The 44,738-nt window shown below is 71.7% G+C and carries 38 protein-coding genes; 23 read left to right on the top strand and 15 right to left on the bottom strand.

The window, feature by feature from the left end; genetic code table 11:
* Nucleotides 1-1,012 precede the first annotated feature (1,012 nt).
* From mscL to ND747_RS04910, 3 genes are all read left to right on the top strand, one after another.
* On the top strand, nt 1,013-1,408 hold the full coding sequence (gene mscL / locus ND747_RS04900) for a large conductance mechanosensitive channel protein MscL (RefSeq protein ID WP_251732140.1): 396 nt from the start codon (nt 1,013-1,015) through the stop codon (nt 1,406-1,408).
* Between the two features lie 584 nt (nt 1,409-1,992).
* Nucleotides 1,993-3,213, top strand: a complete 1,221-nt coding sequence (locus tag ND747_RS04905) for a trypsin-like peptidase domain-containing protein (RefSeq protein WP_308204559.1) — start codon at nt 1,993-1,995, stop codon at nt 3,211-3,213.
* A 407-nt stretch (nt 3,214-3,620) separates the two neighbouring features.
* Entirely contained in the window at nt 3,621-5,237 is a 1,617-nt protein-coding gene (locus tag ND747_RS04910; protein ID WP_251732143.1) for an RNA polymerase subunit sigma-24, read from the top strand.
* 32 nt (nt 5,238-5,269) lie between these two features.
* Here the strand turns inward: ND747_RS04910 and ND747_RS04915 are convergent, their stop codons facing one another.
* The 3 genes from ND747_RS04915 to ND747_RS04925 all read right to left on the bottom strand — a co-directional run bounded on the left by ND747_RS04915 (nt 5,270) and on the right by ND747_RS04925 (nt 8,741).
* On the bottom strand, nt 5,270-7,018 hold the full coding sequence (locus tag ND747_RS04915; RefSeq protein ID WP_251732145.1) for a copper resistance CopC/CopD family protein: 1,749 nt from the start codon (nt 7,016-7,018) through the stop codon (nt 5,270-5,272).
* A 30-nt stretch (nt 7,019-7,048) separates the two neighbouring features.
* On the bottom strand, nt 7,049-7,813 hold the full coding sequence (locus tag ND747_RS04920) for a YcnI family protein (RefSeq protein ID WP_251732147.1): 765 nt from the start codon (nt 7,811-7,813) through the stop codon (nt 7,049-7,051).
* Nucleotides 7,814-8,030: 217 nt separating this feature from the next.
* Nucleotides 8,031-8,741: a hypothetical protein gene (locus tag ND747_RS04925; protein WP_251732149.1), complete on the bottom strand. Its 711-nt coding sequence runs from the start codon at nt 8,739-8,741 to the stop codon at nt 8,031-8,033.
* Between the two features lie 118 nt (nt 8,742-8,859).
* Here ND747_RS04925 and ND747_RS04930 point away from each other — a divergent pair, with 118 nt between their 5' ends.
* Nucleotides 8,860-9,504: a response regulator transcription factor gene (locus tag ND747_RS04930; RefSeq protein WP_251732151.1), complete on the top strand. Its 645-nt coding sequence runs from the start codon at nt 8,860-8,862 to the stop codon at nt 9,502-9,504.
* An 87-nt stretch (nt 9,505-9,591) separates the two neighbouring features.
* Nucleotides 9,592-9,942, top strand: a complete 351-nt coding sequence (locus tag ND747_RS04935; protein WP_251732153.1) for a hypothetical protein — start codon at nt 9,592-9,594, stop codon at nt 9,940-9,942.
* A gap of 128 nt (nt 9,943-10,070) precedes the next feature.
* Here ND747_RS04935 and ND747_RS04940 read toward each other — a convergent pair whose 3' ends face one another.
* Nucleotides 10,071-10,406, bottom strand: coding sequence for a type II toxin-antitoxin system VapB family antitoxin (locus ND747_RS04940; RefSeq protein WP_251732155.1), 336 nt, complete (start codon nt 10,404-10,406; stop codon nt 10,071-10,073).
* Between the two features lie 219 nt (nt 10,407-10,625).
* Here ND747_RS04940 and ND747_RS04945 point away from each other — a divergent pair, with 219 nt between their 5' ends.
* From ND747_RS04945 to ND747_RS04975, 7 genes are all read left to right on the top strand, one after another.
* Entirely contained in the window at nt 10,626-11,462 is an 837-nt protein-coding gene (locus ND747_RS04945) for a DUF2470 domain-containing protein (protein ID WP_308204560.1), read from the top strand.
* A gap of 90 nt (nt 11,463-11,552) precedes the next feature.
* Nucleotides 11,553-12,317, top strand: a complete 765-nt coding sequence (locus ND747_RS04950; protein WP_251732157.1) for a metal ABC transporter ATP-binding protein — start codon at nt 11,553-11,555, stop codon at nt 12,315-12,317.
* On the top strand, nt 12,317-13,186 hold the full coding sequence (locus ND747_RS04955; protein ID WP_251732159.1) for a metal ABC transporter permease: 870 nt from the start codon (nt 12,317-12,319) through the stop codon (nt 13,184-13,186). Before ND747_RS04950 ends, ND747_RS04955 begins: the two co-directional genes overlap by 1 nt.
* A gap of 31 nt (nt 13,187-13,217) precedes the next feature.
* The gene (locus ND747_RS04960) at nt 13,218-14,102 is read left to right on the top strand and encodes a metal ABC transporter permease (RefSeq protein WP_251732161.1); all 885 of its coding nucleotides are present in this window, start codon (nt 13,218-13,220) and stop codon (nt 14,100-14,102) included.
* Entirely contained in the window at nt 14,103-15,317 is a 1,215-nt protein-coding gene (locus tag ND747_RS04965) for a pyridoxal phosphate-dependent aminotransferase (protein WP_251732163.1), read from the top strand.
* 503 nt (nt 15,318-15,820) lie between these two features.
* Nucleotides 15,821-17,767 (top strand): hypothetical protein, encoded by a 1,947-nt coding sequence (locus ND747_RS04970; RefSeq protein WP_251732165.1) that lies wholly within the window; start codon nt 15,821-15,823, stop codon nt 17,765-17,767.
* Nucleotides 17,768-17,846: 79 nt separating this feature from the next.
* Entirely contained in the window at nt 17,847-18,329 is a 483-nt protein-coding gene (locus ND747_RS04975; protein ID WP_251732167.1) for a Fur family transcriptional regulator, read from the top strand.
* A gap of 59 nt (nt 18,330-18,388) precedes the next feature.
* Here ND747_RS04975 and ND747_RS29195 read toward each other — a convergent pair whose 3' ends face one another.
* The 3 genes from ND747_RS29195 to ND747_RS04985 all read right to left on the bottom strand — a co-directional run bounded on the left by ND747_RS29195 (nt 18,389) and on the right by ND747_RS04985 (nt 20,804).
* A complete protein-coding gene (locus ND747_RS29195) occupies nt 18,389-18,514 on the bottom strand; it encodes a hypothetical protein (protein ID WP_285900017.1) in 126 nt (41 codons plus the stop codon).
* 59 nt (nt 18,515-18,573) lie between these two features.
* Entirely contained in the window at nt 18,574-19,728 is a 1,155-nt protein-coding gene (locus ND747_RS04980) for a CapA family protein (protein ID WP_251732169.1), read from the bottom strand.
* Nucleotides 19,729-19,874: 146 nt separating this feature from the next.
* Nucleotides 19,875-20,804: an LLM class F420-dependent oxidoreductase gene (locus tag ND747_RS04985; RefSeq protein WP_251732170.1), complete on the bottom strand. Its 930-nt coding sequence runs from the start codon at nt 20,802-20,804 to the stop codon at nt 19,875-19,877.
* A gap of 581 nt (nt 20,805-21,385) precedes the next feature.
* Here ND747_RS04985 and ND747_RS04990 point away from each other — a divergent pair.
* The 4 genes from ND747_RS04990 to ND747_RS05005 all read left to right on the top strand — a co-directional run bounded on the left by ND747_RS04990 (nt 21,386) and on the right by ND747_RS05005 (nt 26,096).
* A complete protein-coding gene (locus ND747_RS04990) occupies nt 21,386-22,837 on the top strand; it encodes a thiamine pyrophosphate-dependent dehydrogenase E1 component subunit alpha (protein ID WP_374216145.1) in 1,452 nt (483 codons plus the stop codon).
* Nucleotides 22,831-24,000: an alpha-ketoacid dehydrogenase subunit beta gene (locus ND747_RS04995; RefSeq protein WP_374216146.1), complete on the top strand. Its 1,170-nt coding sequence runs from the start codon at nt 22,831-22,833 to the stop codon at nt 23,998-24,000. Before ND747_RS04990 ends, ND747_RS04995 begins: the two co-directional genes overlap by 7 nt.
* Before the next feature lie 13 nt (nt 24,001-24,013).
* Nucleotides 24,014-25,720, top strand: a complete 1,707-nt coding sequence (locus ND747_RS05000) for a dihydrolipoamide acetyltransferase family protein (protein ID WP_251732172.1) — start codon at nt 24,014-24,016, stop codon at nt 25,718-25,720.
* Nucleotides 25,721-25,859: 139 nt separating this feature from the next.
* Nucleotides 25,860-26,096 carry a hypothetical protein gene (locus ND747_RS05005; RefSeq protein WP_101836413.1) on the top strand — a complete coding sequence of 79 codons (237 nt, stop codon included), beginning with the start codon at nt 25,860-25,862 and terminating at the stop codon, nt 26,094-26,096.
* A gap of 193 nt (nt 26,097-26,289) precedes the next feature.
* On the opposite strand, the gene ND747_RS05010 is transcribed toward ND747_RS05005, so the two are convergent.
* On the bottom strand, nt 26,290-26,682 hold the full coding sequence (locus ND747_RS05010) for a hypothetical protein (RefSeq protein ID WP_251732174.1): 393 nt from the start codon (nt 26,680-26,682) through the stop codon (nt 26,290-26,292).
* Nucleotides 26,683-26,893: 211 nt separating this feature from the next.
* Entirely contained in the window at nt 26,894-28,726 is a 1,833-nt protein-coding gene (locus ND747_RS05015; protein WP_251732176.1) for an acyl-CoA dehydrogenase, read from the bottom strand.
* Nucleotides 28,727-28,916: 190 nt separating this feature from the next.
* On the opposite strand from ND747_RS05015, the gene ND747_RS05020 reads away from it, so the two are divergent.
* Nucleotides 28,917-32,471 (top strand): patatin-like protein, encoded by a 3,555-nt coding sequence (locus ND747_RS05020; protein ID WP_251732178.1) that lies wholly within the window; start codon nt 28,917-28,919, stop codon nt 32,469-32,471.
* Here ND747_RS05020 and ND747_RS05025 read toward each other — a convergent pair.
* Together ND747_RS05025 and ND747_RS05030 are read right to left on the bottom strand one after the other, a co-directional pair.
* Nucleotides 32,449-33,231 carry a hypothetical protein gene (locus tag ND747_RS05025; protein ID WP_251732180.1) on the bottom strand — a complete coding sequence of 261 codons (783 nt, stop codon included), beginning with the start codon at nt 33,229-33,231 and terminating at the stop codon, nt 32,449-32,451. The genes ND747_RS05020 and ND747_RS05025 overlap by 23 nt on opposite strands.
* A gap of 124 nt (nt 33,232-33,355) precedes the next feature.
* Nucleotides 33,356-33,964, bottom strand: coding sequence for a nitroreductase (locus ND747_RS05030; protein WP_251732181.1), 609 nt, complete (start codon nt 33,962-33,964; stop codon nt 33,356-33,358).
* Nucleotides 33,965-34,126: 162 nt separating this feature from the next.
* Here ND747_RS05030 and ND747_RS05035 point away from each other — a divergent pair, with 162 nt between their 5' ends.
* The 4 genes from ND747_RS05035 to ND747_RS05050 all read left to right on the top strand — a co-directional run bounded on the left by ND747_RS05035 (nt 34,127) and on the right by ND747_RS05050 (nt 39,639).
* Complete coding sequence (locus ND747_RS05035) at nt 34,127-34,597, top strand: MarR family winged helix-turn-helix transcriptional regulator (RefSeq protein ID WP_251732183.1); 471 nt, start codon at nt 34,127-34,129, stop codon at nt 34,595-34,597.
* A 115-nt stretch (nt 34,598-34,712) separates the two neighbouring features.
* The gene (locus ND747_RS05040) at nt 34,713-35,573 is read left to right on the top strand and encodes an ATP-binding cassette domain-containing protein (protein WP_251732185.1); all 861 of its coding nucleotides are present in this window, start codon (nt 34,713-34,715) and stop codon (nt 35,571-35,573) included.
* The gene (locus ND747_RS05045) at nt 35,570-36,322 is read left to right on the top strand and encodes an ABC transporter permease (protein ID WP_251732187.1); all 753 of its coding nucleotides are present in this window, start codon (nt 35,570-35,572) and stop codon (nt 36,320-36,322) included. Before ND747_RS05040 ends, ND747_RS05045 begins: the two co-directional genes overlap by 4 nt.
* Before the next feature lie 116 nt (nt 36,323-36,438).
* Nucleotides 36,439-39,639, top strand: coding sequence for an AAA family ATPase (locus ND747_RS05050; protein ID WP_251732189.1), 3,201 nt, complete (start codon nt 36,439-36,441; stop codon nt 39,637-39,639).
* 397 nt (nt 39,640-40,036) lie between these two features.
* Here ND747_RS05050 and ND747_RS05055 read toward each other — a convergent pair whose 3' ends face one another.
* Together ND747_RS05055 and ND747_RS29200 are read right to left on the bottom strand one after the other, a co-directional pair.
* Entirely contained in the window at nt 40,037-40,324 is a 288-nt protein-coding gene (locus tag ND747_RS05055) for a hypothetical protein (RefSeq protein ID WP_251732191.1), read from the bottom strand.
* 189 nt (nt 40,325-40,513) lie between these two features.
* Nucleotides 40,514-40,642, bottom strand: a complete 129-nt coding sequence (locus ND747_RS29200; protein ID WP_285900019.1) for a hypothetical protein — start codon at nt 40,640-40,642, stop codon at nt 40,514-40,516.
* A gap of 27 nt (nt 40,643-40,669) precedes the next feature.
* Here ND747_RS29200 and ND747_RS05060 point away from each other — a divergent pair, with 27 nt between their 5' ends.
* Entirely contained in the window at nt 40,670-41,104 is a 435-nt protein-coding gene (locus ND747_RS05060; RefSeq protein WP_251732192.1) for a hypothetical protein, read from the top strand.
* Between the two features lie 53 nt (nt 41,105-41,157).
* On the opposite strand, the gene ND747_RS05065 is transcribed toward ND747_RS05060, so the two are convergent.
* Complete coding sequence (locus ND747_RS05065; RefSeq protein WP_251732194.1) at nt 41,158-41,496, bottom strand: STAS domain-containing protein; 339 nt, start codon at nt 41,494-41,496, stop codon at nt 41,158-41,160.
* A 117-nt stretch (nt 41,497-41,613) separates the two neighbouring features.
* The gene (gene pgi / locus ND747_RS05070) at nt 41,614-43,278 is read right to left on the bottom strand and encodes a glucose-6-phosphate isomerase (RefSeq protein ID WP_251732196.1); all 1,665 of its coding nucleotides are present in this window, start codon (nt 43,276-43,278) and stop codon (nt 41,614-41,616) included.
* Between the two features lie 320 nt (nt 43,279-43,598).
* Between pgi and ND747_RS05075 the strand changes: the two genes are divergently transcribed.
* Nucleotides 43,599-44,738: serine/threonine-protein kinase (locus ND747_RS05075; protein ID WP_251732197.1), on the top strand; the 1,140-nt coding region annotated here is incomplete at its 3' end.

Here is a 44,738-nt window from a genome sequence, read left to right on the forward strand (position 1 = left end):
GGCCGCGGCGGCACGGGCGGCCCGGCTGCCGGAGGCACCGCCGCGGGCGGCCCGGCTACTGGTCGTACCGCTACGCCGCCCCCCGACGGGCGGCACCAGGGCTCGGCGCACTGACGTCGTGCCGGGCCCTGCCGGGCCGGCAGGGGACGTGGACGCAGCAGGAGCCGGGGCAGGTGGGGGCGCAGCGCCCGAGGGCAGCGAAGCGGACGATGACGCCCCTGGCGGTGGGTATCCCGACGGCCCGTGTCCGGGCCGGGGTGGCCCTGGCAGGAACGGTCCGGGCGGGACGGCGGGCTCGGGGCGGAACGAGGCGGGGACGGGCGCCCCGGGGCGGTCAGAGCGGTCAGAGCCACGGCTGCGGCCATAGAGCGCGCCGGGCGGCCCGTAATCTTCGCCTCCGGCCGGCGCGGCTCCGTAGGAGGAGGTCGGGAAACCAGACCGGGCCGGCTGGCCTGGCTGACTCGGGCGACCGGGCGCCGACGGGTAACCAGGCCGGGCCGGATAACCGGGATTGGCCGGGTAACCGGAGTGGTAGCCGCCGGTCGCAGCCGGATCGCCGGGCCGAACCTGGCGATCGTCGGGGCCCCATCCGGCCGGCGCGGGGCGATCCGCAGGGCCGCGGTCCGCGGGGTCATAGCCGACGGCCGGGGAACCGGGCTGGCCATAACCCGCGTCGCTCGGGCCGTACCGATCGGGCCGACCCCGAGAATGAGAGTGTCCCTGTGGTCCGTCGCCGCTGGGGCGACGAGGGGAAGGCGGGCGCTGATCCTCCTCCCAGCCGGCCCGTCGCGCACCGTCCGTCACCAGACGACCTCCGATCCCGAGCCGCTGTATGCATTCGTTCGTCCCACCGGTGTACCACGGATTTGCCGGGACGTTGCGCGCGCCTAGTTGACAACGGCCCATCAGGGACATACACGCCTTGTCGGATACCCTCTAACGTGCATCGATATCCTCCCATGACATCCCTGCAAGCACCGCCATAGCAGCAACCTCCTGGGGGGAGAGCACAGTGAAGGGCTTCAAACAGTTCCTGATGCGCGGGAACGTGGTCGACCTGGCCGTCGCCGTGGTCATCGGCGCGGCGTTCACCGCGGTCGTCACGTCACTGGTGGCGAACATCTTCACGCCACTGATCGCCGCGATCTTCGGCAAGCCGGACTTCGCCACCCTCACTTTCAAGATCAACGGAAGCATCTTCCGTTACGGCGCGTTCATCAACAGCGTCATCGCGTTCCTCTCCGTCGCAACCGTGATCTACTTCGTGGTCGTCCTACCGCTGAAGACCCTCGCCGACCGTCGGGCCCGTGGCCAGGTAACCCCGCAGGAGGACCCCGTGCTGACGGACGAGGCTCGGCTGTTGACCGAAATCCGTGATCTACTGGCGACACGCCGCAGCGACGCCTGACTCCGCGCCTCGTCCGGAGACGGCCCGCCGGCCCCGACGCGGACGCTCACTAACCCGAACGTTGGTCGGCATTCAGGTATCGCTCAGGCTCGCAAGGGAAAGTGCCAACCATGACACCGCGTCCCCCCTTCAGCGACAACGCCGATGAAGCCCAGCCGGGTGACGGCCGGGAGGGGTCCGGCGCCGGGCACGACTCGCCGTCCCCCTGGGCCCCGCCCGCCGTCGGCGGATTCGGGTCGCAGGCAGCACAGCCGCACCCGGCCGACCCCTATCGCCCGGCGGACGGCTCCACGCCGCCCGGCGGTCCCCATCCCCCGTCAGGTCCGTCGACGGGGGGCTGGGGATCGCCGGCCGGCCCCGCAGGCTCAGGCGCTCCCGGTTCACGTCCGCAGGGTCCGGGCAGCGGTCCCGGTGGGCCGAGCGGGCCGGGCGCGCCGAACGGGCCCGGTGGCCCTGTCGGTGGCCCGTACGGGCCACCGCCGGGTGGTCCGAGCGCTGCCCCCGCGCCCTGGACCAGCCAGTGGGGTTCCGCGCCGACGGGGGGCGGCTATCCCCCGACCGGGCAGTTCCCCAGCAGTGAGCACATGTCGCCCTCGGTGCCGCAGGGCCAGGGCGGTCCGTACGGCCTCGCCTCCGGCCCGGCGCCGGGCGGATCGAACGGCACCGTGGCGTTGCGGCGGCGCCGGCTCGTGGCCGCGGGGCTCGCCCTCGCGCTGGTGTCGGCCGGAGTCGGTGGGGCGGTCGGGGCGATGGTGGCTGGTGACGACGGTGGCAGCACGGTCGTGACAACCGCCGGCCTGGAGCACACCTCGTCCACGGCCGGTGGCACGTCTCCCGCGGCGTCGGGCACCGTCTCGGCGGCCGCGAAGAAGATCCTGCCGAGTGTGGTCACGATCTCCGAGGAATCCAGCAGCGAGTCCGGCACCGGCTCCGGGACAATCATTCGCGCGGACGGTCACATTCTGACGAACAACCATGTCGTGTCGGGCGCGTCCGACGGCGGGTCCCTGACGGTCACCCTGCAGGACGGCCGTACCTTCTCGGCCAAGGTGGTGGGCACCGACCCGAGTGCCGACCTCGCCGTCATCAAGATTGACGCCTCCGGGTTGACCGCCGCGACGTTCGGTAATTCCGACGCGTTGAACATCGGTGAGCTTGTCGTTGCGGTCGGCAGCCCGCTCGGCCTCAACGGGACGGTGACCTCCGGCATTGTCAGTGCCGTGCACCGCCCGGTGCGCACCGGTGACTCCACGGTGCAGGACCAGCAGAACACCGTTCTCGACGCGATCCAGACCGACGCGCCGATCAACCCGGGTAACTCCGGCGGGCCGCTGGTCAACAGCCGCGGCGAGATCATCGGCGTGAACAGCGCGATCGCGACGGTCGGCGGGGGTAGCAGCCCGTTCGGCAGCGCCCAGCAGTCCGGGAACATCGGGGTCGGATTCGCCATTCCCGGCAACTACGCCGAGTCGGTCGCCACTCAGCTGATCACCGCCGGCCGCGCCCAGCATCCCTACCTCGGGGTCGCAGCCTCCACCGCGGACGAGAACACCCGCTCGACGGCCGCCAGCGGCACCGGCGCCCAGATCCGGACGATGGTCTCAGGTGGGCCGGCGGAGAGCGCGGGCCTGCGCGTCGGCGATGTGATCACGAAGCTCGGCGACCGGGCGATACCCGATGTCGACTCCCTGATCGCGGCCGTGCGCTCGCATGCCATCGGGGACGAGGTCGAGGTCACCTACACCCGGGACGGCAAGACCGCAACCGCGACCGCGAAGCTGGCGCTGCAGCCACCGACGTCCTGATCGCCCGGACCAGCCGAATTTGTCGCCCGGCATACCGGCGACATGGCAATCGTGGTGCGATCCGGCGCAGGGTGACGAATGGCCGATGCCGTTCGGAACGGCAACCTGCGCCAGATCGGTGAGGTAAAGTCACCCACCTCCCCAATGAACTATTTATTCGCCACCTTTGTGACTAGTTCCCCGCGCGGGCGGGCCTCCGCGGCTCCCGGTGTAAGCCGCATCATGCGCACATAGTTCCACCAAAGCCCCGAAACGCCTTCATCTCTTGTGGTCAAGCGATACCAGGTGTCGAATCGACGACAACAAAATCCTCACAACGTTCATCTGTCCCTGCGGGCCGCCTCCTAGCATGAGCGTCATCCACCCCGATCCGGGCCCGCTGCTAGTCCACCGGGAGACGCGAGAGTATGGATGACGACGCGGACCTCGTGGCCCGTGTCCGCCGTGGCGATCGACCGGCCTTCGACGACCTTTACGATCTTTACGCGGACGATGTCTTCTCCATGTGCCTGCTGATCCTGGGCGATCCGACCGTCGCTCGTGCGGCGGCGGGAACGGCCTTCGCCCTGGTCGCCCGCACCCGGCTCAATCCGCTGAGCGATCCGGCGAGGCTGCGGTCGTGGCTGCTGGAACTGGCCCGCGGCAGCGCACTGGCCTGGTCGGGTTCCCCGCAGGCCCGCAGCGTCCCGGTACCACACGGGGTACCGCCGGAGGACCTGCTGCTCGGTGCGGTCGTGCCAGCCCCCGCAAGCCTGCGGGTGGGCCTTGCCCGCACCTTCGACCGCGCCGCCACCGTCGCGGAGGCGGCCGCCAGCCGGCGGGCCGCCGAGGCCTCGGCGTTCCTGGCCGCCGGCCGATCGATGGCACCGGCCGCGGTGCCCGGGAGCGCAGCGCAGTTCCACGACTCGTCGACGGCGACCATCAGCCTTCACAAGCAGGTCCCGGCGCCCGGTACTACGGCCCCCGCTGACGCGGACACCGGTTTCCCCCAGGCGGCCGGCACCGCCGACACGGCGCAGACAGCCGTGCCACATGCCGCGGTGCGCGAGCTCCCCCTGATGCGGGTGGACACCGACAGCGACGAACCCGTCGGCCCGTCGACCCTTGCGTCCCTGGCGCCGTGGCGTACCCGCTCGGCGATGGCCGCCGCGGCCGTGTTGGCCGTCGCCGCCGTCAGCCTGACCGCGGCGATGAACTGGCCCGCCAACGATCCTGCGCTGGTCTCGGAGAACCGGATCGCCGTGGTGAGCCAGCCGTCGCCCTCGGCCCTCACCCGGCCCTCGCGCGCGCCCGCCGCGCCGAACAGCCACCCCGGCGATGACAGTCCGGCCGCCGCCTCGACGGTGGCCGGCGCCTACACCAGCCAGGCCGACGTGCCCCACCACCGGGTGCCGCACATCATCGAGCCGGTCGCCCGGGACGTCCGTCGTACGCCCGAGCTCACCCCGCACGGCTCCAGCGGCTCGTCCCCGACACCGCCGACGTCACCGACGTCACCGACGTCGAACGCGGTACGTCCCCCCGCGACAAACCCAGGTACGGCCACACCGGCGACCACCACGCCGAGAACGTCCACCTCGGCGGGTCTCCCGCTCCACGGCACCCCGACGGTCACGCCGACGACGCCGGGCAACGTCGGTGCACCACCCGCACCGGGTTCCTCCACTTCCCCGGGTTCCTCCACCTCACCGGGTTCCTCCACCTCACCGGGCGTCATCGGTACCGGCATCCCGACTCCGGCCCAGCCCCGCAGGTCGTCTCCGGCCACCAGCACCCCGGCCACCAGCACCCCGGCCACCGGGACGACCCCCCGCACCACGGCCACGCCGTCCGGCGGCACGAGAGTGGGTGGTGCGGGGTCCGGCGCACCATCATCCGGCGCACCATCATCCGGCGCACCATCGTCCAGCGGCAGTGGATCGGGCTCGGGCACGACGCAATCCGGGACGGGCAAGGGTAGCTCCACAAGCACCCCGACGGCACCGGCCAGCACCGTCCGCGTGCAGCCGCCCATCCCGGTATGACGCCGCGACCTCGGTAACGCCGGGATCCGTGCTCAACGCACGGTGTAGACCAGCGTGGTTGCGTACTCGTCGAAGTCGTTGAGACGCAGGCTCAGGCGTAGCTGCCACGAACCGGACAGTGGGACCTGCAGATCGTCGCTGCGCACATGGCCGGTCTCGGCGAGGTCCAGCGGCACCGTGAACGGCCCGAGACTCCTTGCCGGCAGGGAAAGCTGTGCCTGCGCGGCGACCAGCCGTTGTGGTTTTCCGGTGGGGGCATAGGCGTACACGTCGATCGACTCCGCGCCGATCCGGGTGGGGGCGATCCGGACCTTCACCGTCATCGGCCCGGCGAACGCGCTGCCGTGGAACGGCGGGGCGTAGCTGGTTCGGGCCGGCACCATGTTGACCAGCGTGGCAGTAAGCCCGAGGACCACACCCGCCAGCGCGAGTTCGGCCACGATCCCCCGCCGCAGCCCGGCCAGCGCCGCGGCTCCCGGCAACCCGCCGAGCCGGCCAGGGCCGCCGTCCACCCCGCCCTCAGCACCAGCGTCCGGGCCGGCGTTGCTGGTGGCGTCCGGCCCGGTGGCCTCGATACCAGCCGCGGCGCCGACGGGGTGAACCCGGGCCGAGCCGTAGTGCCGACGCACCCACTGCCGGGCCAGCGCCGCCACGCCGAGCATGCCCAGGACGAACCAGACCTTGTAGAGCACCATCCGGCCATAGCCGGTGTCGATGACGGCCGCGAAGGAGCCGATCTCCCGCCAGCTCTGCACGAGCCCGCTGACCACGATCGCAACGACCGCACCGATGGCGAGCCGGGACCACCGGGGCAGTACCGCCCCGATCTCGGCCGCCGAGGCGGTCCGTAGCAGCACCACGATGACCGCCAACCCGCCGATCCAGACCGACATGGCCAGGACGTGCACCGTCAGGCTGACCACCGACAACCCGACCAGGTCACCGACACCGCCGTGCCCGATCGCCGCGAGACTCACCGCGACCGCGAGACCAAGCGCCGCCAGTTCACCGCGCCGCCACAGGTCGGGCCGACCCATCCGGGCGGCCTGGCGCAGCAGCGGCGCGGCCAGCATCAGCGCGAGCAGCCGGATGAGCAGTAGATGGCCGAACCGTTCGTCCAGCGTGGTCGACAGGTGCGACCAGTGCACGATCCCGCCCAGGCCCGACCCGGAGGTGTACAGACCCTGCAGCAGCAGTTGGGCCGCGGACGCCGCGACCGCCAGCCCCCACGCCGCCGCCAGCAGCCGCCCGCTGCCGGCGGCTCGCAGCCCCGCCGGCCACAGCAGGACGAGGAACAGGCAGGCGCCCAGCAGCACGCCGACCCCGACGTACCCGGCGAAGCGGGCCGCCCCGAACAGGAACCCGACCACGGCGGAGCCGGACGTGGTGCCCTCGGCACGGGCTGCGCCGGCATCCGGCGGGCCCCCCACCCCGAAGGCGAACGCGCCCGACACCGGATGGCTGTCGGCGGAGATCACCCGCCAGCTCGCCACATACGTGCCCACCGGCAGCCCGGCCCGCAGCACCACCATCGCCTGGGACGCCCGCGCACCCCCCTGTGCATGGCCGAGATCAACCCGGTTTCCGGCCCGGTCGAGCACCCGGATCGAGTCACCCGACACCCGGATCGACTCGCTGAAGGAGAGCACCACCCGGGTGGGCGGGGTGGCCAGCGCCGCGCCGCCCTGCGGGTCGGTGCTCGTCAACAGGGCATGGGCGGACGCCGGGGTGACCCCGATCCCCAGGCCGACGGATGTGGTGGCCATGGCGACCACCGCCATGACCACCACCGCGAATCTGCGCACGGACGGCTACGCCCGCCGCCGCGACGCGCGAATCCCGAAGACCGCGGACAGTCCCACCGCGATCACGCCAAGCCCGATGCCGATGATGCCCAGCGTCCGGGCCGTCCCGTCATCGCCACGGTCACTGCTGGTGGCGGCGACCGCGGTCGGCTGCGGGTCGGTCCCGGTGCTCGAGGTCCGGGCGGTTGCCGAACCCGAGCCTGCCGCCGAGGCGGCGGTGATGGCGACCGTCGGGGCGGGATGGTCCGGCTCCGCCTGACCCGGCGCGGCGAGATCCACCCAGCGCACCACGTTGCCGTCCGAGTAGGTCTGCAGGGCCTTGAACGCGACCGGGCCGGCGGTGGTCGGCAGTGGCCCGGCGGACACGTTGAAGGTGTCGAACTCGCCCGGTCTGATCCCGGGGTTGCCCTGGGCGGCGGTCCAGGTGATCCGGCTGACCACCTCGTCGACCTCGCCGTCGTCGGAGCGCAGCGGCTGCGCCGGCTTCGACCTGGTGACCTTGTAGTCCCAGCCGGCCTTCGGCTGCACCGACACCGAGGCGATCGGAGCGTCGGTGGGCAGCTGGACGTCAAGACCGGTGGTCGAGGCGCTGTCCTCCTCGTTGGGCACCTTGAACGTCAACGTGGTGTAGGCACCGGGGGCCGCCGTCGACGGTGCGACGGAGACGTGGGCCGATGCCGGCGCCACCGCGACGGCCAGTGCGGCCGCGCCGACCGTCGTCAGCACCGCGATACGCGGAAAACGCCGTGACCGGTAAATACCTGCCTGCATGGAAAACCCCTCGAATGTCCCCGCGACACACGACAGCGCCCGGGGACGGAAGTCCGGAAATGGTGCGACCGAGACATCACCGCAGGGGAAACGAGACCTCGCATCGACACTGCCGTCACCGGTGCGACGGACATGCCGATACGACCCCGGTGGCAGCTCTGCCACCGCGACAGTGCGCGCGCCGACCCAACTCCATCGACGCCTGTCGCCCTCGCCCCTACGGCAGGGCTGGCAGGGGCGGACCGCGGCGGCGGGCGGCGCGACCCAGCGGCCGGGTGTGCGGCCGGGGGGAAAAACCGGGGCTGGCGGCACGCAGGGTCGGTGGCCGGGCCGGAACCTTTCCGACCAGCCGCTGCGACCACCCGGCGATCCGTTCGAACAGGCGCCTGACCAGCGACGTCGACGCAAGGCTCCTGACACACCACAGCAGCCGTTCGGCCCGCCGCAACGAGACCGCGACCACCAGCGCCGCGACCGCGTGCGCAAGCAGCATCTGGCTGGTCAGCAGCGCCGGCAGCCCGGCCAGATGTGCCGCGCCGGCCATGTCCACCCCGCCCGCGTGGTGCATCCCGGCCATGCCCATCCCGGGCACATGGTGCATCCCGGGCATGCCCATCCCGGGCAGATCGAACCCGGCGGTGACCGGGTCGGTCCGGGCGGCCTGGGCCACGCTGGTGTGTGGCTGCGCGAGCCGGAAGGCGACGTGCAGTGCCAGCTGGGCGGCGGCCACGCCGAACAGCAGCGCCGGCAGCCCGCGCTCCCGGCTGCCGAGGCCGAAGGCGAGCCTGGTGAGCAGCCCGAAGGCGACAGCCGTGACGACGAGGCCGGGACGACCGGCCCCACCCGTCACATGGGCGACCCAGGCGAGGCTGACCGAGGATGCGGCGAACGTGGCTGCCCGGCCGAGGCGCGCCGTGCCCCCGTTCACCGACCAACCCGGCCTCGCCGACCAACCCGTCCCCACAATGCGCAAGCTTGCCATGTCGGTCCGACAGACCGCTATACCCTCAGGTGTCGGCCAGCCGTCCCCGGTACGCTCACCGACTGTGCGAGTTGTCATCGCCGAGGATTCGGTCCTGCTCCGCGAGGGTCTGCGCCGCCTGCTCACCGACGCGGGCTGCGAGGTGGTCGCGACCGTCGGCGATGGCCCGGGGCTGGTCACCGCCGTACTGGAGCACCGGCCCGACGTCTCTGTGGTCGACGTGCGGATGCCTCCCTCGCACCGGGACGAGGGGCTGCGGGCGGCCATCACGGCCCGGGACAAGGTCCCCGGTTCCCCGGTGCTGGTGCTCAGCCAGTACGTCGAGAAGCAGTACGCGGCCGAACTGCTCGCCGACGGAGCCGGGGCCATCGGCTATCTGCTCAAGGATCGGGTCGCGGACGTACGGGAGTTCGTCGACGCCGTACGCCGGGTGGCCGCGGGCGGCACCGTCATGGACCCGGAGGTCGTCGCCCAGCTGCTGGTGCGCCACCGCCGGGACGATCCACTGCGCACCCTCACCCCGCGTGAGCGCGAGGTTCTGACGCTCATGGCCGAGGGGCGCTCGAACACCGCGATCGCGGCGCATCTCGTGGTCAGTGGCGGCGCGGTGGAGAAACACATCTCGAACGTCTTCACGAAACTCGGCCTGGAGCCGAGCAACGCGGACCATCGCCGGGTCCTGGCGGTCCTCGCCTATCTGCGCGGCTGACCGTCCGGCCACGGCCGGCCACCGACCATCAGCCGGGTGAGGGTGGATGGTCATGCAGCCGGGGGATACCCGTAGGCTGCCGTTTCTGTGAGCCCCATTCTCGCACCCGGACGAGTGGGAAACATCATTCGTTCCCTGATGATCCTTGCCGTACTCGTCCTGCTGATGCGGACGGCTTACCTTCTGTGGTTTTTCCACACCCCGGCCTGGACCTCCCGGCCCGGTGAAATCCGGTACTGCGGCGGCTGGTACGAGCGGTTGGACCGGCCGGACGTGACCGACAGCACGGCGATCTCCACGGCCGGTGGACGACTGAAGATGGTGATGCGCTCCCCTGTCTGGCGACCAGTCATGGCGCACAGGCCGTCGTCCGGCTGCCCGGGTTACCTGTTCGCCAAGGTCGGCGAGAACGCCTACGTCTCCTACCGGGCCGAGTGATCGCGATTCCAGGCGTCCGAGCACCGAGATGGCGGTACGCGCCGACGCGGCCGCGTCCCAGCCGACAGTGTGAGCAGTATTACACTATTCTGGGGGGTGCCGATGTGCCGAGGAACGGGTGAAAACGGCTATCGGGCGACGGAGGACCGGGCCGTGTCGCTCAGTCGGGGCCCGGCATGGACGTACACCCGAGCGTGGATCGACGTGCGCTGCTGCAACGCCGCCCGCACCGCTCGGTGCAGGCCGTCCTCCAGGTAAAGGGCGCCGCCCCATTCGATCACGTGGGGAAACAGGTCGCCGTAGAACGTCGAGTCCTCGTCGAGCAGAACGTCCAGCGCGAGCACGCGTTTCGTCGTGATGAGCTGGTCCAGCCGGACCTGGCGTGGGGGTATGGCAGCCCAGTCCCGCTGACCAAGGCCGTGCTCGGGGTACGGGCGACCGTCTCCGACCAATCTGAAGATCACCGGCACCTCCTCCTCGAGGGCGAGACATCCATCGTCCAGACAGCCTAGAAGCCCCGGGCCACACAGAAGACCCCGGTCGGCCCAGACCGGGAACCGCGGACAGCAGGACCACATTCGCACGACTTCCGGCACCACGGTGCACCGCGACACTTGACCCCCAGCCGAACAGCGACTTAAGTAAACCTAACTTGATGGCCTGGGGTTGCGATGGAGGCGCTCGTGGGCGAGACCGACCCGGTGGGTGAGGATGGCCGCGGTGGTGTCGACGGTGTGGTGAGCACGGCCGATGCGGCCGACCTGACCAGCGACGATGACATAACGATGCTCGCCCGCCGCGCGCGGACGGTGCTCGCGGGTGGGCGCACCGCACTGCTGACGCTGCCCTGCGAGCGGGCCCGCGGCTGGGTGGGCATGATCGATGACGGCGGCGAACCGCTGCTGGTGGCCCGCACCGACGGGCGGGCCGCGCAGGCCGCCCGCAGCGGCCGGCGCAGCTGGGTGGACGTGCCGGGGCACTGCGGTGAGCGGCTGATCCTCGCTGGCACCCTTCGGGTGGTGCCGGGCACCATCGCGCAGATCCTGTGTCGGCTGGCCGACCTCGGTCGCTCCGTCGACCCGATCGACGCCGTCGCCGACGGGCTGGCGATGCTCGCCGTCTCGGTGGACGAGGTGGTGCTCTGCCTTCCGCCGGCAGACCAGGCCGGCCGGGTGCGGCGCTGGTCGAGCTCGACGGTGGGGCACCGCATCGACCTGGCGACGTATGCCCTCGCCGAGCCGGATCTCATCGACGCCTACGCCCCGGAGCTGATCGATCATCTGAACACTCGGCACGCCGAGCAGATGTGCCAGCTCGTCGGCGGTGGCCGCTCCCCCGAGGGCGACATCGCGGGCGCCCACGCCAGCAGCCTCGACCGGTACGGCATGGACCTGTGGCGGGTGGATGCCACCGGTGCCCACCCGGTGCGGATCGTGTTCGACGAGCCGCTCGGCGAGCCGCGTTCCCTTGGCCGCGAGCTGCGCCGCCTGCTCGAACGCGCCGGGCGCACCGCCGAGTGACCCCGGCTCACCGATCGTCCCACGGCGCCGATCGCCGGTGAGCCGTGCCGCGTTTGACATCGGCATCGACAACCGTTTTCAATTAGCGGCATGCCACCGCCGGTCAGCGACGCTGCGATCGCCTTCATCCACGCGAGCGTCGCCTATGACCGGTTTCCGGCGGTCGAACAGGTCCACGGCACGGTGCGACCCGGGGAGATCGTCGCCCTGGTCGGGCCGAACGGGGCCGGCAAGTCGAGCCTGATCAAGGCCGTGCTCGGCCTGGTGCCGGTGGTCGAGGGCTCGATCGTCGTGCTGGGCCGCACCCCGGCGCAGGCCCGCCGCCAGGTCGCCTACGTGCCCCAGGCGGACACCCTCGATCCGGATTTCCCGATCTCCGTCGCCCAGGTCGTCCTGATGGGGCGTTACCGGCGGATCGGGTGGCTGCGCTCGCCGGGCCGGGCTGACCGGGCCGCCGCCGAGGCCGCCCTGGCCGCCGTCGGCCTTGAGCACCGGGCGCGCGACCGGTTCGGCCTGCTCTCCGGCGGGCAGCGCCAGCGGGTGCTGCTGGCCCGGGCGATCGCGTCCGAGCCCGCGGCGCTGGTGCTCGACGAACCGTTCAACGGTGTCGACGCCGTCTCCCAGGAGGCGCTGCTGAGCGCGGTGCGTGACCTCACCGCCCGCGGCGCGGCAGTGATCATCTCCACTCATGACCTGACTCTCGCGCAGTCGACCTGTGATCGGGTGTGCCTGCTCAACCGGCGCCAGTTCGCCTTCGGCCCGCCCGCCGACGTGCTCACCCCGTCGCTGCTGCGCCAGGCCTACGGCGGAGCCGCCCTGGAACTCGGGGATCACGGCCTGATCCTCACCCGGTGATGACCGGTCTGCTCATCGACCCGTTCGGCGCGCCCTATCTGGCTCGGGCACTGGTGGAGGCGTTGATCCTCGGTGCGCTGTGCGGCGCGATCGGGGTGTATGTGCTGGTCCGGCGTCTGGCCTTCCTCACCGATGCGATCACCCACACGGTCTTTCCCGGGGTGGTGATCGGCTTTCTGGTGTCCGGGCAGGCCGGGATCGTGCCCGGGGCGCTGGTCTGCGCGGTGCTCGCCGCCGGGCTGTTCACCCTGATCGCCTCGACCACCCGGGTCAGCGACGACGCGACCCTCGCCGTGCTGCTCACCTCGTTCTTCGCCGTCGGGGTGGTGCTCGTCTCCCGGCAGCGTTCCTACACCGCCGACCTGACCGCGTTCCTGTTCGGCCACGTCCTGACGATCGACCGGGACGACATCCTGGTCACCGCCGCGGTGGCGGTGCTCGCCGTGCTGGTGCTGCTCGTCCTGGGACGCCCACTGCTGGCCGGTGCGTTCGACCGGGAGTGGGCCCGGGCGTCCGGCTACCGGATCACCCTGCTCGACCTGGTCGGGAACATGCTGATCGCGCTGGTGGTGGTCGCCTCCGTGCAGGCGGTCGGCACGGTGCTCGTCATCGCCATGCTGGTGGTACCGGCGGCCACGGCCCGGCTGATCTCCGACCGGCTGCCCGTCATCGTCGCGGTGTCCGCCGGCCTCGGCCTGCTCGGTGCCTGGCTGGGGCTCGCCGCCAGCTACTCGGCCTCGATCGACCACGGGGTTCGGCTCGCCGCCGGGGCGACGATCGTGCTGGTCCTCGTCGCCGGCTACGCGCTGGCCCTGCTCGGCCGCGGCCTGCACCGCGCGCTGGTCCGCCGGATGCCGGTGGCCCGGTGATGGCTGGTGGCCCGGTGATGGCGGTGGCCCGGTGACCCTGTTCAGCTCGCTCGGTGACGGGTATGTGCGCCGTGCGCTGCTCGAGGTGGTGCTGCTCGGGGTGTTGTGTGGCGCGGTGGGCGTCCAGGTGGTGCTGCGGCGGCTGGCCTTCCTCACCACGGCGCTCACCCATGCGACCTTCCCGGGGGTGGTGCTGGCCGCGTTGTTCGGCGTCGGGCTGGTGCTCGGCGCGGGCCTGTTCGGGGTGCTGGTCGTCGCGGTCGTGGCGCTGCTGTCGGGTGCCCGCGGGGCCAGCCGCGGCCGGGAGACGAGCAGCGTGACCGCGGTCGTCCTGTCCGGCGGGTTCGCGCTCGGGCTCGCGCTGATGTCCACCCGCAACGGCTTCAGCCGCGATCTCACCGCGTTCCTGGTCGGTTCGGTGCTCACCGTTTCGCCGAGCGACATCGTGGTCACCGCGATCACCACGGTGGTCGTCCTCGGGTTGCTCGCCGGGCTGCGCAAGGAGCTGCTGCTGGGTGCGTTCGACCCCGGTGCGCTCGCCGCCGCCGGCTACCCGGTCCGGGTGCTGGATCTCGTCCTGCTGCTGATGATCGAGGCGACGGTGGTGACGTCCCTGCCGGCGGTCGGCACGATCATGGCCGTGGCGCTGATCGTCGGGCCGGCGGCCACGGCCCGGCTGTGGTGCTCGGGCGCCGGGACGATGACGGCGCTGGCGATCGCCATCGGTGTGGTCTCGGGCGTGGCCGGCCTTGCCGTCAGTGAGCAGTGGAACGTGGCCGCGGGCGGCGCCATCGTGTTGAGTGTCGCGGTGTTCTTCGTCATCTCCCTGGTCGCGCGGTCCCTCGTCGGGGGTGAGTCGGCGAGCCGACCGGTGGCCCGCGAGAAAACTGTTGGACGCCCCACCTACTCTAGGTAAATGGAGTTCTCCCAGTCCGACAAGCTCGCCGACGTCTGCTACGACGTCCGCGGGCCGGTCCTCGACGAGGCGACCCGGTTGGAAGCGGCCGGTACGCGCATCCTCAAGCTGAACATCGGCAACCCCGCGCCGTTCGGCTTCTCCGCACCGCCGGAGGTACTCCAGTCCGTCATGGCACACCTGGCAGACGCCCAGGGCTACAGCGACTCCAAGGGTCTGATCGCCGCGCGCGAGGCCGTCGTGCGCTACCACCTGCGCAAGGGCATCGTCGGGATCAACCCGGACAGCGTCTACCTCGGCAACGGCGTCTCCGAAATGATCATGATGTCGCTGCAGGCACTGATCAACAACGGCGACGAGGTCCTGCTGCCCGCGCCCGACTACCCGCTGTGGACGGCGGTGGTCAGCCTCTGCGGTGGCCGTCCGGTGCACTACCTGTGCGACGAGTCCGCCGACTGGGCGCCCGACCTCGCCGACCTCGCGCGCAAGGTAACCCCGCGCACCCGGGCCATCGTGGTGATCAACCCGAACAACCCGACCGGCGCCGTCTATGACCGCGAGGTGCTCGAGGGCATCATCGAGATCGCTCGTCGCCACCGGCTGATGCTGCTGTCCGACGAGATCTACGACCGGATCCTCTACGACGGCGTCGAGCACACCTCGACGGCGTCACTCGCCCCCGACCTCGTGTGCATGACCTTCAACGGCCTGTCGAAGGCCTACCGCCTGGCCGGGTTCCGCGCCGGCTGGATGGTGCTGTCCGGCCCGCGCGAGCGCGCCACCTCGTACATCGAGGGTCTGAACATCCTGGCGAACATGCGGCTGTGTGCGAACGTCCCCGGCCAGTTCGCCGTCGTCGCCGCCCTGGCCGAGGACGGTGGCGCCGGCGACCTCGTGCTGCCCGGCGGGCGCCTGCTCGAACAGCGCGACACGGTCGTCCGCCTGCTCGGCGCCATCCCCGGGGTGACCTGCGTGCCGCCGCGCGGCGCACTGTACGCGTTCCCCCGCCTCGATCCGGACGTCTACCCGATCGACGACGACGAGCAGTTCGTCTTCGACCTGCTCGCCGCGGAGAACATCCTGTTGGTGCAGGGCACGGGCTTCAACTGGCCGCGCCCCGACCACGTCCGGATCGTGACGCTCCCCTCGGTCGCCGACCTCACCGACGCCGTCGGCCGGATCGACCGGTTCCTCGCCTACTACAAGCAGCCCTAGCCCTGGCCGTTTCTCCCACCTTGCCCGAGCCCGAGGTGACCGAGGTACCCAAGGGCCCGCCCGAGGCGACATAAAGTACGCACGTGATAGCCCTGGGTGTTATCGCACACTCTCGGCAACCACGACTCCCTTTCTCGATCGAGACATAGTGGTCATCGATATTCTCCGCTCACGATCGAAATAGTTGCTGTTTTTTCTGTGGGGACACATCGTCCGCGCGGCCCCACAGCGCGAGCAGCACGCCTCCCAGTCACGCAGAAAAACGACAAAATAGACACACAGTAAGGTGACGCTGCGTGAAAGCGGTGCCGGACCAGACAGGAGGTGGACCGGGGGTGGGCCGAGGCAGCTCTTCCGCATCGACGCCGCCCGAACCTCCGGTCCCGGCCCCCTCCCAGCCCCCCTCCGTCCTGGCAGGCATCACCGACACCGTGAACAACCCAGGCCCTATCCGCACTACCAGCAAGGTTGTCCACAGGATGCACGCATCCTGTGGACAACCTGTGGATGAATCTCGCGAGGACCTGCCCGGCAGCGTCGACCACCATGTCGGCCTGGTGCCGGGTTCACGGTCGGGCTGGTTGCCGGGCCAGCGGCCGGGCTGGTCGTCGGGTTCGCGGCCGGGCTTGCCGCACCGCGGGACTGACCGCGCGGTCGAGCGCGACCGGTGGGACGTCCTCGTGGCATTCGTGCTCGCCGGGGTCGTCATCGGGGTGGAGATCGCGCTGCACACCCGGATCGGCCGGCCGCTGTGGTACGACGAGCTCTGGCGACCGCACTTCGCGGGTGAGCCGGCGGCGCGGTTCTGGTCGGAGCTTGGGGTGGCGAACGCCCCGTCGTCGCTCGGGTCGATCGCCCTGACCCGGCTTGCCGGCGAGCTCCTCGGCTGGCATGCCTGGTCGCTCCGGCTGGTCGGGTCGGTCGGCTGGCTGCCGGTGCTGGCCGCGGGGACGTACCTCACCGCCCGGCGGTTCATGGCAGTGATCCCGGCTCTCGGCGCCGCCCTGGCCATGGCCGGCAGCGGCACCGTGGTCGACTCGGGCACCCAGCTCAAGCCGTACGTACTGGACGCCGTCGTGACCCTCGCCATCCTCGCGCTGTGGTCCGCGCCCGGGCACCGGCCGCGCAACCGCACGCTCGCCGGCACGCTGACGCTGGTCTCGCTGCCGGCGGTGTTCCTGCTGCTTCCGCTGGTCGTCCGGGACGTGATCCGGGAGCGTCGTGGCGCCTGGCGGTCGATCCCGGCGCTGGTCATCGCGGGGATCCACGTGAAACTCTTCGTCGGACACCAGTCCGGCCAGCGCGTGAGCCACTTCTGGGACGACCAGTTCCTGGCCGACCGTGGGCTGCTCGGTGGCCTCCGCTTCGTCGCCGACCAGGTACGCGCGACCCTCGGCGGCACCCCGCCGGGCATCGACCGGTACGACCCCAACCTGGTGCACTCCCTGCTTGAGGGACACCGGACGCTGACGACAGTGGTCGGCGTCGCGACGACGGTGGCCGTCGTGGTCGGGATCCGGGTGCTGTGGCGGCGTCCCGGCGGCGCGACGCTGCTGGCCGCTCTCGGTGGCGCGCAACTGCTCGTGTTGGCGGCCAGCGGCGCCCGGTACTGGCCGTTCGGCGCCTGTCGGACGAACCTGTTCGTCGTCCCGCTGCTGGTGATCGTCGCGGCGGCCGGCGCGGACGAACTGCTGTCCACCGCCCGGCGGCGGATCACCCGCCGAGCCGCGTCGGGCGGTCAACCTACGTCCGCGTCCACAGCCACAGCGGTGGCCGTGGACGCGGGAGCAGCAACCACGGCCACCGGCGGGGCGGACCCGGGAGGGACTGCCCCGGCGAGTTCAGCCGTGGCGGCGGTGGCGTGTGTGCTGTGTCTGGTGGGGCTGGTGGCGGTGCCGGTGAGTGCCGTGGGTGGGCTCGGCCAGCTGTGGCGTGAGCGGGGGGCGGTGCGTCCGATCGACGGTATGGTCGCGGCGACGGTCGCCGCCCGGGCGCAGTACCGGCCCGGGGACACGGTGGTCGTCGGCGGCCGGCTCGCGCGGGCCGGCTGGCTGTATGGCATGGAGCTCAGCGACGACACCGGCGGGACACCCACGGGACGGATCCCGCGCTCGGCGACGACCTTCCTCCCCGCGATCGGCGACCAGGGCGGTACCACCAACCGGGCCGGTACGACCCGTCCGGGCGACGTGGCCGCCGCGGTGCGGTCGCGCCCGCCTCGTGCCGGTGGCGGGGTGCTGCTGTTCGTCCTCGCCTACGACCGGAGGGGCACTGCGCTGGAACTCGCGGAGCTGCGTCGGGATGGCTGGTGCACGACGTCACACCGCACCTTCGAACTCACCGGGACTCTGTACGGTCTACGTCGCTGCCCGACCCATTCGACCACGTCGACCGCTCGGACCGGCCCGGCCGGCCTGGTCCGAGCTGTTACCGCCGTGTCTGCGCAGTAGGTCGGCCAACCCCAGGTCACTGCCCACATCGGGCCGGCGAAACGCGACAGCCGGTCAATCCACGCGCGAAGATAGGAAAATGTCCGAGGGAACGCCGGTGCGTATCGCCGACGACGACGGCAGGCCGCCGGGTCGCCGCGGGGCGCCCGCGCGCGGCACGACTGTGCGGGCGACCCGCCAGGGTGACGCCGTCTGCGCCGCGCTCACCGAGACCGATGCCTTCACCAGCGCCCAGGACCTGCATGCCCGGCTGCGCGCCCAGGGCACGGCGGTCGGGCTGACCACCGTCTACCGCCATCTGCAGGTGCTGGTCGACCGGGGCGAGGTTGACATGCTCCGCCGCGACGACGGCGAGACCGTCTATCGACGCTGCGCCACCGAGGCCCACCATCATCACCTGGTCTGCCGCGACTGCGGTCGGACGGTGGAGATCGCCGGCCCTGAGATCGAACAGTGGACGGAGGCGGTGGCCGCGGCCGAGGGCTTCGTGAACGTCGCCCACACCGTGGAGATCTACGGCACCTGCGCGAGCTGCGCGATCGCGGCCGAATCCTCCGCCTGAAGCTGGGCCGCCACCCGCATGGCGGACGGTACGGAGTGCGGACGGTACGGAGTGGGGAGCTATCTGCGCGCCGCGTCGTCCTGAGTGGAGTCGAGAAAGGCAAGCAGTCGGTCGTCGACGTCGCTGCCGTGTTCGAAGCCGGTAGCCGGACCACGCAGGAGGCTCGCCGCATCCTCTCCGGCCATCTCGATCGGCTGCTGGGCCCCTCAGGGGCGTCGCCGTAGGCACACAGCCGACCCCGACGTCAGGGTGGGGTGGCGGACAGGCCGGTGCAGGGGCGTAGGGCGTTCCAGTGAGCGAGGGCCTGGGTGGCGGCGGTGCCGGTGAGGGGGCGGGGGGCGCCGCCGGAGATGCGGGCGGGCACCCAGGTGGCGGCGGTGACCGCGCGGCCGGCCACGGTGAGTCGCAGCACCCCGGACTCGGTGTTGGGGCCGGATCCGGACGCGTAGAAGACGAAGTTTCCCAGGCCGTAGTCGACGTAGGCACCGTCGCTCGCCCAGCCGCCACCGAGCACGACGTGGGCGTGGCTGCCGACGACGATGTCGGCGCCGGCGGCGGTCAGTAGCGGTTCGAGGGCGCGCTGGGCGTCGCCGGGGCACTGCTGCTGCTCCACACCCCAGTGCAGGAACACGACCACGGTGTCCGCGGTCAGCCGGGCGGCCCGGACGGCGGCAACCAGCTTGTCGACCTGTTTGGCCGAGGCGAGGCCGGGTTTGCCGGGGCCGGCGGTCCAGGCGGCGGCCAGCTCGTCGTCGAGGACCTGGGTGGCGCCGATCACCGCGATCCGCTGCCCCCTGATCGTCGTCCGATAGGGGGTGAAGGCGCTGGTGTCGTCCAGGCCGATGCCGATCACCGGATAGTGGACCGCGGAGGCGGCTGCCAGCGAGTCGCGCAGGCCGACCTCGCCGTAGTCCATGCCGTGGTTGTTCGCCATGCTCACGACGTCGATACCGGCGGCGCGGACGGCGTCGAAGGCGGTGGCGGGAGCACGGAAGGTGAACTCCTTCGGCGCCGCGGTGCCACGGTCGGTGACCGCGGTCTCCAGGTTCGCCACCGCGAGGTCGGCCGCCGACAGTGTGGCCGACAGCGGCCCGACCGCCGTCGCCGGATCGGCGGCGAGGCGCTGCCCGGGCGCCCCGGCGAAGTGGATGTCCCCACCGAAGGCGATCGTGACCGGCTGCCCGCTCGGCCGACGCGGACCACCGCCGACCGGCGCGGAGCCCGCAGCTGTGGGAGCAGCCGTCGCAACCCCACCCACGACTGCGGAGACGGTCGGGGTCGGGGTCGGGGTCGGATCGTCCTCATCGCCGTAGGGCAGCGAGCAGGCCGTCAGCGTCAGGACTAATCCCACCGCACCGGCCAGGGCCAGGCGGGCGGTCGCCGACACAGGTCTGGCCACCCACGCACGACCGGCCCGCGGCGCACGGCCGGTCCACGTCCCACCGCCAGACGCCGTCCCACCGCTGGACGCCAACCCACCACTAGACGCCGACCCACCACTAGACGCCGACCCACCAGCAGACGCCGACCCATCGCCGGGCGGCGTCATTGTGCGAGCAGGGCGGGGGCGAGCTCGCGCCACTGCCGGCGGGGCAGGCCACGTCGGTCGAAGTCGAGCACCTGCACGGCCACCTGGTCGGCGCCGGCGTCGAGATGCTCCTTGACCCGTCCGAGCAGCACGTCCGCGTCGCCCCAGGGGACGATCGTGTCGACCAGCCGGTCGGAACCGCCGTCCGCGAAGTCGTCGTCGGTGAACCCGAACCGGCGCAGGTTCCCGGTGTAGTTCGGCAGCCGCAGGTAGGAGCCGGTGTGCCGGCGGGCGAGCTCGCGGGCCTCGTCCGGGTTGGTGTGCAGGACGAACGCCTGCTCGGGGACGAGCAGCTTGGCCGGACCGAGGATCTCGCGGGCCGACGCCGTGTGCTCCGGCGGGACGAAGTAGGTGTGGGCGCCGTCGGCGCGGTCGCGGGCGAGGCCGAGCATCTTCGGACCGAGCGCGGCCAGCACCCGCGGCGGGGCGTCGGCCGGTGGGACGGCCCGGTACTGCTCGGCCGCCATCCGGTCCATCTCGTCGAGGTAGGCGGCCATCTGGGACAACGGCCGGGTGTAGGCGGCACCGCGGATGTGCATCAGTTCGGCGTGCGAGACCCCGAGGCCGAGCAGGAACCGGCCCGGGAAGGCCTCGGTGAGCGCGAGCTGGGCCGCGGTCATCGTCAGCGGATTACGTGCGAGGATCTGGGCGATCCCGGTGGCGATCGTGATCCGGGTGGTGGCCGCCAACGCCAGGCTCGCGGTGACCAGCACCTCGCGCCCCTTGACCTCGCCCGTCCACAGGGCGGGGTAGCCGAGCTCGTCGAGCTCCATGATCGCCTCGCGGACCACACCGGCCGGCGAGAAGTCGAACTGGCCGCTCCAGATGCCGACCTTTCCACGATCGCGGTGGGCCGGCGGGCGGGTCACGTCCTGCGCAGTCGTCACCGCGCCACCGTACCGAGCCCCCCGCCGCACAGCAGGTTCTCCCCTGGCGCAGCCGATATCCGGACACGCGGGATGGCTCGGCCTCCGGACGGTCCGGGCCCCGCCGCCGTCGCCGTCATCCGTCCCGCCGTATCTCCCTATGGATCCGACCCACACCACAACTACGAAGCGTCAGATCGCGATCTTTGGGCTCCGCCACCCCTCCCGTCGGCGTGTCGATCTTTGTGGTCCTTCTACAGGGTTCGGAGCGTAGTTTTGTCCATTTCGTCCCGATAGAGGGACCCAAGCGATCTTGCGCTGCCACGCTCCGGCTGCAGAGCAGCATGGCGCCCGGGCCAGGACGGGGCGCGCCGGTTACCTGGCGTACACAGCGAGACATTGGGTAATGATTGAGAGACGGATTGTCACAACCTTGGACTCCTCGGCCGGATGGGGCCCGGGGTGGAGGCCGGTGCGGAGGCTGGACGACAGGCCGCCCGTCCGGTGGTCGCGTTCGGCTGGCGGTGGGACGCGTCGAGCGGGACACGCGGGTCCGGCGGGACGGGCCGATCGGGTTGCCAGGGACCGGGCAAGGTCTATCGTTGCTGAGTGTGACGGAGCTCATGCAGCTACTCACCCCGGGTGGTCGACGGATCACTGCCGCATCCGAGGCGATGTCGCCCGCGGCGGACACCTACCTGACCGGCCTCCCCGCGGCCGCCCCTCCAGCGACCGCCCCTCCAGCGACCGAGACTCCAGCGACCGAGACTCCAGCGGCACAGAAGCTGGGCCGGGAGCAGGACGGCGGCCGGGCTTCGAGGCGGGATTCGGTGCCGGGTCCTCCTCCGGTGGTGGGTGAGCCGAACGCGGTCGATCTGGACCTGCCGGCGTTCGTCGCCGACCTCACCGCGTCCGATCTGGTCGGGCTCTACCGGGACATGGTGCTGGTGCGCCGGTTCGACGAGGAGGCGACCAGCCTGCAGCGGCAGGGAGAGCTGGGGTTGTGGGCGAGCCTGCGTGGGCAGGAGGCGGCGCAGGTCGGCTCCGGACGGGCGCTCGGCGCCCAGGACATGGCCTTTCCGTCCTACCGCGAGCACGGCGTGGCCTGGTGCCGCGGGGTGGACCCGGCCGCGATCCTGGCGATCTTTCGGGGGACGAGCCTTGGCGGCTGGGATCCCGACGAGCACGGGTTCGCCCTGTACTCGATCGTCGTCGGCGCACAGACGCTGCACGCTGCCGGTTACGCGATGGGGATGGCCCGCGATCACAGCGAGGGTGCGGCGATCGTCTACTTCGGGGACGGCGCGTCCAGCGAGGGCGACGTCAACGAGGCGTTCGGATGGGCGAGCGTGTTCGGCACGCCGCTGGTGTTCTTCTGCCAGAACAACCAGTGGGCGATCTCCGAACCGGCCCGGCGGCAGAGTCGCACCGAGATCTTCCATCGGGCGACCGGGTTCGGCTTCCCGAGTGTCCGCGTGGACGGCAACGACGTGCTGGCCTGCCTCGCCGTCACCCGGTGGGCCCTGGCGACGGCACGGGCCGGGCGCGGACCGGTACTGATCGAGGCGCTCACCTACCGGATGGGCGCGCACACCACTGCCGACGACCCGTCCCGCTACCAGACGGCGGAGCAGCTCGAACGGTGGCGCCAGCTCGACCCGCTGGACCGGCTGCGCACCCACCTGCGCGCCGCCGGCCACCTCGACGACCACCTGGAGCGGCGCCTCGCCCTCGAGTCCGACACGCTGGCCCAGGACCTGCGCGTGCGGTGTCAAGCATTACCCGACCCGGATCCGATGGTGCTGTTCGACCATGTGCAGGTCACCGACAATGCTCTGGTGACGGCGCAGCGCGCGGCCTTCATCGCGGCCCGCGGCGACGCACCGGACGACATCGACGGCCTCGCGGATGACAGCACCGCCGGCAACGGCAGCACTGGCGGCGGCAGCGGCAGCACCGGCGGCAGCAGCACCGGCGCGGATGGCAGGGATGTCGGAGACAGGGAGGGAACAGTCGTGGCGGGCGAGTGGCACGGGAGCAGGGCAGCGTGGTGACGGGAGGCGTGGCGACCGGAGCAGCGGCCAGGGGTGGCGTGGTTACCGGGCAGCCGGCGGGCAGCGGCGAGGTGCACACGGGGGGCAGGGCCGCGACGGGTGCGAGCCCCGCGTCGTCCGGGGCCGTCCCGGGAGAGTCGGGTCCGCCGACGCCGATCACGCTGGCCAAGGCGCTCAACCTCGGCCTGCACGCGGCCATGGCGGCCGATCCCAAGGTCATCGTGATGGGTGAGGACGTCGGCACGCTCGGCGGGGTCTTCCGGGTCACCGATGGTCTGCAGCGGGAGTTCGGCGAGGCCCGGGTGATCGACACGCCGCTGGCCGAGTCGGCGATCATCGGCACCGCGATCGGCCTGGCCATGCGCGGCTACCGGCCGGTCTGTGAGATCCAGTTCGACGGCTTCGTCTACCCGGCGTTCGACCAGATCGTCAGCCAGCTGGCGAAGCTGCACTACCGCTCGGCGGGCCGGATCCGGCTGCCGGTGACGATCCGGATTCCGTTCGGCGGGGGCATCGGCGCGGTCGAGCATCACAGTGAGTCACCGGAGGCATATTTCTGCCATACCGCCGGGCTGAAGGTCGTCGCCTGCTCGAACCCGCACGACGCGCATCACATGATCCAGCAGGCGATCCACTCCGACGATCCGGTGATCTTCCTGGAGCCCAAGCGGCGCTACTGGGAGAAGGCCGTGGTGGACCAGCGTCCCCTGGCCGACCTGGCCTCGGACACGGCGGACACGGCGGGCGGGGCGGACGGGCTGCACCGCAGCGTCGTCGTGCGCGCCGGGTCCGACGCCACGCTGGTCGGCTACGGTCCGACCGTCCGGACCTGTCTGGACGCGGCCGACGTGAGCGCCACAGATGACGATCGGTCGCTGGAGGTCATCGACCTGCGCTCGCTGTCGCCGCTCGACCTCGGTCCGGTCCTCGACTCGGTGCGGCGCACCGGACGGCTGGTGGTGGTGCACGAGGCGCCGTCGAACGTGTCGGTCTCCGCCGAGGTCGCCGCCAGGGTCACCGAGGAGGCGTTCTACTCGCTGGAGGCGCCGGTGCTGCGGGTGACCGGTTTTGACACCCCCTACCCGCCGGCCCGACTGGAGGACCACTACCTGCCGGACGTCGATCGCATTCTCGACGCCGTCGACCGCTCCTTCGCTTTCTGAACTGGGGTTTTCCGTGGCACAGCGACAGTTCCGGCTTCCCGATCTCGGTGAGGGGCTCACCGACGCGGACATCGTCCGCTGGCTCGTGCAGGCCGGCGATGCCGTCACGGTGAACCAGCCGCTCGTGGAGGTGGAGACCGCCAAGGCGGTCGTCGAGATCCCGAGCCCGTTTGCCGGCGTGCTGGTGGAGCGGCACGCCGAGGAAGGCGTCACCCTCCCCGTCGGCGCTCCTTTGCTGACCGTTCGCACCGCCGACGACGACAGCACGGACGGCGGAGCTGGCGGGACCGGGAACCCGAACGGAACCGGCAGAGCCGGCGCGGACGGTGCGGGCGGCGACGGGATCGGTCACAGCACGGGCGGCCCATCCGGCAGCGGTACCACTGCGGGCACGGACGATGACGAACGCACCCCGGTGCTGGTCGGTTACGGACCGCGTACACACCAGCAGCGTCGCCGCAGTCCTCGGCGTCGGATCGTCACGCCCGACCAGGGTCACCCCGCCCACACCTGCGCACCTGCTGCCCCCGAGCCAGGACCGACGGCCCTGGACGGGCAGCCGGAGCCGACCGGAAACGGCCGGCCGACCGGGAACGGCCGACCGGCCGCGGACGGACGGTCGGCCGGGGCGGTGCTGGCCAAGCCGCCCGTGCGCAAGCTGGCTCGTGATCTCGGTGTCGATCTCACCACCCTGGTTGGAACGGGACCCCACGGGACGATCCGGCGCAGCGACATCGAGGCGGCGGTGCGGGTCGCGGCTCGCGCGATTCCGGTCGCGAACCCACTCACCTGGCCGTCGGCGGCACCCGGTCCGACCGGCCCGGCAGACCCGGCAGGTCCGGTTCCGGGCGGCGACGGATCGGTGGGCGGACCGGTGCCGGGGACGCCGACGGTCAGACCAGAAACGGGGCTGGGGCCGGGCAGGACGAGCGCCGTGGCGGGGGCGATTCCCCCCGACGCGGTCTACCAGGCCGGCGACGGGTCCGTCGGCGGCGCCGCTGGGGGTGCCGGCGGGTGGCGGGTGCCGGTGGTCGGAGTGCGCCGCGCGATGGCGCAGGCGATGGTCGCAAGCGTTGCGGCAGCACCGCACGTCACCGAGTTCCTGAGCGCGGACGCCACCGAGACGATGGCGGCACGGGAACGGATCGCGGCCCTGCCGGAGTTCACTGGCATCCGCATCACGCCGTTGCTGTTCGTCGCCCGCGCCCTGCTGGTCGCCGTCCGCCGACATCCGATGATCAATTCGCGGTGGGTGGCGGACGCCGGCGACGGGCGGCCGGAGATCCAGGTGTCCGAGCAGGTGAACCTGGGCATCGCCGTGGCCGGGCCACGGGGCCTCGTGGTGCCGCACATTCCGGCTGCCGACCGGCTTGACCTGGCCGGTCTCGCACAGGCGCTGGCCACGTTGACCAACGACGCCCGGGCCGACCGGCTGGAGCCGACCCGGCTGCGCGGCGCGACGATCACCATCACCAACGTGGGAGCGCTCGGTGTCGACATCGGCACACCGATCCTGAACCCGCCGGAGGCGGCGATCCTGGCGCTCGGCTCGATCCGCCCGGCGCCCTGGGTACATGAGGGTCAGGTCACCGCGCGTACGGTGGTGCAGCTTGCGCTGTCCTTCGATCATCGGATCGTGGACGGGCGCCTTGGCGCCGCGGTGCTCGCCGACATCGGGGCCATGCTGACCGACCCGACGATCGCCCTCGCATGGTCGTGATCGGGTCGTCTTTGGTGTGCCAGGTCATCGGAGCCACCAGGTCACCACAAAGCACACGAGAGGGGCACACAACTGTGCGTCCGGGGATGCCTGGTACGGTTGCGCCTCTGACCGGATTCCGGCACAAAGAGGTGGAACCATGACGCGAGTGGAGGCACTTCAGGCCGCGGACGAGTTCGTCGCCAAGGTGCTGACCTCCGCCAACTCCAGCGGCCGGTTCACCGGCACGCTGAACCTGGCCGAGCGGGTTGATCTCACTCTTCGAGTGGCCCGGTTCCTTCTTGAGGGGCAGTCCTCCTCGGAGTCCGACGACCTGTTGAAGCGGGACATGCGCAACGAGCTCGACCAGGCTTTTCCGCCCCTGCGCACCTCCTGACGACAGCTCTCACCGGCCGGGCGCCCACAGGGCCGCCCGGCCGACTCGTCCCGTCCGGCCCACCACCGGCAGCCATCCGATCCAGGACCTGATCGGTGGGCGGGTGGACGGTTGCGGCGGGTGGGAGTCGAACCGGGCGACATGGGGACGGTGCGGACGACGGCGGCCGGGTGGCCGTGTTCGTCCGGCAAGGCTACGAACGCCGTTGGGCCGGGTTCGCCTCGGGCGAGCCGACGTGGACGACCTCCTGCGGCTCCAGCTCGGGGTGCCGCTTGGCGTTCATCTTGTCGTCCTCCTCCGGCGTGAGGCCGGGCTCCCGGCGACGCGGCGCCTCGTAGGGCGAGGTCGGGTCGACCAGGATGGTGTCGTCCACCGAGACCGGCGACGGCGTGCCCGCCTCGACGGACTCCTCGACGATCCGGCGGCGCCACTGGTTCTGGTAGAAGGTGATGGCAAAGCCCACCAGGCTCACCAGCATCAGGATGACCCCGACGGTGTCCAGGTCAAGGCCGGACGGGTCGGAACGGACAGCGAAGGTCAGTACGGCGCCGAGGGTGAAGAACACGAGGCTCAGTGGGATTCCCATGCCGCCCGCTGTACCCGTCCAGCACACCAATACAACCACTGCACGCCACAAAGACCACGGACCGCGGAAATCTACCCGCGGTCCGTGGCTGTAGCGGTATCGGTGGCTGACCGTGACTGGGCTGGCTGGCTGGCTGGCTGGCTGGCTGGCTGGCTGGCTGAAGAGATTCAGCTGGAGCAGACGGTGACGGTACCGGGAGAGGACCCTCGGCTCAGAAGGCGTCCTCGGCCAGGTCCATGAGCTCGAGCCCGGTGGTCTCGGCCAGGGCGCGGGCCACCTTGAGCTCCGGCAGCACGGTCACCGCGAACCAGTGGGCAGCAGCGATCTTGCCCCGGTAGAACTCGGCGTCGCGGCCGTCGGCGGCGCCGTTCGCGAGCGCCCGCAACGCCACATCCGCACCGCGCAGCAGCAGCCAGCCGATCAGCAGGTCGCCGACGCCGAGCAGCAGACGGGTGGTGTTCAGCCCGACCTTGTAGACCTGCCGAGCGTCCTCGGCGGCGCTGGTGAGCTGGCCTACCATCGCGCCGATGATGCCCTGCACGTCGTCCAGGGCGCTGCCGAGCGCCTCCCGCTCGTGCCGCAGCTCACCGTTGCCGGCCTCCGCCTTGACGAAGGTCTGGATCTCGCCGAGCACGGCCGTCAGCGCCTGACCCTGATCCCGCACGATCTTGCGGAAGAACAGGTCCTGGCCCTGGATCGAGGTCGTCCCCTCGTACAGGGTGTCGATCTTGGCGTCGCGCAGGTACTGCTCGACCGGGTAGTCCTGCAGGTAGCCGGAACCGCCGAACACCTGTAGCGAGGAGGCGAGCAGTTCGTAGGAACGCTCGGAGCCGACGCCCTTGATGATCGGCAGCAGCAGGTCGTTGACCCGCACGGCGAGCTCGTCGGTCTCGCCGCGGGCCTGCGCCTGGGCAACCCGGTCCTGGAAGGTCGCGGTGTAGAGGACCAGCGAACGCATGCCCTCGGCATAGGCCTTCTGCGCCATCAGCATCCGGCGGACGTCCGGGTGATGGATGATCGTCACGCGCGGCGCGGTCTTGTCGGTCGAGCGGGGCAGGTCGGCGCCCTGCACGCGGGTACGGGCGTAGTCCAGGGCATTGAGGTAGCCGGTGGACAGGGTGGCGATCGCCTTGGTGCCGACCATCATCCGGGCGTACTCGATGATCTGGAACATCTGCGCGATGCCCTCGTGGACATCGCCGACGAGCCAGCCCACCGCCGGGGTGCGCTCACCGAAGCGCAACTCGGTGGTCGTCGAGACCTTCAGCCCCATCTTCTTCTCGAGGTTCGTGACGTAGACGCCGTTGCGCTCGCCGGGGTCACCGGTGGCCGGGTCCGGCATGAACTTGGGTACGACGAACATCGACAGGCCCTTGGTCCCGGGCCCATGGCCTTCCGGGCGGGCCAGTACGAGGTGGATGATGTTCTCCGGGATGTCCCAGTCGCCGCTGGTGATGAAACGCTTGACGCCCTCGATGTGCCAGGTGCCATCCGGCTGGGGGACGGCGCGGGTGCGCCCGGCGCCGACGTCCGAACCCGCGTCGGGCTCGGTGAGCACCATGGTCGCGCCCCAGTGGCGCTCGATCATGAAGTTCGCGATCTTACGCTGCCACTCGGTGCCCATTCCGTGCAGGATCGCCGCGAACGTGGGGCCGGCCATGTACATGAACACGGCCGGGTTCGCGCCGAGCAGCAGCTCGGATCCCGCCCAGGCGATCGTCGGCGACACTCCGAGCCCACCGAGCTGGTTCGGGACGAACAGCCGCCACCATTCGCCGTCAAGCATTGCCTGGTAGGAGCGCTTGAACGACTCGGGCAGGGTGACCGTGCCGGTCTCGGGGTCGAGCGTGGGGGGATGCCGGTCGGCGTCGGCGAACGAGTCCGCCACCGGCCCGCGGGCCAGCACATCGAGCTCGGTGAGAGCCGCCCGGGCGGTGTCGACGTCCATCTCCTCGAACGGCGCGGAACCGAGCACGCGGTCGACGCCGAACAGTTCGAACAGGTTGAACTCCAGATCACGCAGGTTGCTCCGGTAGTGGCCCATGGACGGCTCCTTTCGGGAGCGCCGGGCGGCACGCAGAGGCCCAGGCCCGGGCTTTGCTACTCGTGAGTACAGTATCCCCATGCTACTCGCGGGTAACCCGCTGACAAGTGGGGTTGGGCAACCCGAACAGCAATGATTCGCCCGTGCGGCGGTGACCGGATGCGGCCGGTGCCGCCGCACGGCGGGCGACATGTCGCCCACGGCTACCCTTGCCACCATGGGTGACCCCGCCACCGGCCACAGCCGTGCCGCCGCGGCGGCCAACGCAGGTGATGGTGGCGCGGCGCAGGGCGCCGGGACCGCCCAGGACGTGCGCCTGGCCGTCGTGATGACCGGCGGCGCGAGCCTTGCCGTGTGGATGGGCGGCGTCGCCACCGAAATCAACCTGGCCACCGGCGGCCCGGGCGGCGGCGAGGCCGGCGCGGTGGATCCGGTGGATGCGGCACTGGCCGCCCGGTACGCCCGGTTGAAGGCGATCCTCGACGTGACGCTGGATGTGGACGTGCTTGCCGGCGCGTCCGCGGGCGGGATCAACGCGGCGATGTTGGGCTTCGCCCGCGCCCACGGCGCGCGGTTGGCGCCGCTGCGCGAGCTGTGGCTGTCCCTCGGCTCGCTGGACACACTGATGCGCACCCCACGCGACCGCGAGTTCCCATCGCTGCTGCGGGGCGACGAGGTCGTCCTGCCCGCCCTGCGCACCGGCCTGCGCGCCGTGGCGGCGACGGGCCGCCGACCCGGCCCGGCCCGCGCGGAGAACGCGGCGACGGCGCTGTTCATCACCACGACGATCATGCGTGGCGAGCTCGCCGAGCACACCGATTCCCTCGGTGGCACGGTCTTCGACGTCGACTACCGCGGGTTGTTCGTCTTCGGCACGCCGGACCTCGTCGATCCGGGCGCCGTTCCCCGGCTCGCGCTCGCCGCCCGGGCCAGTTCCGCCTTTCCCGGCGCCTTCGAGCCCGTCTACGTGCCGGTCGGACGCGCTGTACCCGGTGCTCATCCGGACCGGGGCCGTCATCCGAACGGGGCCGAGCTGGGCGGGGGCGAGCTGGGCGAGGGCGAGCTGGGCGAGGGCGATCCGGACGAGGATCGGCCGGACATGGGGCGCTATGTCAACAGCGCCCGCGGGTTCCACGCCTCCGATGGCGGCATCCTCGTCAACCGGCCGATCGGGCCGGCCCTGGCCGCGATCTTCGACCGGCCCGCGCACCGGCAGGTCCGTCGGGTGCTGACCTATGTCGTACCGTCCCCGCGCCCGACCGATGTGGCGCCGGACGGGACCCGCACCATCCCGGCCTGGGACTCCCCGCACGCCACGCCGCCGGTCAGCGTGACCCTGCTGGGGGCACTGGGTGCGGCGCTCAACCAGTCGATCGGCGCGGACCTCACCGCGTTGCGCGCACACAACGACGCGGTACGCGGCACCCGGGCCACCCGCCGACGCCTGCTGCGGCTCGCTCCGGCGGGCGCACCCCGGCTGGCCGATGATGATCTCTATGGCGCCTACCGGCGCAACGTGGCCGATCGGATCGCCACACCCGTCGTCGAGGCGTTGCTGCGGCTGCTCGCCGACCAGGCGGACCTCCCCCGCCCACCCGACGCGGACCTGGTGCGCACCGACACCGCCGCTCGGATCGCCCTGACCAACGCAGCCCTCGCCGCGGTGTTCACCACCCTGCCAGACCGCCTGCCCGGCCCGGACACCCTCGGTGAGCTGGGCAGACTCGGCCAGCCGGCATTGGACGGCGTCAAGGGCATCCTGCTGTCAATGATCAACGAGGGCTACGTGCTGTGCCCGTCCCGGCCCGAACGGGTCCGACTGGCCGAGCTCGCCACCGCGATCCACACCGCCACCTCGTCCACCACTGCCGCCTCGTCCACCGCCCGGCCCACCACCGCCACCTCGTCCACCCGTATGTCGCCCGACGCCGTCTCGCCCCCATCGCTTCCGTCCACGCCCACCAGTGACGCCGGTGGTCCGGCGCGGCTCTACACGTCCTCGCCTCGCCCAGGGGTGTTCACGACCGTGCGAGCGGCCCTGGCGACGATGCCCGGCGCGACGGCGGGTGAGGTCGCCGCGGAGGCGACCCGTCGGTGGCTGTCCATCGATCCGACCGGAGCGGGTGGGGCGCTGCGGCCGTCCGCGGCCTGGCTGGCACTTGCCGAGGTCATCGAGGCGGTCCGGGCCGAGCTCGCCGACCTCGTGCCCCGCTGGACCCCGGCCGACGAGCCGCCCACCGGCATCGAGATCCGCCCGGCGGGCCTGACCGTCGGGCAGCGCCGGGCCATGGCCGCCCGCACGCTCGCGGACTTCGTCGCCTACCTGCCCACCACCCGGCCGGACGCCGTGATCGCGCTGCTCGACCTGCATCTGGTCGAGCAGGAGACCAGCGGGGCCGTGCTCGACCAGCCCGTCGAACTCGTCCAGATCAGCGCCGATCTGCCCACCGAGCTCGATCCGGACCGCCGCTGGGCCGAGGACAAGCTCACCGGCCTGCGCCTGGGTAACTTCGCCGCGTTCGCCAAGTCGTCCTGGCGGGCGAACGACTGGATGTGGGGCCGCCTCGACGGCGCCGGCTGGCTGGTCCGCATCCTGCTCGACCCGCGCCGGCTGATCCTGTTGCGCGATCTCGCCCTGCACACCCCGCCCCCCGGCCCCGCCGCGGACGGCGGCCTGCCTTCCCCCCGCGTCCCCGCGGACGGCGACACGCCCGTCGGGACGGGGCCGGTCGGGACCGAGCGGCCGGCCGTGGACGCGACGACCTGGCTGTCCGGGCTGATCGACGCGCTCGCCGAGGTCGCCGGCACGGCGGCATCCGAGGCGGTCCGGGCCGAGCTCGCCGTCCTCGCGGACCTGACCGCACCGGTTCCGTCCGGACTCGCGGCGACCGCGCTGTGGGTGGCCGGCGGATTCCAGCGCGACATCGCCACCCGTGAACTCGTCGGCCTGGCCGAGGCGATCCGCGACGACGTCAGGGGCGGGGTGGACCCACGCCCGACCGCCGACTTCCTCGCCACCGTGGATGCGGCCCTGGCCGCTGCCCATACCGACGTCGGCTCGCCGGGCTCAACCCCGGATGCGGCGGTGCTGCCGGATGCGGCGGTAGGGGATGTGCTGCAGGCGTGCGCGGTGTCCGACGAGCGGATCACCGATGCGGCGCAGGGGCCGATCCTGGTCGGCGATCTGGCCCAGATCGTCGCGGTCGTGACGTCATGGCTGGCCGCGGCCCGGTTCCTGCCGCGACCGATGTGGCCGGTGGCCTTCCTGATCCGCACCGCGGCCCGGGTCGGGTACGAACTGGTCCGCGACATCACCCGCCGACGCCGACGGCTGGTGATCGCGCTGGGGCTGCTGCTGGTGGTCCTCGGTGTGGTCGGTGCGCTGGTTGGTTCCGCGGCGGTGGGGGCGGTGGGTGTGGCGGCAGCCCTGCTCGGGCTGGTGGTCATCGGTGTCCCGGGCTGGCGGCGGCTGCCGGGTGGGCTGGCGGTGGTCGCCGCCGGTGCGCTGGTGGTGGTCGCCGCGGCCGGGGTGATCCCCGTCCTGCACGACCGGCTGTTCGACTGGCTGCGCGACGATGCCGTGCCCTACCTCGCCGACCATCCGTGGGCCTGGGCCCTGGTGTTCCTCGCGCTGGTGGCACCCGGTGGCTGGTCGCTCGGGGAGGCGCTGGTCGCGCGCCGCGCCCGACGCGGAGCCCGCCAGACCGATGGGGCGGGTCGGGTCAGGAAACGTCCGACCAGCTGAGCGACCCGTTGGGATCCTGCAGGCAGGTCAGCGGACGACCGGCCTGGTCGCGCACGATCCGACCAACATCCGCCCGCGCGCACGTGCTGCCCTGCCGCGGCCGGCTCGGGCCGGAACTCGGCGGTTCGGTGGACCACCGCCCGCCGACGGTGGACGACTCGTCCGGTGTGCAGTAGAGCGCAAGGCCGTTGATCGCCGCCGCGGAACCGGTGTTGCGGTGCGGATCGCAGGCCTCTCCGAGGAACACCGCCGAGGGCTGCGGCACGGGCCCGGTCGGGCCGCCCGCCCCCACCCCGTCGGGTGTGTCCGAGCCGGATGCCCCCCCACCGCCGGCGGCCGACGAGCCGCCCGAGGATGTGGCCCCCGCACCGCCGGAAGGTGCCGCCGCGCCACCGACAGGTGCACCGGGAGCGGCACTGGCCCGCGGAGCGGCCGAGGCCGCCGACCCGGGTGCGCCGACAGCGCCGGTGGCCGCGCCCGTACCACCCGCCCCGGCGACGCCGCCGGCGCCGTCCGGGGCGGGGCTGGGAGTACTGCCGGCCCGGCCCGTGCCGTCGGCGCCCATGGCCGCCGAGCCAGTCGGCTCGGCGCTGGCGCTCCCCGTGGCCGGTGACCTGGTCGAACCCGCACTCGCCCGGGAGGCGGCCGTCGCCTCGTCCACCGAGGCGGCCCCGTTCGAACATCCGACGAGCGCGACCAACAGCAGCCCGGTCGTCACAGCCATGACGGCCAGGCGGGCGCGTGCCAGCACAGCGCACACGGCGAACCTCCCGTCGCAGGTCGGGAGCGGAGTCCTACCCCGGATCGGGACGGGCTGACCCGGGCCCGCAATCCAGCTTAGGGAGCGTTTCGGTCGCCTCGGGTGGCTTCCGCCGAACCGGGCGTCAGGCGGCGGGCTCGGCGACGGACCCGGCCACGGGCTTGAGTGCGCCGTCGGCCGCCATCTCCAGGGCGACCTCCTCCAGCGGGACGGCGGCGCGTGGGGCGACCGGCACGTTCGGCGCCTGGGTACCGAGTTCGACCCACCCGACGAGTTCCTCGCCGTCGCGCAGGCCGAAGGCGGCCCGTACGGGGGCACTGTCCAGCAGCGGGATCGACTTCCAGGCCGAGGCGACCCCGAGCGCGTGGGCGGCCAGGCAGATGTTCTGGGCGGCCGCGGCGGCCGAGGCGTCCTGCTCGGCGACGGGCACGCGGGACTCGACCCGGGCGGCAACGACGGCGATCAGCACCGGCGAGCGGGTGGCCTTGCCGGCAGCCTTGCGCACGATCGGTTCGGGCAGGTCACCAACGGCCTTGGCGGCGGTGGTGATGGCGGCGGCGAGCGCCGTGCGGGCCTCCCCACGTACCACGACGAACCGCCAGGGCCGCAGCATCTTGTGGTCGGGGGCCGTGGTGGCGGCGCGCAGGATGGCGGTGAGCTGGTCGGTGGTCGGCCCGGGCTCGACGAGCCGGGTCGCGGTCCGACGCGTCAACAGGCAGTCGAGTGCGTCCACGTGAACTCCTTCTCCGGGGCTTGGGTACCGCGGTGGGCTGGGTGTCGGCAGATCCTCGTCGCCCCAGCTTTAGTGAGGTTAACTCATGATGAGGCTACCTCACGATGAGGATAGATACCCTAAGATGGCGATATCACCACCATAACCGAGGAGGCTGTGCGGATGCCGCCACCGGAAACCGGCGACGAGGTCGTGGATCTCGTGCTCGCCGCCGGCCATCGCGTCCGGGTCGCCGTCGACGAAGCGCTGCGGGCCGGCGTCGGTCTCACCCTGCGCCGCTTCAAGATTCTCGGCCTGCTGGCGGACACGGGGCCGTGCCGACTGCGGGATCTCGCCGACGCCGTCCGGGTGGCTCCACGCACGATGACCGCCACGGTGGACGAGCTGGAATCCGCCGGCCTGATCGAGCGCCGGGCGCATCCCCATGACCGGCGCGCGGTCCTGGTGGCTCTTACGCCCACCGGGCGGACGACCCTCGACGAGGGCCGGCGCTGCCGGAACGAGACTGTGACCGGAATCACTCATCATCTCGACCGGGTGCAACGTGCCCAGCTCGCGGAACTGCTCACATCGATCGTGAGCAGCGCCCCCCCAGCCCGCATGCCGACCACGACGAAAGACGGGCTACCGTAGATGATGTCCCGTTCGGACCATCCGCCGGGAGGTTCCCGTCACCCCCGTCGTCCGGATCGAACGCCTGGCCAAGCGATACGGGTCTCACCATGCGGTCCGCGAAATCAGCTTCACCGTGCACAAGGGAACCATCACGGGTTTTCTGGGTCCGAACGGGTCCGGTAAGACGACGACGCTGCGCGCGCTGGTGGGCCTGGTGACGCCGAGTTCCGGGCAGGCGGAGGTGTTCGGCCGGCCGTACCGGGAGCATGCGGATCCGGCCCGGCTGGTCGGAACGGTACTTGGCCCGGCCGCTCACCCGCGGCGCACCGCCCGCGATCAGCTGACCGCCCTGGCACTGCCACTGCGCGTCGGGCGGCACCGGGTGGACGAGGTGCTCGCCACCGTGGGACTCACCGCTGCCGCCGACCGGCGCACCGGCGGGTACTCGCTCGGCATGCGCGGACGACTGGCCCTCGCCTGCGCCCTGCTCGGTGACCCGGCGCTGCTCGTGCTCGACGAACCGCACGGCGGCCTCGACCCCGACGGCATCCGCTGGCTGCACGACTTCCTCCACGACTGGGCGGCGCAGGGGCGCACCGCGCTGTTGTCCAGCCATGCCCTGGCCGACGTCGCCCGCACCGTCGACCACGTCGTCATCATCAACGCGGGCCGGGTCGTGCTGGACGCGCCCACTGCCGAGCTGGATCAGGCCCTCACGGCAGGTCCGGCGGGTCCGGCGAATCCAGCGGGTCCGGCGGACGCCGGCCGGGTGGAGGTGCGGGCGCCCGAGGTGGCGCGGCTCGCCGAGCTGGTCGCCGCGCAGGGGTACACACCGCAGTGGTCCGGTCCGGACGGGTGCACCCTCGTCCTGCCCGCCGGCACGGCCGAGCTGGTCGGCCGGCTCGCCGCCCGGCACGGAATCGTCCTCGTCGAACTGCACACCCATGCCCCGGATCTGGCCGAGGTCTACTTCTCCCTCACCAGTCGACGATGAACGCAGCAGGCGGGCGACAGGCCCGGGGGCGGGTCGAAGTCGAATCCAGGGTCGGGGTCGGGGTCCTCGCGCGCACCGAGGCGTTCCGGATCGCCAGCGGTCGCTGGCAGCCGCTCGTCCTGCTGGCCGCGGTCGTGTTGCAGGTGCCGCCGATGCTGTGGTCGACCCAGGCCGCGGAGATCGCCTACAACGGGCTGCGCGCCCGTTCGGGGCTGTCCACGGCCTATGTGACGATGGCGCTGGGCATCGTGGTCAGCACGCAGGGATACCGCTATCGCACGGCGGATCTGACGTTTTTGGTCGTTCCCGGTCGGCACCGGGTCGTCGCCGCCCAGGCGCTGGTCGTCGGCGCCATCGGTGTCGCGCTCAGCGCGTTGCTGTTCGCCGGCTGGCTCACCATCGGGGTGCTCCGCCACGGGGCGGACGGCATGCACCTCGACCGGCCCGGTCAGCTCGTGACCGCCTACGGTGTGGTTGCGCTGACCGTGACCGCGGCGGCGGCGCTCGGGGTCGGGCTGGGCACGATCATGCGCGGGTCGAGCGCCGTCCTGTTCGCCCTGATCGGCTGTGCGGGGTTCGAGCTGGCCCTCGACGGCATCCGTTTCCATGGCCCGGTGACGGCCGTGCTCGGGGTGCTGGCCTGGCCTACGTCCGAGCTTGAGGGCACCTCGCTGGTCGCCGCGGTCGGCTGGGGCGCGCTGGCCCTGGCCGGTGCGCTGCTCACGGTACGACGGGACCTCGCCACATGATCGAAGGAACACGTCCGAGCAGGACCCCCGGAGCAATGTGGGACGCATCACCTCTGACGCGTCGGGGAGACGCATCGCCCACCGCGCCGGCCCGGGATCGGCCTACCATCCCGCACATGGTGCCGTGCCCGACCTGCGCGGAGGAGAACCCGGAACGGGCGCGCTTCTGCTCCGAATGCGGCAATCCGCTGCCCACCACCGGCAGCGGCACGCGCAAGACCGTCACCATCATGTTCGTCGACATCGCCCGGTCCACCGACATGGGCGAGAAGATCGACTCGGAACCGCTACAGCAGGTGATGTGGCAGTTCTTCACCACCGTCCGTGAGGTCATCTACAACCACGGCGGCTCGGTGGAGAAGTTCATCGGGGATGCCGTGTTCGCCGTGTTCGGCATTCCCGTCCTACACGAGGACGACGCACTGCGCGCCGTGCGTTCGGCGCTGGACATCCGCGCCGCCATGGAGGCCCTCAACGCCGATCTGCAGCAGCGCTGGGGGCTGCGGCTACGCGTGCGGATCGGAATCAACACCGGGGAGGTCACGGTCGCCGGCGGCGGCGTCACCGGCGATGCGGTGAACGTCGCGGCCCGGCTGGAAAGCAACGCCCCACCCGACGAGATCCTCATCGGCAACTCGACCTACCGGTTCATCCGGCACAGCGTGACGGTCACCGCCCTCGACCCGCTGGTCGTGCAGGGCAAACGCGAGCCGCTGCGGGTGCACCGGCTGACCGGCCTGGTCGACCCGACCGCAGGCCCCGGCAGCCGCGCCCCGGTGCTCGGCTTCACCGCCCCCGTCATCGGGCGCAACCGGGAACGCCGCCGGTTGCAGGACGCCTTCGAGGCGGTGGTCGAGGAACGCACCTGCCACCTGTTCACCGTGTTCGGCTCGGCCGGCATCGGCAAGTCCCGGATGGTCGGGGAGTTCTGCGCGTCGCTTTCACCCCGTGCCACGGTGCTCACCGGGCGCTGCCTGTCCTACGGCGAGGGCATCGCCTACTGGCCGCTGATGGAGATGGTGCGCCAGGCGGCCGGCCTGTCCGCGGACGAAAGCCCACCGGACGGCCGGCGCCGACTGCGCGAGCTGCTCGACGGCGCCGGCCAGGCCGCCGAGATCGTCGAGGCGCTCGCGCCGCTGGTCGGCCTCGGCGGCGCCGAACTCGGCCCGCAGGAGAGCTTCTGGGCGGCCCGTTCCTTCTTCCAGGCGCTGGCCGCCCGCCGTCCACTGGTGTTGTGGTTCGACGACGTGCACTGGGCCGAGCCGACCCTGCTCGACCTGATCGAGAACATCGCCGACTGGTCCCGGGACGCGCCGATCATGCTGCTCTGCCTGACCCGCCAGGAGCTGCTCGAAGATCGCCATGAGTGGGGCGGCGGCAAGTTCAACGCCACTTCGATGCTGCTCGCGCCGCTGACCGAGGCCCGCTGCCAACGGCTGATCCGCAGCCTGATGGGCTCGGACGACCTTGACCCGGCGCTGGTCCACCGGATCACCACCTCGGCGGCGGGCAATCCGCTGTTCGTCGAGCAGATGGTCGCCGCCCTCGTCGACGACGGGCTGCTGCGCCGGGAGGGCAGCCGCTGGATCGCTACCGGCAGTCTGCGCAACGTCACCGTGCCGCCGACGATCTCCTCGCTGCTCGCCGCCCGCCTCGACCGGCTCGACCCCGCCGAGCGCGGGGTGCTGGAACGGGCCGCGGTCGCCGGCGAACGGTTCTATCTGGACGCCGTCATCGAGCTGTCCGACCCGAGCGAACGGCCGATGGTGGGCGCGCACTGCCTGAGCCTGGTCCGCAAGGAACTCGTCCACCCCGACCGCTCCGACCTGCCCGGGGCCGAGGCGTTCCGGTTCCTGCATGTGCTGCTGCGCGACTGCGCCTACGAGTCGACATCCAAACGCCGCCGGGCCGAACTGCACCAGCAGTTCGCCCAGTGGCTGCAGGCCCGGCTGGTCGGCGGCCCCGGCGAGCATGACGAGCTGGTCGGATACCACCTGGAGCAGGCCTACCGGTTCCGGGTGGAGATCGGCCTGCGCGGGCCGGAGACCATCGAACTCGGCCGGGCGGCCGCGACCTGCCTCATCGAGGCCGCCGACCGGGTCCGCCAGGGCGACGAGACCGGTGCCGCCCAGCTGCTCAAGCGGGCCATCACCCTGCTGCCCGAAACCGACCCGCTGCGGCTGCGCGCGGAGATCGACATCGGTTGGGCGCTGTTCTCCTTCAGCCGGCACTCCGATGCCGAACGCATCCTGCGCCAGGTCACCGAACGGGCCCGCCGGGCCGGCGAGGACGGGCTGCGCGCCCATGCCCGGCTCGCCCACCTGCGGGTCCTGTTCGCCACCGACCCCGAGGGCCTGGTCGCCACCACGCTGTCGGAAGCAGCCTCGTCGCTTGCGATGTTCGTCCGTTCCGGGGACGACGTCGGTGCGGCGCTGGCCTGCCGCGGCCAGTCCAGCGCCTACTTCGCCGCCGGGCAGTTCGCCGCCGCCGAACAGGCGATGGAAAACGCGGTGCGCCACGCCGAGGAGTCCGGGGTGCCGCGGGCCGCGCAGTCGCTGCGCCGCGAACTGGCCCTGCTGACCAGCCTCGGGCCGCGCCCGGTCGCCGCGAGCCGGGCCCGGGCCGGCGAGGCCCTCGACACCGCCGGTGACGACCGTGCCCTGCGCCGGACACTGCTGGCCCAGCTGGCCGTGCTCGCCGCGATGGCCGGCGAGCTCGAGGACGCCCGCATCCACCTCAAGGCCGCCGAGGAGATCGTTCACGATCTGCGCGGCCCGCGGGTCGACCCGCATCACGGCGGTTTCGTCGTTGCCCGGGTGGCCCTGCTCTCCGACGACCTCACTCTCGCCGAACGCGAGCTGCGCCGCAGCTGCCGGGCCCTGTCCCAGTTGGGCGAACGGGCGATGTTCGCGCACCGGGCCGCGGCGCTCGCCGACGTCCTGGTCCGCCTCGGCCGGGTCGACGAGGCCGGCAAGTACGTCACCCGCTGCCGGGACGCCGCCGCCGCCGACCAGCTACCCGCCCAGGCCGGCTGGTGCGGGGTGCACGCCCGACTGCTGTCCCTGCGCGGTCGGGACGCCGAGGCCCTGCGCTTCGCCGACACCGCCGTCGACCTGGCCGGTCGTACGGACGACCTCGACGGCCAGGCGCACGCGTTGCTGTCCCGGGCCGAGGTGCTCTACCGCGCCGGACACAAGGACGACGCCGCCGACAGCATGGAGACCGGGATCAGCCGCTACCTCGCTCGCGGCAACGTGGCCGCCGCGACCCTGGGCCGGCGCCTGTTCGACACCCTCGACCAGCCCCCCACCGCCTGACCCTCCCGCCCCGCTCTCCCCACCGCCTGGCCCTGCCGCGCCGCTGGCCTCCGCAGCCCCTCGTGGCTACAAAACGTCACCGAGACGTTTGTCCGTTACGCTCGTTTGCCGTCCGGGCGTGTCGATCTTTGTGGTCCTTCTACAGGATTCCAGGCGGATTTTTGTCCGTTTCATCCCGGCAGAAGGACCCATCGCTGCACCGGTGCCGCCTACCGATCTCGCCGAGCTGGGAATGCGTCCGCCTTTGGACGACCAAAAAGTCACCCAACGTAGATGGCAGCACTTTGGATAACCAGTGAGCACAGGTCGTCGTGTTCGGCGGGCTCGGATGCCGCCGGCCGGCCAGGCGCAGCTGGCGGGCTCGAGTGCCGCCGGTCGGCGGGTGCGATCGGCCGGATCAGTAGCCCGGGTGGCCGGGGAGGCCGCGCAGGCGGGCCTGTTCCTGGAGCCAGTGGAGTTCCTGGGCCCACAGGCGCAGGCGTCCGACCGCGCCGAGCAGCAGAGCGAGGGACTCGGCGACCTGGGGGTGACGTAGCCCTTCGATGCCGCCGGGGGCCCACTGCCAGTCGGCTGCGTCCTCACAGGCACGCCAGTAGGCCGCACGCCGCAGCGCGATCTCGGCCAGGGCGTAGTCCACCTGCTCGGTGAGCAGACGGATACGCGCCAGCAGATCCGCATTGGCCACGTGCGGATGGCCGCGGTAAGCGGGCAACGGTACAGGCCGCACAGACATGGTCTCCGAAGGGTACGAGCGAACCGTCGCCTGGAACAGCGGCGGGGACGTCCATAACGGTGACGCTTTCCTCCCCCGTCCGGTGGCTCTGTCCCGAACCGAAAATCTCGTGAATTCGACCACGGTCGGGGACCGCCACGCTCAGTACAGCTCGTTCACCAGGCCTGGTGCCGGCAGCGACAACCCGGTCCGGGTGAGAAACCGCGACGGAGGTGAGTCGCTGCCGTAGGGGGGAAGGCCTACCTCGGCGCTGGCGGCGCCATCCCGCATCCGCACGTCGGCCTGGGGGTCCCCACGGTGAGTCTCACTGCATCTGTTCTGCTGCTCGCACTCGGATTTCCCCTGGTGGGCATGGCGGCCATGCTGATGATGGGCGGAATCGAGCGCCGTCTGATCAGCCCGCGCCTCACCGCGTCCCGGCCTGGCGATGGTGCGGGAGCCGGCGGTCCGGTCCCGTCGCCGGTCGTCACCACGGCCATGAGCGGGATGGCGGCTGTGGCAGGTACGGATGTGACGGTCGGGGATGCGATGAGTGGGCATGTGGGGGCGCCCGCCGGGCTTCAGGAGCGGCCGGCGCGACCGGCACTTACGGGCCCCTTCCGGCTCGACGCGGCGCCGACGACTCCCCTCCGCATCTGTCTACCGACAGTGACTTCCCCTGGGCGAACCAGCCCGGCACTGGCCGGCGCAGCGATGGCCGAGCCGGTGACGGCCTGGCTCGCCGACGGCTGAGGTCGCCGACCGACGGGTGCGGTCGGTGATGGGGAGGTCGGTGACGGGGGAGGTCAGTGGTGACCGGGGTCGCCGACATGCAGGCGGCCGTCCAGGCCGGTGTCGTGGAGCAGGGCGCGCATGGCGGGAGTCGCCGAGCTGATCCGCAGCTCGGAGTGGACGCGGCGCAGGAGCAGATCGGCGCGCAGCAGGGCGGCGAGCCCGGGGATGTCGATGGCGTTCAGGCCCGCGACATCCACGGTCACCGTCCCGCCGCCCCGGCCGAGCAGCTCACCGATCTGCTCGCGGAACCGTAGGCGGCCGGCGGTGTCCAGCTGGCCGGCGAGCTCGATGCGCACGTTCTCGCCGAACCGTTGTACGGACATGCTCAGAGCTCCGGCGTCAACCCGCATCCTGCCGCCCCCCGTGGCTCATCACTATCCGTAGCCGAATACCCCCGGCCGTTCACGGAGAGTAACATAGCCAGTGGCTGTGGGCGCCGGAGCCGCACGCCAGGCCGGACGTGCGGGTCAGGCCTGGCGCAGGCGTCGGATGAGGGTGTTGGTCGAGCTGTCGTGGTCGAGGGGCGGTTCGGTGGACGAGGTCAGCTCCGGCACGATCCGTCCGGCGAGGACCTTGCCGAGCTCGACTCCCCACTGGTCGAAGCTGTTGATGCCCCACACGGTGCCCTGGGTGAAGACCTTGTGCTCGTACAGCGCGATGAGCTGACCCAGCGTGAACGGGGTCAGGCTCGGAACGAGCAGGGTGTTGGTCGGCCGGTTGCCCGGGAAGGTGCGGTGCGGCACCAGCCAGTCCGCGACACCCTCGGCCGCGACCGCCGCAGCGGACTTGCCGAAGGCGAGAGCCTCGGTCTGGGCCAGGAAGTTGGCCATGAGCAGGGCGTGCTGATCCGGGCCGTCCGCGGGGCCGACGCCGGGATGGGCCGGGGCGACGAAGCCGATGAAGTCCGCCGGGACGACTGACGTCCCCTGGTGCAGCAACTGGTAGTAGGCGTGCTGGCCGTTCGTTCCCGGCGTGCCCCAGACGATCGGGCCGGTGCGGGTACGCACGGGCCGGCCGGCCAGGTCGACCTGCTTGCCGTTGCTCTCCATGTCGAGCTGCTGCAGGTAGGCGGCAAACCGGTCGAGGTACTGGCTGTAGGGCAGCACGGCGTGCGTGTCATAGCCGAGGAAGTCCCGGTACCACAGGCCGATCAGACCGAGCAGCACCGGCAGGTTCCGCTCGAACGGCGCGGTGCGGAAATGGGTGTCCATCGCGGCGAACCCGTCGAGGAACGCCCGGAAACCATCCGGCCCGATCGAGATCATCAAGGACAGGCCGATCGCCGAACCGACCGAGTATCGTCCGCCCACCCAGTCCCAGAACTCGAACATGTTCGCCGGGTCGATGCCGAACTCGGCGACCTTCCCGGTATTCGTTGACACCGCAACAAAATGGCGGGAAACCGCGTCCTCGCCGAGTTTGTCGACGAGCCAGGCACGGGCGGCCCGGGCATTCGCGATCGTCTCCAGAGTGGTGAACGTCTTCGAGGCGACGATGAACAGCGTCGTCGCCGGGTCGAGGTCGGCGGTCGCCTCCCAGATGTCGGTCGGGTCGACGTTGCTGACGAACCGGCATTCGATCGAACGGTCGGCGTGATCGCGCAGCGCTCCGAACGCCATCGCGGGGCCGAGGTCCGAACCGCCGATCCCGATGTTGACCACGGTCGCGATGCGCTCGCCGGTCGCGCCGCGCCACTGCCCGCCGCGGACCCGGTCGGCGAACTCGCCCATCCGGTCGAGCACCCGGTGCACCTCGGGCACCACGTTCACACCGTCGACCTCGATACGGGCGTCCCGCGGGGCACGCAGTGCCACGTGCAGCACCGGCCGGTTCTCGGTGATGTTGATGCGCTCGCCGGCGAACATGGCACTGATCCGCTCGGCCAGGCCCGCGCGGTGCGCGAGCGCGACCAGCAGTTCGAGCGTGCGCTCGGTCAGCAGGTTCTTGGAGTAGTCGAGATAGAGCCCGTCCACCTCCGCCGTGAACGCCTCCCCACGCTTGGGGTCGGCGTCGAACAGCGCCTGCAGCGTCGCATCCGACACGTCGTCGTGATGTGCCGCAAGGGCTGCCCATTCTGTACTTGCCGTGATGTCCGGTTGGCCACCCTGGCCGGTGGGCTCACTTGTCGCCATGACGTGGAACACCCTTCCTCACAGGTTCATCACGTGCCGCCATACCCACCCCAGCAGGCCATCTCGACCGTGGCGAGCCGCGCGGTGCGTGGCGGTGCCGACACTCGTCGGCCACTCGTCAGCATGCCCATGTCGCGGATCCGACGCGGTGGGACGTCCCCGGGCGCCCGGGGAAATGGGAAGGTCGAGGTCGTAGGATCGCCGTGAAACCGGCGAACGTGTCATTGCAGGCCAGGGCCGTGGAGGCGACGATGGCGCGGTCGGGCCAGGAACGGCGGTGCGGTGGCGTGCCCGACCTCGTTAGCGGATGGATCTGAACCTTGCTGATTGACAGATCACTGGTGGAGGCGGCGCTTCCGGGTTACACGGTGGAGGGCGATCTCGGCCGAGGTGGCTATGGCCTGGTGCTCGCCGGGCAGCACCGCCTCATCGGTCGCAAGGTTGCCATCAAGATCCTGCTGGACACCTCCGACGACCCCGACCTGCGCGCCCGTTTCCTGTCCGAGGCGCGGGTGCTGGCCGAACTCGACCATCCGCACATCGTGCGCATCCACGACTACGTCGAGCACGAGGGCACCTGTCTGCTGGTCATGGAGCTGCTCTCGGGTGGCACGCTGAAGCAGCGCATCGGCTCCGGCCCGCTGTCGCCGGAGACGACCTGCTCGATCGGCATCGCCGCCGCCGCCGCGCTGGCCACCGCGCACAGCCACGGCGTCCTGCACCGCGACGTCAAGCCGGACAACATCATGTTCGCCGGGGACGGGCTGCTCAAGGTCACCGACTTCGGCATCGCCAAGATCTTCGACGGTGCGGAGACGACCGCGAGCGCCATTCTCGGCACGCCCCGCTACATGGCGCCCGAGCAGATCATGGGCGCCCGGCTGTTCCCGTCCACGGACCTGTACGCCCTCGCCGGGGTGCTCTACGAGATGATCGCCGGCCGGCCGCTGTTCGGCCGGCAGATGGCCGTGCAGCCGCTCACCCACCACCATCTGACCGTCATGCCCGAGCCGCTGACCACCGTGCCACCACCGATCTCCATGGTGATCATGCGGGCGCTGTCGAAGGACCCGAACGCCCGCTTCGGAGACGCCGCCGAGTTCGCCCTGGAACTCGGCCGGGCCGGCGCCCGCGCCTTCGGCCCGAGCTGGCTGTCCCGCTCCGAGATCAAGGTCCGGGTGGACGACGAGATCCGGGAGGCGGCGCTCGGCGGATCCGTCACGCCGCGACCGGCCACGTCAGGCCCGGTTCCGGGTCCAGGTTCCGTGGGTCCCGCGGGCTCCGTGGGTCCCGGTTACCCCGGTGCCGGTCCGATGCCGGGATACCCCGTCGGCCCTGGTGGTCCCGTCGGCCCTGGTGGTCCCGGTGGCCCGGCCAGGCTGGGTGGGCCCGGTCGTGCCGCCGCTCCCGGCGGGCCCGTCGCCGGTCGGCCGCAGCCGGGCCCGTACGGCCCTGGCGGG

This window comes from Frankia sp. R82 (genome assembly GCF_023716925.1).
Lineage (GTDB): Bacteria > Actinomycetota > Actinomycetes > Frankiales > Frankiaceae > Frankia.

What these genes read in the sequence shown, in the direction of transcription:
- ND747_RS04905 (WP_308204559.1), top strand. Translation starts at nt 1,993, where the DNA reads ATGTCGCCCTCGGTGCCGCAGGGCCAGGGCGGTCCGTACGGCCTCGCC.
- ND747_RS04910 (WP_251732143.1), top strand. Translation starts at nt 3,621, where the DNA reads ATGGATGACGACGCGGACCTCGTGGCCCGTGTCCGCCGTGGCGATCGA.
- ND747_RS04915 (WP_251732145.1), bottom strand. Translation starts at nt 7,018, where the DNA reads ATGGCGGTGGTCGCCATGGCCACCACATCCGTCGGCCTGGGGATCGGG.
- ND747_RS04920 (WP_251732147.1), bottom strand. Translation starts at nt 7,813, where the DNA reads ATGCAGGCAGGTATTTACCGGTCACGGCGTTTTCCGCGTATCGCGGTG.
- ND747_RS04950 (WP_251732157.1), top strand. Translation starts at nt 11,553, where the DNA reads ATGCCACCGCCGGTCAGCGACGCTGCGATCGCCTTCATCCACGCGAGC.
- ND747_RS04955 (WP_251732159.1), top strand. Translation starts at nt 12,317, where the DNA reads ATGACCGGTCTGCTCATCGACCCGTTCGGCGCGCCCTATCTGGCTCGG.
- ND747_RS04965 (WP_251732163.1), top strand. Translation starts at nt 14,103, where the DNA reads ATGGAGTTCTCCCAGTCCGACAAGCTCGCCGACGTCTGCTACGACGTC.
- ND747_RS04975 (WP_251732167.1), top strand. Translation starts at nt 17,847, where the DNA reads ATGTCCGAGGGAACGCCGGTGCGTATCGCCGACGACGACGGCAGGCCG.
- ND747_RS29195 (WP_285900017.1), bottom strand. Translation starts at nt 18,514, where the DNA reads ATGGCCGGAGAGGATGCGGCGAGCCTCCTGCGTGGTCCGGCTACCGGC.
- ND747_RS05005 (WP_101836413.1), top strand. Translation starts at nt 25,860, where the DNA reads ATGACGCGAGTGGAGGCACTTCAGGCCGCGGACGAGTTCGTCGCCAAG.
- ND747_RS05010 (WP_251732174.1), bottom strand. Translation starts at nt 26,682, where the DNA reads ATGGGAATCCCACTGAGCCTCGTGTTCTTCACCCTCGGCGCCGTACTG.
- ND747_RS05015 (WP_251732176.1), bottom strand. Translation starts at nt 28,726, where the DNA reads ATGGGCCACTACCGGAGCAACCTGCGTGATCTGGAGTTCAACCTGTTC.
- ND747_RS05020 (WP_251732178.1), top strand. Translation starts at nt 28,917, where the DNA reads ATGTCGCCCACGGCTACCCTTGCCACCATGGGTGACCCCGCCACCGGC.
- ND747_RS05035 (WP_251732183.1), top strand. Translation starts at nt 34,127, where the DNA reads ATGCCGCCACCGGAAACCGGCGACGAGGTCGTGGATCTCGTGCTCGCC.
- ND747_RS05045 (WP_251732187.1), top strand. Translation starts at nt 35,570, where the DNA reads ATGAACGCAGCAGGCGGGCGACAGGCCCGGGGGCGGGTCGAAGTCGAA.
- ND747_RS05050 (WP_251732189.1), top strand. Translation starts at nt 36,439, where the DNA reads ATGGTGCCGTGCCCGACCTGCGCGGAGGAGAACCCGGAACGGGCGCGC.
- ND747_RS29200 (WP_285900019.1), bottom strand. Translation starts at nt 40,642, where the DNA reads ATGCGGGATGGCGCCGCCAGCGCCGAGGTAGGCCTTCCCCCCTACGGC.
- ND747_RS05065 (WP_251732194.1), bottom strand. Translation starts at nt 41,496, where the DNA reads ATGCGGGTTGACGCCGGAGCTCTGAGCATGTCCGTACAACGGTTCGGC.
- pgi (WP_251732196.1), bottom strand. Translation starts at nt 43,278, where the DNA reads ATGGCGACAAGTGAGCCCACCGGCCAGGGTGGCCAACCGGACATCACG.